This window comes from Hanstruepera flava (assembly GCF_023634025.1).
GTDB classification, from domain to species: Bacteria; Bacteroidota; Bacteroidia; order Flavobacteriales; family Flavobacteriaceae; genus Hanstruepera; species Hanstruepera flava.
Map to the genome: position 1 here is coordinate 57,672 of NZ_JALJCW010000004.1, position 57,671 is coordinate 115,342.

Consider the following 57,671-nt stretch of genomic DNA (forward strand, 5'->3'; position numbering starts at 1 on the left):
GAGCGATGGGCAGATCAAGGAGTTTTATTATTGAATGCAACTTTAACTGTAAGAGCTCATCAAGCCGGAAGTCATCAAAATAAAGGTTGGGAGCAATTTACCGATGCAGTAATAAAAGTAATAAATGACAATAAAGAAAATGTTGTTTTTTTACTTTGGGGTGGATTCGCTAAAAAGAAATCTAAATTGATAAACACTAATAGCCATTTCATTTTACAAAGCGGCCATCCCTCTCCATTAAGTGCTAATAGAGGGTATTGGTTTGGTAATAAACACTTTAGTAAAACTAACTCCCTGTTGGAGCAAGTTGGGTTGAAGTCTGTGGTTTGGTAGTGTTTTTGGTTACGGTAAATGTTGGGTTTTTCTCAATTATAGCTTTACGTTTTGTTGTTTTATTACAACTAAAAAATAGTAATAAAAAATTAATTGCTACAAGTATTGAAAGTGTTAGAGTAATTGTTAATAGCATAAGCAATCATGATTTGGTTATAGGACAAATATAAAGGTTTTGTGTTAAAAACATAGAAAAAATTAACATTTATCCATTATTTTATTGGAGATAACTCTATGATTGTAAGTGCTTTTTGAAAAAATATATTTAAAAATTGTTAAAGAAAGTAGCTTGAAATGATTTAGATTTTTACTACTAAATTCTCGTATTTTTCAATTTTGGGTATAATATTTAAGGCGTATAGTTGTTTTTGAACTTCAGTAATAGTGTCAGTAGATATATTACTTTGGGACCATTCGGTTAGAGATAACCATTCTTGAACATCTTCTAATTTTTGATTATAGCGTTTAGATATCATTTTATCAATATCTTCAAGGTTTTTGAATCCTACTGTAGCATCATTAATAATGCGTAAAATGGTTTTTAAATCATTGCTATAGCTTTCTAGAAAATTATCACTAGCAGCAATTACAAAACAAGGCCATGGAGTAGGACAAGTGCCTATTCGTTTAAAAATACCATCATCAACAATAGGTTTGGTTGTAAACTTTTCCCATAAAAAATAATCTGCAACACCATTTGTTAGCCCTATAACGGCACCTTCTAAATTTTCAATGACTTCAAACTTTAAATCTTTATCTAAATCCCAATTGTTGTTTTCTGCATTGATGTAGGCCATTAAATGTGAGCCAGAACCGTAACGACTTATAGCAGCTTTTTTTTCTTTTAATTGATTAATGGTTTTAAAATTTGAATCTGCTGCTACATGTATTCCCCAAATTAGAGGGGACTTAACAAAGGTCTGAACAATTTTACTTGGGTTACCAGCAATGATATCTTTGATAATGCCTTCGGTAAGAATTACTGCAATATCAATATCACCTTTACGAAGCGCTTTACACATAGCACCGGTTCCACCATGGTAATCATGCCATCGCAAATTAATGTCTTCTTTTTTATAGGAGCCTGCTTTTAACGTAAGATACCAAGCTAGGTTAAAATGCTCCGGAACACCACCAATTTTAACTGTCCTCATTTAACTTATAAATTTATTTAAGGTGTAGTTTATTAACGATTCAACCACTTGTTTGGGATCTTTACTAAATTCGCCAGTTGCTCTGTTGGCTATAATGGCGTTTAAGGATAATGCCTTATGACCTAAAAGTTTTGACAAGCCATATATAACAGATGTTTCCATTTCTAAATTTGATATTCTATGACCGTCAAAATTAAAAGAGTCAATTTTAGAATTTAAATTAGCATCTTGTAAAGGTAGTCGTAATACTCTGCCTTGAGGGCCATAAAATCCACCAGCTGTTGCTGTAATACCCTTAAATGTTTGATTACTGAAAAACTTGTTCTCTAAAACTTCACTGTTATTAATGATAATAGGTCTTGACTTATCAACACTCCATTGCGTATGATTAATAAAAGCATTCTCTATTTCTGGATTAGAAATCGATTTTACCTGATAAAAATGTAACATACCATTAATGTCAAGTCCATGTGAGCTTAATACAAACGAATCAACTGGTATATCCTTTTGTAAGGAACCCGAAGTACCCACACGTACAATGTTTAGCGATGTCAAATTAGGTTTTGGCTTTCTAGTTTGTAAATCGATATTTGCCAAAGCATCAAGTTCGTTTAAAACAATATCAATATTGTCTGGGCCAATTCCAGTTGAGATAACCGACAAAGGCTTCCCTTTGTAAATACCGGTTTGGGTTTTAAACTCCCGTTTTTGGGTAGTAAATGTTACCGTGTCAAAATGCTTTGTGATTTTTTCTACACGATCTTGATCACCAACAAAAATGATGTCATTCGCAATATTTTCGGGTTTTAAGTTTAAATGGTAAACACTACCGTCTGGATTTAATATAAGTTCAGATTCTTTAATTGGCATGGAATGGGGTTTTTAATAAGCTTGTTCTCGTCATCGCTAAAATAAAAATCTAATCGGTTTATTCCACCAAATGGAATGTTGTTATTGATTTCTAGTGCAAAATTGGTTTTGTTATGAAGCGCTTCGTGTCCTTTTCTGTTGAGGATTATATCATCTTCTGATTCATCAAAAAACAAGGCAAGGTTGTTAATTATGCGGTTAATTTGAGTATCACCAAAACCATAATAACCTTGATAATTTAAAGCGTATCCAAGTAAATGGTGTCTTGATTTTATATCGTTATCCTTTACGATTCGCAAAATGTTTTCCTCTAAATCTGAAAGGCCATTTTTTAGGTTGGGAAACCGTTTTAAATGGGCTTTTAAACAACTACTTAAATAAATAAAGGATGATTTTTTTACTATGTAAGGCTTAAGTAAATTGTGGTCTTTGCCGCAATATATTCGCCAAACATCTTGAGCTAATTCAATATCATTTTCAGTAAGCAAAATTTTGTTTTCATAATGCTCAATCAATACATGTGGTGGTAATTCGCTTAGGCCTTTTAAACTGCTTTCACCCTCAATTCTACCACTGCAAACTAGGTAAATGGGCAAATCAATATGTTTCTCTTTTAAAAGGCTTATAACGGCAATGAGGTTTATGTGGCAGAATAAATCATATTCAAACCAAAGTACAATTTCGTCAAATTGTTCGGTATGGTTTAATATATCTAGCTCTTGATGAAAGGCATATTCATCAATTTCAATATCATAGTAGGTACTTAAAAATGCTTTTCGTTGATTCAAGAATTCTTGGCTACCAACTTTAGAAAAGGTATTGCCTTCGCACAGCATTTCATGCCAAGTAAGGATTTCACCTTTTATATCCAATTCTTTTAGATACTCGGTTAAGCTACCGCCATTTGTTATATGTAAGGTTTTGTTAGCCATTAACCACCAACACGCTTAACGTTAAAGCCTTTTTCTTTTAAGATGGTCATTATTTTGTCGCGATAATCACCTTGAATTATAATTTTGTCATCCTTAAAACTACCACCAACACTTAAGGCGGTTTTTAATTCTTTAGCTAATAATTTAAAATCTTCGGTAGCACCAGTATAACCTTCTAAAATAGTAATGGGTTTGCCTTTACGTTTTTCATATTTACATAGTATAGGATCCTCTTGAAGCCAGATTCCAGAATCGTTTTCTTGGGTATCTGGTGTCTCTTCTTGAACATGATCTGGAAAAAGATTTTTAAGCTGATCTTGTAAATCCATATCTATTTTTTAATTAAGCCTAATTCAATTAAGCGCTCATTTAAAAACTCACCAGCCGTAATATCATCAAATTGTTTTGGGTTATTTTCATCAATACAACTGTCTAAAACATCTAATTTCATATCGCTAATTGGGTGCATAAAAAATGGAATGGAATAACGCGAAGTTCCCCAAAGTTCTCGAGGTGGATTAACAACACGGTGAATGGTAGACTTTAATTTGTTGTTAGTATGACGCGAAAGCATGTCACCAACATTTATCATTAATTCATCAGGTTCTGCAATAGCATCCAACCATTCTCCTTTATGATTTTGAACTTGTAAGCCACGACCTTGAGCTCCCATTAATAAGGTAATTAAGTTAATATCGCCATGGGCAGCAGCACGAACAGCGTTTTTTGGCTCTTCAATAATAGGTGGATAGTGTATTGGTCTTAATATACTGTTGCCATTATGTATGTATTCATCAAAATATGTCTCTTCTAAATTTAAATGAAGCGCTAAAGCTCGTAACACATACTTGGCTGTTTTTTCAAGCATTCTGTACGCTTCTTTTCCAATTTTGTTGAAATTAGGTAATTCTTCAACTTCAACATTTTTAGGGTATTCGGCTTCTAGTTTAGGGTTGTTTTCAACATACTGTCCAAAATGCCAAAACTCTTTTAAATCCCCTTCTTTTTTCCCTTTAGCACTTTCTTTCCCAAATGAAATATAGCCGCGTTGTCCACCAATACCTTCAATTTCATATTTCTGTTTGGTCTCTAATGGTAAAGCGAAAAAATTTTTCACTTCTTCGTAAAGATTGTCTACTAATTTATCATCTAAAAAATGGCCTTTTAATGCCACGAACCCAATTTCTTCATAAGCTTTTCCTATTTCATCTACAAACTTCTGTTTGCGCTGAGGGTCGCCTGAAGTAAAATCGTTTAGGTTAACACTAGGTATATTATTCATTTCTATAAGTTTCTTGTGAATCCTTACAAATGTACAAAAACATTATAAAGTTTTGTGCAGATATTCTTTGTGGATTTTCGTTTTTGTAATTATCAATTTATACTATATTTGACAAACAATTTTTAAAGTTCCCAAGTGACTTCAACAAGCGAATTACAGTACGATATTTCAGGATTAGAAAATAAAGAGCTTATTACATTATATACAAATATGCTCAAACCGAGATTGATAGAAGAGAAGATGCTAATTCTATTACGTCAAGGTAAAATTTCAAAGTGGTTTTCGGGTATTGGTCAAGAAGCCATATCTGTAGGTGTAACTATGGCTATGCAAAAAGATGAATATATTTTGCCAATGCACCGTAATTTGGGTGTGTTTACTACCCGTGAGATTCCGTTGTATCGTCTATTTAGTCAATGGCAAGGGAAAGCCAATGGGTTTACCAAAGGACGAGACAGATCGTTTCATTTTGGCACTCAAGATTATAAGATTGTGGGTATGATTTCGCATTTAGGACCGCAATTAGGTGTAGCAGATGGTATTGCTTTAGCCAGTAAATTAAAAAGCCTAAATCAGGTAACAGCAGTTTTTACAGGTGAAGGTGGAACTAGCGAAGGCGATTTTCATGAGGCGTTAAACGTAGCTTCTGTATGGCAATTACCTGTAATGTTTTGTGTTGAAAATAACGGTTACGGATTGTCAACTCCAACTAGAGAACAGTATAACTGCGAACATATTGCTGATCGTGGATTGGGCTATGGTATGGAATCGCATATTATTGATGGTAATAATGCAATAGACGTTTATACAAAAGTTAGTCAAATAGCAGACAGCGTTCGTGAAAATCCACGTCCTGTGCTGTTGGAGTTTAAAACCTTTAGAATGCGTGGTCATGAAGAAGCCAGTGGGACAAAATATGTGCCACAGGATTTAATGGACGCTTGGGCAAAAAAAGATCCCATTGAAAATTTTCAAGCTTTTTTAAGAGATACTAATGTATTATCAGAGCGTGAAGAGGTGGCAATTAAAGAAGCTATTGTTCATGAAATTAATGAACATTTACAAATGGCTTTTGATGAAGAAACTATTCTACCCATTGAAAGTGTTGAATTAAATGATGTATATAAACCATTTGACTATCAAGATTTTGAAATAAACTCAAAAGTAGAAGAAGTACGATTGATAGATGCCATTTCACAAAGCTTAAGGCAATCTATGGAGCAACATGAGGATTTGGTTATCATGGGTCAAGATATAGCCGAATATGGTGGTGTTTTTAAAATTACTGATGGATTTGTTGAGCAATTTGGTAATGAACGTGTACGCAATACACCTATATGTGAGTCGGCCATAGTAGAAGCAGGAATGGGATTATCTATTGCAGGTATGAAAGCTGTAGTTGAAATGCAATTTGCAGATTTTGTTTCGTCAGGTTTTAATCCAATAGTTAATTATTTGGCTAAATCACACTACAGATGGAATCAACATGCCGATGTGGTAGTTAGAATGCCTTGTGGTGCTGGAGTAGCTGCTGGACCTTTTCATTCACAGACCAATGAAGCATGGTTTACCAAAACACCAGGATTAAAAGTTATATACCCAGCATTTCCTTATGACGCTAAAGGGTTATTGGCAACGGCTATTAACGATCCAAACCCAATATTGTTCTTTGAGCATAAAGCACTCTACAGAAGTATTCGCCAAGAGGTTCCTGTTGATTATTATACTTTACCATTTGGTAAAGCTTCTGTGTTACGAGAAGGAGAATCTGTTACAATTATTTCTTATGGTGCTGCTGTACATTGGGCATTAGAAACACTCGAGAAGAATCCTGATATTCAAGCCGATTTGATTGATTTACGAAGCCTTCAGCCATTAGACACCGAAACTATTTATAATTCTGTTAGAAAAACAGGACGTGTTATTATACTACAAGAAGATTCTTTATTTGGTGGTATTGCATCTGATATTTCGGCACAAATAATGGAAAATTGTTTTGAAGATTTAGATGCACCTGTAAAGCGTGTGGCCAGTATGGAAACACCTATACCATTTATTAATCAATTGGAAGAGCAATATCTAGCAAAAGGTAGGTTTGAAAATGCTTTAAGAGAGCTCCTGGCTTATTGATTTATTTTTTTTGCTACAGCCTGAACTTCATCTAAAACACGTAATAAGTTGCCACTCCAAAGCATGGCAATCTCATCTTCAGTATAACCGCGTTTAACCAATTCCAGTGTTACGTTAAAGGTTTCCGATGCGTCATTCCAACCATTAATGCCACCACCACCATCAAAGTCGCTACTAATGCCTACGTGTTCAATACCTATTTTTTTAACCATATAATCTATATGATCGACCAAATCAGATACGTCAGGAGCAGGAGGAAACCCTTCTATCTTTTCAGATTTTTGGTTGGCCAAATCTATAATCTTCCTATAATACTCAAAAAAGGCATCCTGTTCATCGTTACTCAATGCCATTACTTCATCTCGAGTTGTGTACCACATAACGCCTAACGAGTCTGCAACTTCAAGAGCAAGTCTTTGTAATTGAGCATCTCTTGCTTTTACTTTTTGGGTATGTACATAACTATCTAATGCAACGGTTTGAACAACGCCTCCTTTTTCTTTCAACCATTGCAATTGCTCATCATCTAAATTTCGACTTTCATCACTAACTGCTCTTGCCGCCGAGTGTGAGGCAATTATAGGTGCTTTACTAATTTCTATCATTTGTAACATAGCTTCTTTAGAAGGATGCGAAACGTCTATCATCATACCAACACGGTTCATTTCTTTAACAACCTCAATGCCGAGTTCACTCAAACCATTGTGTAACCATTTGTCTCTAGCTTCACCTGTATGGCTGTCGCATAACTGACTATGGCCATTGTGGGCTAGCGACATATAACGACCACCTAGATTGTAAAATTCTTCAACACGACTAATGTCTAAACCAATGGGGTAACCATTTTCTATACCAATCATGGCTACTTTTTTGCCAGATGCATGAATGCGACGAACATCATCAGAAGTTAATGCCAATTCTATATCATTTGGTGCAATTTCTTCCACAAGCTTGTGAATAGCATCAAATTTTGAAATAGCATTATCATAGGCTTTAGCATAACCTTTTGTAGTTAATGAATCTTGACCAGTGTAAACAATAAACCAAGCGACATCTAAACCTCCGGATTTCATTTTTGGTAAAGTAACTTGAGATGATAATTCTTGAGTGTAATTTATAGAATCTGTAAAGTTTTTTACATTAATATCAATATGTGTATCTAAAGTAATAACCTTGTCGTGAATAGCTTTAGCGCGTTTAACCAACGTTAAAGAATCTTCTTGTTTTGAGTTGGAATCAACACTTTTTACATCATTTTTACACGATAGGGAAAACAGCATTAATAGGCATAAAGCGTTACACAAATTTTTCATAATTGGTTTCGTTATTTAAGTATTCGGTCAAGTTACTAAAAAGAAATCTTATATTTATTATATGAGAAGTTTTCAAACTTATTTCCTCTTACTATTTTTTGGGTTACTAGTTTGTTGCAAAAAAACAGAAACTAAACCAACTTATAATTGGGAAACTATTGAAGTAACTGCAACGGCATACAACTCTCTTGCCTATCAAACTAATGATAATCCACATATCACGGCATTTGGAGATAGCTTAAAACCTGGAATGAAATACATTGCTGTTTCTAGAGATTTATTAGCAATGGGTTTAAAACATAATACACCAGTAGCTATTAAAGGTTTAGAAGGTCTGTACATTGTAAAAGATAAAATGCACAGTCGCTGGCGAAACAGAATTGACATTTATATGGGAGAAGACGTTCAAGCTGCTAGAGAGTGGGGAAAGCGTAAGGTTAAAATTACCTATGGCACGATTAACGAAACAATTAAACAAAACTAGATTAATTCTTATCATTTATTTTTTGTTTCTTTAAGCTTATATAAACACTAATTAATATATCATATGAAAATTTTTGGCTACTTTTTTGCACTTTTACTGGTATTAGGTTGCAAATCAGAAAAAGAATCAGATACAGATAAACTTACACAGTCACCAATCGCAAAAAAAATTCCAAAGGAGTTAACCATTCATGGCGATACCCGATTGGATAATTATTTTTGGATGCGTTTAAGTGACGAGCAAAAAAACGCCGAAATACCTGATAGCCAGACGCAAGATGTACTTGATTATTTAAATGCTGAAAATGAGTATTTAAATCAAGCTATGAAACATACCGAAAATTTACAAACACGTTTATACTCAGAAATAGTTGGGCGTATTGAAAAGGACGACCAATCAGTACCTGTAACAGAAAATGGTTATGCCTATTACACGCGTTACGAAGAAGGAAAAGAATATCCGCTGTATTGTCGCAAAGCCACAGATTCAACTCAAGAGGAAATAATGCTCAATGGTTCAAAAATGGCTGAAGGTTTTTCGTATTATGGTATTGGGAGTCGTTCAGTAAGTCCAAACAATGAGCTTTTAGCCTTTGGTATAGATACTATTTCCAGACGTCAATACACCATTTATTTTAAAAATTTGACAACGGGAGAATTATTAGATGACAAGTTATCTAATACTAACGGTAGCGCTGTTTGGGCAAACGATAACAAAACAATTTTTTATGCTACAAAAGATCCTGAAACTTTACGCCAAAACAAAATATGGAAACATATTCTTGGCACACCCCAAGACAGTGATGTATTAGTATATGAAGAAACCGATGAAACGTTTAATTCCGGTGTTTACAAAACCAAGTCTAAAGCTTTCATCATGATATATAGTAGACAAACATTATCTACCGAATTTAGATATCTTGATGCCAATAAACCCGATGAAGATTGGCAAGTCATTCAACCTAGAGAACGCCATTTAATTTATCAACCAGACCATTTTGATGACCACTTTTATATCAGAACAAATTTAGATGCGACCAATTTTAAGCTGGTTAAGACTCCTATTTCGTCAACAAAAAAAGCTAATTGGGAGGATGTAATTGCCCATCGTGATGATGTGCTTTTTGAAGGGTTTGAGTTATTTAAAAACCATTTAGTAATTCAAGAGCGTTTGAATGGCTTACGCACAATTAGGGTGAAAAGTTGGGAAGGAGAAGACTATTATCTTGACTTTAAAGATCCTGCTTACGTGTCTTATACTACTTCAAATTTAGATTTCAACACCAATATTCTTCGCTATTATTATACATCATTAACCACTCCTGGTAGTACTTTTGATTATAATATGGATACAAAAAAACAAGTATTATTAAAACAAGAAGCCGTTTTAGGCGGTTTTAATTCCAATGATTATACTTCAGAACGGTTTGAAGCTCCTGCTACTGATGGTACAAAAATTCCAGTCTCATTAGTGTATAAAAAAGGCTTGACATTAAGTTCAGATACCCCATTATTATTATATGCTTATGGATCGTATGGTAATAGTTCTGAACCGACCTTTCGTTCCGATCGTTTAAGTCTTCTTGATCGTGGATTTGTCTTTGCTATTGCTCATGTACGCGGAGGTCAGGAAATGGGACGATACTGGTATGAGGATGGGAAGCTTTTAAACAAGAGAAATACATTTACCGATTTTATTAACGTTGGCGAATATTTAGTGAATAAAGGCTATACTAGTCAAGAGCACTTATATGCATTAGGCGGAAGTGCAGGTGGATTATTAATGGGTGCCATAGTAAATATGAAACCAGAATTATGGCAGGGTGTTATAGCGGCAGTTCCCTTTGTTGATGTAGTTTCAACTATGTTGGACGAGAGTATTCCCTTAACGACATTTGAATTTGACGAATGGGGAAATCCTAAAGAAAAGGAATACTACGACTATATGCTATCGTATTCGCCATATGACAATGTGGAGGCACAAGATTATCCTAATATGTTAATTACAACAGGATATTGGGATAGTCAGGTGCAGTATTGGGAACCCGCAAAATGGATAGCCAAATTACGTGACATGAAAACTGATAACAACCTATTGGTAATGGATTGCAACATGAAAACTGGTCATGGTGGTGCTTCTGGGCGTTTCGAACGTTATAAACGAACGGCATTATACTATGCTTTCATATTGGATTTAGAAGGCATAGAAGAATAATTACTTTACTATTTCAGAGATTGAAATAGGGTAGGCCTTTTCAACCATAATTTGTTCAGTACCCTTTAAATCTGAAAATGATTCATTAAAACGATTTTGGCTGTAAGCTTCGCGAAGTTGCATTATGGCCTTTGTTGTTTCATCTTGTACCTTAATAAAAACCTCGTAAGGTGTTTGTCGGCTATGTATAATGGTAACAACAGCTTTTTTTGGATTGTCTGAAGCTAACGGATTCTTATCTCCATTGCAATACGAGCAACTAGAATCTCCATTGTTATCAATAAAATCTATAAGAATTTGTCTTAAGTCATCCATGCCGATTATTTGCTCGTCTACTAGAATATCGTTACTGGCATTTAATTCAATAGTAAGCTGGTTGCGGTGAGCAATTGTTTTTGTGCAGTCGTTAAGATTGAAACAGGGCGAAGGTAATTGTCTTTTAATACCGGCATCAATACTTATGGTAGTAGTAACCAAAAAGAAAATAAGCAATAAAAATGCAATATCTGCCATAGATCCTGCATTTACTTTTTCTGGAGTGCGATAGTTTTTCATAATAGTATGTTTTAGGTTAACGAATAATTAAAAATATTCAAAAACGATACCATACTTTATAAAGCAAAAAAAATGCCAGCATAAACAGCTGGCATTCTTCACTTTAACTAACTAACTCAAACTATATCATTAATGGATATGTCTTTTAATTCCTGTCCAAACAGTATCACACCGGTTAATTGTGCTCACTTTTATTTTGTGTTTAAGAGCGTGATTTATAAAATCATTGGAGTCTCTTGATATTTTAACTAACGCTTGCATGATACTGTGTTTTTTGATTGATTAATTTTTTAAGATGTTTATCTAAAACGTCTTTTACTGTTCCAAGTATTACTTTTTGTATTGCTTAATCTACTTGTTAATTGATTGCTGTCTAAAGTTCTCATGATTTTTATGTTTTATTTGATTGATGTTATACTTTATAGACGACCAAAAATTACAATTGTTACAGTACTATGCATTGCAAAGTAGTAATTTAACATATTTTAACACTTTTAGTATTAATTATCAATACGTTAGAGGAGAGGTGAAAATGACATTTTGACGATAGTATTGAAATTATGACAGTTTTAAGCCTTAAATTTTGCTTGGCATTTATTTTGATTATTAAGTATTAAAAATGTTTAACTAAAAATTTGATAGACATGAGAGCATTAGTAACTGTACCAAAAAATGGTACAAAACAAGAACAAAGAAATGTTGCCGGTTTGCCAAGTTTTTCATCTTGGATAGACAACTTTTTTGATACTGATTTAGAAACCGGTTTATTATCTAACTTTAATCATGGTTTAACGTTGCCGGCAGTTAATATTAAAGAAGACAACGATAATTATAATTTGGAATTGGCTGTTCCTGGCATGAACAAGGAAGACTTTAATCTAGAGTTAGATAACGAAATACTATCTATAGGTGTTGAAAAACAAACGGAAGACAAAATAGATAACGAAAATTACACAAGACGTGAGTTTGGGTATTCGTCATTTAAAAGAACGTTTACATTACCAGATACTGTTGATACAGAAAAAATTAACGCCAAGTACGAAAATGGTATTTTAAATATCCATATTCCAAAACGTGAAGAGGCTAAAAGAAAACCTGCGAAACGCATAGATGTTTCTTAAACAGAGCCATTTTATAATGTTATCTTAAAAAAAAAGAGAAGCTCAATAAGTTTCTCTTTTTTAATTTATATTTACCAGCAGTTAGGTATAGTTTTTGAAGTATTATCTAATCTAAAAATACAATACATTGCAAAAGTCTTTGTTTACATACACATTTGTCCTTCTTGTAGGTGTAATACCTGTTTTTGCCCAAGTTACTGATAGTAACACAACTTCTTTCTCTATACCAGCTGCGTCGAATTCTGATGGAGAAAACAACGAAACACCATTAGACATAAAACCTTTGGAAAAACCCAGTTTGTCAAATTCAAATTCTGGTAGAATTAACGGTATGTCTGTACCTAATTCATCATCAAATTCCAATAGTGAGTTTTCTATGTTTGAAAAGGAAAACTATGGTAATCCCGGTGAAATTTATGAAAAGCGAATGGCTAGGGTTTCTAAAGATTTGGAAAAGCGGCCTGATGAAAGAGTAAGCGGAAAAACAACCGATCAATATTTGGGAGACTTTAAAACCAAATCAAATTCAGTAACTGTAGCCTATCGAGATTATGGAGGAGTTGATGGAGATCGTATTCGGGTTTTCGTTGAAGGTGATATTGTAAAACCTAACGTATTACTTGGTGGAACATTTAGTTCTTTTAAGCTGGATTTAGTTACAGGTTTTAATAAAATCGACTTTAAGGCTTTAAATCAAGGTGAGGTAGGTCCAAACACCGCAGAATTGTTAGTGCTTGATGAAGATGGAAATATATTAGCTTCAGAGTATTGGGCTTTGGCAACTGGTGTAAAGGCTACAATTATTTTAGTTAAAGAATAACCCCCAATTCTTTTACAGCTCCAGCTTCTAGGTTTTGTAACGTTATTCTACCAATTCGTACTCTTACTAATCGTAATGTTGGAAAACCAACTGCCGATGTCATTTTTCTTACTTGCCTAAACTTACCTTCTGTTAAAGTTATACGTATCCAAGTAGTAGGGCCATGCCTGGCATCGCGTATTTTTTTGCTTCGTTCTGGTAGGTTAGGAGCCGTGTCTAATCTATATACTTCGCAAGGCTTGGTCATATACTTCTTGCCATCAAAACCAATTTCAACACCTTTTCTCAAAGTATCGATGGCGTTGTCTGTAATAGCGCCATCTACTAGAGCATAGTATTCCTTTTCATAGGCTCCACTGGTAATTTTTGTGCTAACCTTTCCGTTTGTGGTAAGTAATAATAGCCCTTCTGATTTTTCATCCAAACGACCAATAGCCATAGTCCCTTTTGGAAAATCAAACAATTCTCCCAATAATTTCTTCTTACGCTTTTGTTTTCCATTAATCACAAACTGACTAATGTAACCATAAGGTTTGTAAAGCATAAAGTGTCTATGGTTTTGATTATGAAGGGTTTCCATAAAATAAGTAATATATCCTGCTTGGCAAAATTAAGTTTTAAACGGTAACTGTTGAAAAAGTCTACATTTTAATTGAAAAATATGCTGCAAAAACTTACAAAAGAACTTATTTTTGCACATCGGAAAAATTTATGAGTCAACACATTTCAACATTAGAGTTAGAAGATAGAAAGGTAGGGAAGGACCTCTATAGTTATCAAAAAGGAGCCATTAACAAGATATTCAAGAGTTTTGAAGAAGCTCCTGAAGATTACCATTTACTATATCAACTCCCAACAGGTGGTGGTAAAACGGTTATTTTCTCCGAAATTGTACGCCAGTATTTAAAGCACCATAAAAAGAAAGTTTTGGTAATGACACACCGTATTGAGTTGTGTCGTCAAACTTCAGGTATGCTAACTGAATTTGGTGTAGAGAATAAAGTAGTTAATAGTAAGGCCAATCTGGATGACCAAGATCAGTATAGTTGCTTTGTGGCTATGGTTGAGACTCTAAATAACCGATTGAATGAAGACAAACTGGATATTTCAGATATTGGTTTGGTAATTATTGACGAAGCACATTACAATTCATTTACCAAACTGTTTAAGTTTTTTGAAAAGTCATTCATTCTTGGTGTAACTGCAACGCCATTGAGTTCAAATATTAAATTGCCCATGAAGGATAATTATGATGAACTTATTGTAGGCGAAAGCATAGAGTCGTTAATTAAAAACAGATTCTTGGCTAAAGCAGATATTTATTCGTACAATGTGGGCTTAACCTCTCTGGTGGTTGGTGCCAATGGCGATTATACCGTAAAGTCATCTGAAGATTTATATACCAATACCGATATGCTTTCCAAGCTTATTATAGCTTATGAAGAGCGTTCAAAAGGGAAAAAGACACTCATATTCAATAATGGTATTAACACATCCTTGCATGTATACGATGCATTTAGACGAGCTGGATATCCTATTGCACATTTAGATAATACCAATTCTAAAAAAGAGCGTAAAAAAATACTAAAATGGTTTAAAGAAACTCCAGATGCCATTTTAACTTCAGTAAGTATCTTAACAACTGGGTTTGATGAACCTACGGTGGAATCCATTATCCTTAATCGCGCTACAAAATCATTAACCCTATATTACCAAATGATTGGTAGAGGCTCGCGTATCCTAAAAAATAAAGACACTTTTTCAGTCATTGATTTAGGAAACAACCTTCACCGATTTGGGCCTTGGGGAGCTGATTTAGATTGGCACCGTATTTTTAGAACACCTAATTTCTATTTAGATGGCATTTTAAGCGACGAAGAAATTGAGGAAAATTTCCGTTATGTTATGCCTGATGAATTACGACAATCTTTTGCAAATTCAGAAGACGTATATTTCGATATTAAAAAAACCTATATCGATGCCGTAAGGGCTGGAGAGTCCTCTAAAGTTGTATTGGAACGTTCTATAGCACACCACGCCAAAATATGTATCGAAAATAGCGAAGATGTTTATGATGCGCTAGATCTTGCCAAGCAATTAGGTGAAGATATCGATTATCGTATTCAGCGCTATACCAAATGCATTAGTAAGAGCACCTTTAATTTTGTTGAGTGGTTAAAAGACGATTACCGCAAAAAACTACGTGCCTATTTACGCTCAAACTTTGATGACGTGTTTTTAGAAATTCACGGCAGACCTGCAGAGTAAAATTCCATTTTATGTTGTAAATTTAGGGTATGAATAAACAACTTATCCTAAACGAGCGTCCTAAAGGAATGCCAGACAGTAATACATGGAAATTACTAGAGTCTCCCATTCCAGATATTAAAGACGGTGAATTACTTATACAAAACCATTTTATCTCGTTAGATCCTGCTATGCGAGGTTGGATGAATGATTCCAAATCGTATATAGAACCTGTTCAATTAGGTGACCTAATGCGTGCTGGAACCATAGGTAAGGTCTTGCAATCCAATAATAAAAACTTTCAAGTTGGACAGACGGTAATGGGTTGGTCTGGTGTACAGCAATATACCGTTTCAAACGGAGAAGGCCTATATCCTGTTGATGATAGCCAGCTACCTATGCAAAAGTTTTTAGGTGTACTGGGAATGCCTGGCATGACAGCCTACTTTGGTATACTACAGGTTGGTAAAATTAAAGAAGGCGATGTTGTGGTCGTTTCTGGAGCTGCTGGTGCTGTTGGTAGTGTAGTAGGGCAAATTGCTAAAATTAAAGGGTGCTATGTGGTAGGTATTGCTGGTGGAGAGGAAAAATGTAAGTATATAACCAATCAATTGGGTTTTGACGCAGCTATTGATTATAGATCTCAAAATATCTTCGATGCCATTAAAGAAACTTGCCCAAAAGGCCTAGACGTCTATTTCGATAATGTAGGAGGGGAGATACTCGAAGCAGCCTTATCACGATTACGAAAACATGCTCGAATTGTTATTTGTGGTGCTATTTCGCAATACAATAATATTGATGACATGAAAGGACCTCGTAATTACATGTCGCTATTGGTCAATCGGGCTACCATGCAAGGAATGGTGGTTATGGACTATGCCAACCAATACCCCAAAGCCATGCAAGAAATGGGCGGTTGGATAATGGAAGGCAAGCTAAAAAGTAACGAGAGTATTTATGAAGGTATAGAGAACTTCCAGGAAACTTTTAAGCGCTTATTTACTGGAGAAAAATTAGGTAAACTACTCTTAAAGGTTATTGATAAATGATAATTTTAAACTAACTTGTACACAATAAAAAATTTAAGAATAAAACTAAATTCATGAAAACCATTCTACTCCCAACTGATTTTTCTGAAAACGCATGGAGCGCGATTCAATATGCATTACAGTTGTTTAAAAATAATGACTGTAAATTTTACATCATGCATGTATTTGAGCCACAAGCTTCGGCTCCTTCTACTGGTATAACATCAAAACGGGCTTACCAAGCCATTCATGAATCTAGAGCAAAATCCTCACAAGAAGGTTTAGACAAGGTTTTACAACAAGTACAGGAATACTCCAATAATCCAAAACATACTTTCGAAACCAAACTGGCCTATGGTTCTCTTATAAGTTCTGTTCAAGGGTTTGCAGAAGAAAATGATGTGGAGTTGGTTGTTGTTGGGAACAAAGGAGCTAGTGCCATACAAAAAGCCACCTTTGGCAGTAATGCAGCGCAGTTAATTCTGAAGTTAACTTGTCCTATTATTGCTGTTCCAGAAACAGCAAATGCCAATATATCAGAAATAGGCTTTGCTACAGATTACTCAATTGATGATTATGGTAACGGACTCAATTTACTGAAAGAAATTACAGTCTCCAATCAGGCAAAACTAGCTGTAGTAAATGTGGTTAACAAAGGTACAGGAACTATTCCTAATTTAAAAGCCAAGCAAGCCATATTGGAAAAGGCATTAGAACCAATAGATATTGATTATTATACCTTAACCGATGTGCCTGTAGAGCAAGGTATTCATGTTTTTGCAGAGAGTAGAAAGCTAGATATGCTGGTACTTATCACCAAAAAGAGAAGCTTTTTCGAAAAACTAACAACCCGAAGTCATAGTAAAGCCATTAGCCATAACCTCGATGTCCCTTTAATTGTCTTTGATCAAAGATCATTTTAGAACTATGAGAAACAACAAATAACGCTCCAACAATATCTGTTGGAGCGTTTTTTTTGAGGGACTAATTAAAATAATATATAATAGCGTATTATGGGTTATTGCTTTCCATCAAGGCAAAAAACTTGTTGATGTTTGGCAATATGATAATTCTTGTACGTCTGTTTCTAGAACGATTTTCTTTAGTATCGTTATCAACCAATGGCTGATAAAAACTTCTACCTGCAGCAATCAGTTTTTCAGGAGCTACATTAAAATCGTCCTGTAATTTCTTTACAACCGAAGTGGCACGTAGTACACTCAAATCCCAGTTGTCTTTTACAGCAGCGCCAGGTACCATGGTTTTGTTATCGGTGTGACCTTCAACCATAACCTCAAGGCTTTCTTCAGAGTTAATAACGTCTGCTAATTTCTGTAAGATACCATCAGCTTTATTACTCACACGGTAGCTACCAGAGTTAAATAGCATCTTATCAGATATAGAGATCATCACGACCGTTTCGTCAATGTTAATGGCAATATCTTCATCTTCGTTCATGTCACTGGTATCCATAGATTTACGCAAGTTGTAACCAACAGCTAAATTCATGGAATCCTTTAAGGTTTTGGCTTCAGCTAATGCAGCAGGATCCACATGCTTTAAGGTTTCATTCATTTTATCACGCACATCGTTAGAGATAACTAAATCGTCACCAACAGTTACTAATTGGGCATCGTTTTCTTCTGTAAGGGAATTGATTTTAGCATTGTAAGTATCAATGCGTGCTTGAATCTCGGCAAACTTGGCCTCTAAATCTTCTTTTTCAACACGTGTTTTGGTTAATTCGCTTTTTATCTCACCGTTTTCCTGCTGTAAAGCCACATACTTCTTTTTAGATACACATGACATTACAAACAGTCCGGTTAGTACAAGAATTGAAATTTTCTTCATAATTGTTTATTTAGTTTTTAATGGTTTTAGGTATTTACGCTGAAAACCATCTTTTAGACGTTGAAATACATCTTTTATATTTTTTTTAACAATTATATGAGGTCACGGTAAGTTTGCATATATTTATAAACCTTTACATCTTTCAAATCATGAAAAAAGTAGAAGTAACCGTTACCATCAAATCCAAGCCAGAAACCATAATAGCGGCTTTTATAGATCCCGATATGCTAAAAGCTTGGTGGAAAGTCGATCGTACTTTTATTAACACCGAAGTAGGAGGTGTGTACGCCATTACTTGGCAGACTACTGCAAACGGATTTAAATATGTTACGCTTGGTAATATTAGACGGTATCAACCGAATAGGGAATTGGTCATTAACAACCTTACGTATTTTAATCCCGAAAAAGAAATCATGGGAGAAATGACCCTGACCATAATTGCCAAACAAAACGGTGAAAGTGCCGTATTATATTTATGCCAAGAAGGCTATCAAACCGGTAACGATTGGGATTGGTACTATAATGCCGTAAAAGAAGCTTGGCCTTTGGTAGTTCAAGATTTAAAGCAGTATTTAGAAAACCTATAGGGAGTTTAGGCACTCTGCAATTTTTGCCTATGAAGCACAGTATCCTTTATATGTAAAAGGCTATTTACTACCGCAATCAATTCAAACTTTAAAAAATTCCTATTCTTTTTACTAAAATGGCTAATTAAATGTGTGTAGAGAATGCGTTTTCCTTTCTTAATGGTAACATAGTATGTGTCCTTTTCGGCATCAAGTACTACAGAACATTTGTAATTACTTTCAACTAAAAACCAATACGATAAACTGTTAATTTGATTAAAGAGAGATAAATTCGCTTCCATAATACATAAGTTTTATAGGTTTGGGACCCTGTTATAAATTAAATATACAAATGGAAATAAAGTGATCTCTAAAATGTTTGTTATAACACCATTTTTTTCGTTGTAAAACAGTTCGTTACCGTTTATCGATGTTTTTCTTAACTATAAAATATAATCTTACCATCAATAGTTACAAAAGCCAAATAGCATAAGGTGTAAATATCCAATCAGACTTGTATAAATAAAATTTATATCGCTATAAATCACTGTAATACAGTTGTTTATAGTGTTAAAAAATAGTAAAAAACTTGTAAATACGGGTTATGATTTGTATTTTAAATAGAAAACATAACAACTATGAAAACAATATTAATAACACTTGTAACATTTTTTACGATCCAAACATTTGGTCAAGAGCACTTGGGTAGATTTACTGAACGAACCATTGATAGTGAAGCCAAAGCTTTAGCTACAGAATACAATAAGGAACTGTCCTTGAATGACGATCAAATAAGAATATTTGAAATTAAAATTGATAAATTCTTAAAAAGGAGAAAACAACTTGAAAGTAATTTAGTTGGGCGCGAATTACTAACAGCCTTATATCATGTAAGAATGAAGGAAATAAATGAAATGTCTACCATTTTAACTTATAATCAACTTAAAACATACGATAAAGTCAAACAAGAATTACAGCCATTACAAATAAATAATAGGGTTTTAAGTACATTGTAAATTTTAAAGTGTAAGACTATCTATTGCTTTAATGTAACGCGTTTGCCTTGTCGTAAAACTTCAAGTGTTAATTTTACATTATCATTTAAACTTTGCGCTAATTGTGCTAATTGTTCAAGGGTTTTTTCATCTGTGTTAAATGTTATTCCGTTTATCGAAAGAATAATATCACCACCTAAAATTAGTTTTTTATTCCCCAATAGCCCTTCAACAGTGCCACCTTGTACACCCATTTTACCAAAAATGGATTCTTCAACAACGCGCTGTACTAGAATACCACTGCTTTGTGGCACATTAAGGAGCATAGCTTCTTGAGGCGTAAGCGTGTGCATGTCTGCACCTACCCAAGGTAAATTATCATTTAATAATAGGCGAGCGGCCAAATTTGAGCTAGTGGCATAACCTATTCCATCTGAACCACCGGATTGTGTGATAATTTGACTAACAATACCCACAACTTCACCTTTTAGGTTAAACATGGGGCCGCCAGAATTCCCTTGATTTATTGCTGCATCGGTCTGAATAAAGTCGGTAGTGGTAAACGGATTGCTCATACCTGCGTTACTGCGCCTAAAACTGCTAACATACCCTGAAGATAATGACGCATCAAGTCCAAAAGGTGCGCCAATAACAAAAATGCGTTCTCCAATTTTTAAAGCATCAGAATCTCCAAAACTTACTGTAACCGGGTTTATTCGCGGCCTAAACAATTTAATTAAAGCAATATCTGCACTTTTATAAAAAGAAACCACTTTGGCAGGAATAACATCGCCATCAGGAAATAAAACCTTAATGTCTTCGGGTACGGTAACCACATGTGCAGCCGTAACAATAAGTCTATCAGATATCATAAAACCAGAACCTAATCCGTTTTGACTCACTTTATGGGAAATATGATTGGAGTCTGGAACTATTTGCTGTTCAGAGGTGTATATGACTACCACCGCTGGACTAACCTTATCGTAGATTCCCGAAAGATCTTGAGCAGCAAGAGTTGTCGTAAAAAGGCCTAGAAAAAAGAAGAACAATAATCGCATAATAATTGGTTTGTATTAAAAGGCTAATGTAAACATTTATAAGGATAACAAGCATTGAAATTACCACCAAACCACAAATAAACGTTCCAATTCACCATCGGGATGCCGTATCCAAATCAATGGTGATCGTTGTGCATCAAGTAAGTTCTGTAATTCCAATTGAAATAGGGCATAGGGTAGCCAACTCACCGTATGGTGTGCCATAATCAACCAATCCAATTTTTGGGGAATATAAAAATGACAATCGGTATAGGCATCCAAATCAGATGGACGTAGAAACGTTCCCATCACAGCATGTGCATTCAATTGTTTAAAGGTTGGAGCTACTTGTAAAGACTTGGGTACAAACAATTGTGCCAAAAACAACACCTGTTGGTCAATGGACGCTGAATCCAATCCGTGGCGTTCTAAATAGGGCTGTGTTTCTGGAGCGTGTAGCAAGGGTAGTTGCTTGTTGGTGAGTTTATCCAGCTTATAGACCAGACTATCTTTTTGGTTAGGTCCAATCCAATGATCCAGTTCGGTGCTGCCAATATGAGGATCATACAAGTAGAATTTATATATAATTTCTAGATGAATAGTCTTATGTTTGTTTACTATTAGCGCGTCTAATTCACCAATAGTTTGGTTGTTATGCTGAATTTGAAGATTTTCAGCCAAGAGTGTTACATTTGGATTCTGTTTTAAATTGTGAAACACAAAATGTTCAACGCGTTTACCTAAACGTTTTGGTAAATTCTGCGCATCTATATATAATGGATTTGAGACATTTTCTTCTTTAAATTGATTTAAGCCCAACACAGTATCCGCAAACCACAAGTTTGGTGTTTTACAATACCCATAATACTGTTGCTTTATAATTTGTGTATTTGAAATTTTATTAACCATAACACCAAATAGGAGAATCTAAACGTATATATATATATTGCTTTAAGGTAGCAAGGCTATATTCTAAATATTTCTATTTTACATAATATAAATTATAGTACATTTATATATTAAACGAAATGGCGAATACTTTAGTATTTATCGTTCATGATTATGTCAAAGTAATTCTACTTTTTCTGTTCTTACAAAAATCGCGTATTCGATAAAATATCCACAATGAATGCTTTTACGCAATTCTCATGCATCAGCATTTCTTCAAAAATCAAAACATTAATGCCTCGAAATCGGTATCGTCAAAAAACTATCTGCATACCATTTTATCTCTAAAGGTCCTCCAGCATCTTGAATAGTTTCATCACTCACAGCTTTTCCGGTTCCGTAGTTTATTTGAGAAAACGGATGCTTAATACCATTAATAACAACAACTATACGACTTCCTTTTTTTAGTTTCTTACTGGTCATTCTAAAATTTCTAATGGGTATAGCAGTCTTTTCATTTGGAGTCAGCAAGTTTCTGTGTTCCATATCTTGAGACATACTGGCTCTGGTTGTAAATGGCAACGTCAAACTAAAGAATGTACCATCTGTGGTTTGCTCATAGAGTAACACATGACAATCAAAATCCTTTTTATTGATAGACACGTTTAAAACGCCTCGTATGACTCCAGTTATTTCCACATCTTCATCAAAGGGTTCTGTAGCAAACGAAAACCCTTGACCAACCGTTAGGGTTTCCGATACAATGCTACGATCGCCACTTAAATTCCATGAGAATTGACTGCGGTCAGACATATCAATGGTTTGTTCTAAATAATTGGTGGCATCAGCACTTTCGGATAAACTAAAGTGTTCGTTTACGCCCAGATTTCCAGTATCAAAGGTTGAATTAAACGCCACTCCAGAACGTTGCTTACTAAAATATACCTGCAACGAGTCCGTAGCCATGTTATCCAGTGATGGTGCATGTTTCCAGGTATTGGCACCCATCACTTGGCAATTGATTTTATCTTGTAACAATGAGGGTTTTTGGGTACCTTTAAAAATGTAATCAAACCATTCAAAGATGATAGCTTTTATATCTATCTGCGCTACGGGATCAATATCATAACCCAGAATATGCTTTTCAGGATGTTCTTGCGCCCCGAAATGTGAATAAGGTCCAATCAAAAGATAATGCTCGGCATTAGGATTATATTGATAATGTGATTTTAAATAGTGCATCGTCCCAAACTGCCCACCATCATAATACCCTGTAGTACTCAAAATAGAGATATCAATTTTAGAAAAATCCGCCTGGTTATAGAGTGTCATGCGTTTCCAATAACTATCAAATGTTGGATGCTCCAGTGTCTTATTAAATCCCGGATTGGGCACGCCATCCAAACTATCCAATTGTTTATACGCCACGCCTTTTTGATACCAATCAACATACAAATCATTCCAGCGTTTACCATTATAATACGACACAGTATCCAGGGTTTTGTTATTCGTCACATAATGCCACCACGGATAATGAAAGTTAAAATAAACCCCATTTTCCATAGGTTCTGCAATACCTGGAGCCGCAGCAACCGATGGCACAATCGTTTTCAAGGCCGGATGTACAGCTTCCTTCATGGAAGCCCATTGTACAAAACCAGCGTAACTACCACCATACATCCCCACTTCAGCATTGCTCCACGACTGCTTGGCAATCCAATCAATAACATCGTACACATCTTGACCTTCATACTCATAAGGCGTTATCTCGTTCGGACTTAAATATTTCCCACGGGTGTACGACACCACACCTACATAGCCTTTATCGGCTGCTTCATAAGCCCTGTTTATGTCCTCTGCTCGCGTGTATATGGTATGAAATAGTATAGCTGGCTGTGGTTTTGTTTCCGCTTTGCTCCTAACAACTATGGCAGAAACTTTTGCACCATCCCTGGTGGTGATTAACACAGAATCCTGCACCAAATACGCCTTACCATCTCTACTCACGGTTCTGGGCTCTTGCTGATCTTCTGGTATCGAGTTACAGGAAACCAACCCGACTAACAGTAGAATAAATGCGACTTTTAATAATTTAAATGCTGTCATGGTTATGGATTGGTTTTATTTTGAATACTCGATTAACTCTTCAGTATAAGAAAAACCATCTTGCACTTGGGTCATTCTTATAAAGTTCTTGACTTCTGGAGCATACACCCATACTTCATCCGTTTGGGCACTATAGCCTCTTGAATTGGAAACAGTTCCCTTGTATTCTATGGTGTAAGCCATAAACGTCCCTGCTCCCACGGTTTCTTCTTTATAAGATAGCACGACTACGTCCTGACTTTGTTTTCCGGTAGTACCATCTTGACTGGTCCAGTCCTTTTCATAGGTCCATGTTTTACCCACTTCCAAAGGCCATTTGTAGCGTGGTGTGGTGCTCGTTTCGGGCTTTACAATGTCAGATACCATTACGGTATCGGTGCCTACGGTCATGCCCAATGCGCCATTTACATCAATAATGTATCTGGTGTCGGTTCCATCCGACCGTACTTCGCCTTCGTCAGTAACGCCTTTGTATTTCCACACCCACTTCTCGCCTAGCGAATAATCAGTCAATACGGGTTGTTTAGCCATGGTTGTTTCGGGATTGCTCTTGCAAAACGATAAAAATAATAAAGCAAAAGTTACTGTAATCTTTGCCATGTAATGTTGAACGATAAAAGGTTTCATAATTCTAGTTTTTAATGATTAATGACACAAAGTAAAGGCCATTAATCGTGTCAAAAAACAAAAAGTACAGGAGCGTAACATAACGGCATTAAACGTCAATAATTGGGGTGTTTCATCCTTACAGACTATTCCAATTCCGAAACTTAACCGACTGACGACTAGAAACATATATCGTTTCGCCCGATGTCAGTTTAATTTGCAACCTGTTATTAAAATGCGGATGAATCTCTTGTATGTAATGGGTATTGATTATCTGACTTCTATTCGCTCTAAAGAACACCGTAGGATCCAGTTTTTCCTCCAGAAGATTTAACGAGCGCTTAATCATGGCCTTCTGCTCGCCAAAATACAAGCGCACATAATTCTCCATAGATTCTATATACCGAATGTCAGCCAGCGGAATAAAATAACACGCCTCACCATCCTTAATAAATATCTTGCGGTGCATGGGCAACACATCGGGTGTCGCCTGACGTTTCTTGAGCAGTTCCTGTTTTACCTTCGCTATGGTTTTGGCAAAACGCTCTTCACGCAAGGGTTTAACTAAATAATCCAACGCGTTCAACTCAAAGGCTTTAACAGCATACTGGTCATAGGCCGTGGTAAACACCACCTCTGGCACCGTACCCAGCTCCTCCAATAAATCAAAACCAGACTTTTCAGGCATGTGAATGTCCAGAAAAATAATATCGGGCGCTTCGGTTTCTATCAGTTTTATAGCCTCATCCACATGCGAAGCTTCCCCTACTACATAAAATTCCTGGTGTGGCTTTAAAGCACGCTTTACCTCTTCTCTGGCCAAACGCTCATCGTCTATAATTAGGGTTTTAAATGTCTTCATGGGTTTTTAATGGTAAAATGAGCTGCGCCTCTATGGTATGGTCATCCAAAGCCTTTAAGGTGCAGGCTGCTGTAGTTTTATATTGCAAGGCAAGGCGTTCTTTTAAATTCTTAAGCCCTACCCCTTTCGTGTTTGTTGCTGTCAGCTTTCCAGGGTTTTGTACACTAATGAGTAGTTTGTCATCACGCTGACTAATCACCAAGCGCACAATCCCACCTCTAACCGACTTATCAATACCGTGTTTAATGGCATTCTCTACCAGTAATTGAATACTTAAGGTCGGTATTTTAACAAGCTCCAAACTAGGGTCTAATGTAATGTCTAAAGATAAGCGTTCTTCAAAACGCAGTTTCTCCAATTCTATATAATCGCTCACCAAGGCCAACTCGTCCTTAACCGGTATTAATTCGGCATTGGTTTCATAGAGCGACGAGCGTAATAAATCTGACAACAAATCTATAGCCCGTCTGGCTTTACTGGGGTTCTCCTCTATTAAGGACTTAATGGAGTTTAATGAATTAAACAAGAAATGCGGATTCAATTGCGCCGAAAGATTATCCAGCTGTATCTGTTTGGTCAATATAGATAGTTGGGCATTTTCTTGGGCCGTTGCCACCTCCTTTTGGTAATAATGGTACAGGTGGTAGGCCAGAATCCAGATAGACATCAAACGTAAACCTGTAAGCAATATAGGATCCCAATACACCAGGGCTTGCCCCAAATCTTTGTCTTCGCCGGCAATGGCAGTCCAATACACGTACCATTTTATATTGTTTAGCAACACATACAACATGGCCAGAACAAGAATGCTGGGCACCACACGATACAGCAAACGCTTCAGCGGCAGTTGGTTCCACTGTCTATGTAAGGCAAACCGTCTGTATCCATGCGTTAAAAAGATACCAATGGCAATATCCAGCACGTAGTTTATAAGCGTGTAAAACGCCCCATAGTTATCACGTGTATACACCGTATAGGCCCAATAGATAGACACTAGGCTCCATCCCAGGAGCTGGCAGGTCCAATACAACGATAGTTTAGTCTTATTGTTATTTAGGGTGTTGCTAGTAGCCATGATGTAACAAAGCAACAAAATACTTTTTAATACTAAAAATAAAAGTACAGGGACGTCAGTTTTCAGGTATAAGCGTTAGCAGAAGAATATAACGACATACCCCACATAATCATAATTGTCACCCTGAACTTGGTTCAGGGTCTGGTTCAACAAAGGCTTGCTCAATGTGACAAATATAGATTCTTCGCTTTGCTCTGAATGACAAAAGAATAGATGCTGAAATCGAAGATTCAACGTAGTTAAATAAGTTCAGCATGACAATAACTATTACATCTTATTCAGTTTAATACTTAAAAACTCATCACTACTTTCGGTTTGTATTTCCAGCCAAACAGGCAAATGGTCACTTATTTGGTTACGTTTCCAATAGGCATTAAAATACGACTGGAATTTGGCATCTGATGTGAGCGTGCTAGGATCGTCCTTATGTTCCAACATAAGGTGGTGATACTGGGCAATTTCAGTGGGTGTGTTTTGGTATACATATTCAAACAGGTTGAATACCCCACCCTTTTCGGTGCCGTTCTCGTCGGTAGCTATTTTAAAGTAGTCGTCTACATTGAGAAAGATACGGTCGTAAATCTGGTTCAAACTGGTATTGGTGAACTTGCCTATGAGTCCGTTACTTTCTTCAAATTGGGTATCGGTAATAATTTTTACAATATCGGTATCGTCTTCATAGAGGTTGGTATCGCCCAAGATAATCATGTTACGGTATTCGGTTTCGGGCACTTTAAGCTTTTTCTTAAGCACCTCGATAAGCAGGCGTACTTCTTCCTTACGGATAGCCTTATCGTTGGTGCCATCTCCCGGATGGAGATGCACACTAACAATGGAGAACTTACGCCAACCACTCTCAAAACCTGTAAAGATGGGCGTACGCTTTAACTGACTGACTATAGGGTTGTTTTGAATAAGCTCTGGAGAGATGACAATTTCGCCCGACAGCCCTGAATGGGTAACGCGACGGGAATCGTAAATAAAGCCAAAGCGCTCGTCGTTACCCGCGTTACCTTCGGTGGTATCGGTTAGGGTGTGTTTCCAATGGCTACCTAACAGGCGTAGTACTTTTTTAAAGTCGCTTAAGTTGGTATTCACTTCTTGTACAGCCACAATATCGAACGCATTAATAATCTCTGCAATGTAATAGAGGGACTCTGCCGTCCTGTCCTTTAATGTGCCAAAGTTTTTAATGTTCCACGAACAAAGGAGCAAATTGGTATCGACGGTTTTGGGTGGAATCTTTTCCTTGAGTCCTGCGCGTAGTTTTAGGAGGTTGGAAAGGGTTCGTTTTTTGTCGGCTTGGGTGAGCATGCGCTTGTAATTGTTTTCTTCATCTAACATGATGAGCGCATAGCGATCTGTTTTGAGCTCGTTGTCTGGGCGTAAATCGTTGTACCACATAGTATTTAGTTTTTAGGTTACGAAACTATTTTGGCCATAACCCACAATATGGGTATAGCTTTACGCTATTAACATTGCTATGTAGGGAACTACACTACTGGATTGTAGTGTTTGTATAAAGGTAGGGATTTTTTTAAGAACTCCTGCTCTTAAGTTTATAATGCCTTTATCTGTTAATATGTATTTAAAATTAATAAATAAACCTGCTTTGCTAATACTAACAAAACAGGTTTTACGCAGCGTGCTATTAATTAATTTATTGGCCAGGGTTAGTGATTACTACAAATTTTTTAATCCCATAATATGAGTAGTAACCAATAACGTATTGGTATCAATAATAGCAAATTGCAATTTTTGTGGGCGTTTAGATCGCATATTGAGTGTTAAATATGTAGTATCTATGGCTTCAATTTGTGCTTTGTCTGCACTGTCTATATATTCTACAAGCAGATGTTTTTGTTTCGGTAAGGCCACTTTTAACTGCCCTGTATTTGTGATATGACCTTTAAGGCCTTCAAAATCTTCTTTATGGGATTGAACGGGTTTTAGTTGAGATTTAGCCCAAGTAAAATACCAATCTGCCAATGCACCAATATCTATGGCGTTATCTGTGGTATGTATGCTTAAAACCACATTATGGAAGAGCCCTATATAGTGGCCATTACCCGGACTATTGGCCATTAGAGCATGCTGTGCCGATGTACCATCTAGTGCTTCAAAAGGAAGTTGTTCCCGTTCTGAAAGAGATGCCATACTTAAAAAGCGATTTACACTAATGGCATTGTTATTATTACTTACATAAAGCTTTATCATTACAGATGCTTTTCCGTTTTGAAGCATCTGTATTTTTAAAACCTCGTCTTCACCAGGTACAAGCTCTTGATAACTGGATGTCCACGATGCACCAAATGCTGAAAACTTTAGCGGGTCTTGCCATGTTCCTGAAACTTTATTATTAAAGGAGTCTGACAGTTTTTTTGCATTGTAAGCAATACGTTTTTTAAGTGTTTTAATGTGCGGAAACATACTTAGGCTTTTAACACTTTTAATGGCATTTACATTAGTAATGCCTGTGTAATAGCTTACATTGGCGGCACTTCCACGTGGTACTCTTGGCGGATTGGGATATACAGCATCTGTAGCACTAGCGATATATTGCTGTATAAATTCGTTGCCCGTGTGTGGTCCTGCACAGGAATCTGCGATACCATAGGTTAGATTAAAACGAATAAAAGCGTGATTACCAAAGGCCGTACGGTTAGCATCCTGTTGATTAACAACGGGCTGTGTGTTACTCGATCCATAAAACGGGTTATTACACTGCCCTCTACCTATTAAATTGGTTTGAGCGAGATATCCAAAGGGATTCATATAACAATAAGCAATGGCATTATAGTTATAGCCATAAAGCCAGTATTGGGCTATTGCGGCTTCGTCATAACAGTTTAATATGGAGTTGGGTAAGTTATTATGAGCATGTATAAACGCTTGCCAGTGTAAGGTGATATTGTTCCAAGAATTTATAGTAACAAAATGCGGTGCCCCATGCCATATATCATAACGTGGTGCCACATAATTAAAGGCACTATTAATGATGGTTGCTGCCGATACTACACCAACCACAATATTTCCAGAGCCATCAATTTTTGGAAAGCGTGCCTCTAAATTGGCTTTGGCCATTACCCGTAATCCTTCTACAGGAATACCTTTGCGATAAAGATTTGGCATATCATTATTTAGAGCCACCCAATACAGTTCTATGGCTGTATCGCCTATGGCTATTGTTGTATTGTCGGTTTGATTGTATAGCTGCCACTGAATTAAATCGTCCTCTAAATATGCAAATACATGAGGTGAGGCATTACGCTTGATGGGTACTGTTTTGGATGTGGTTAAAGCACCTTCAAATAACACAACACCATTACTGCTTAAACCTTGTATTGTATAATTTTTTTGGTTTGGTGACCATTCTGAAAGTGATAAATGAAATTGTATGTCTTGGTCCGTTTTAATTTGAAATGCCACCGGGATAGGGTCTTGCTGTAGGACTAAATTTGGATACCGTTCTAGCAACTTGTTTTGTTCTGTAAGCAATAGATTGTTAAGGGGTGTAAGGTTTTCTATATAAATATTAGAAGTGTTCTTTTTTTCTGGTTTTGAAAGGGTTTGTGTTGTCATGATTTAAAGTATTTAGACAATAAAAAGGGAGTAAATATCCTCCCTTTTTCATGCATGTGTTATTAAGTAATATCAACATCAAATGTGCCTGTAATATCAGGTCCGGCATTGCTACCTTGTTTTGATGTAAACGTAACGGTTACAGTTGCTTTTCCTGCTTTTGGAGAAGCTGGTTTGGTATATTTTACATTAACAATATCTTTACTAGATCCACTTGTAAAAGATAGAGTGCTTTTAGCAGAACCTGTAACTGTTGGAGTCCCTTTTATACCTGTTATTGTATATCCTGTACCATTTTCAATAGTTGCTGTTGTTGGTTGTGTGGCAGAGCCACCTGAAGCATTTTTATCAATTGATACGGTAAATGGACTAAACGAGGCCGTTGGATTTAAGGTTGTATATACCAATGGTGTTGCTACAGCTAATTCCCATTTAGGACTTGCCGAAGTACCTTTATTAAAGTATATGCCTATAGCTGTAGGCTCGCTTATTGGCGTTGGTGCAAACGATACAATGTTGCTTTGTATTTGTGCATTGGCTACAGGTGCACCAGGAGTATTGTCATCTGGACCTAACCAAGCCACTTTAACACTATCCTTCTTGCCCTTATTATTTAGATAAGCACCAAGAATAGCATAGGTTTTGTTAAGTGATAATTGTGAAGGCGCCGATGCTTCACTGGCATCACCTAGTTCTTGAACAGCTGTAATAATTGGTGACCCCAACACTAAGGCTTGCAAATAGTCTACAAACTCCAGAAACTCTTGGTCTTTTGTAACAGACTCTAGGTCGCCTGCATAATTCTTTATAAACTTTGGCGTAACAAACATGTAAGTATCCTTATGCATGGTTAAAGATGTTGATGTAGAAGATTCTTTGAAACAAGGTCCGATACTAAATGTTTGTTTGTTAACCTTTGTATCGCAATACACTACCATGGCACTTATTATAGGCATTCCCAATAGGTATTCACATATAAATATTATGTTAGCTATTTTGCTTTCATCAGAGCTAACGCTACCTCCTATTTTTAGTCCTTCACTACCCATAGATGCAATCATAGCTTCTGCAAAGGACAATTCGCCCGCACCAGTTGCTAGTCCTAAAAGCCCTTCAATAAGCTCTTTGCTGAATGTAGCACCAAATGAAGTGGTGGTATGCTCTATATCTTCCTCGGTTACGTGTATAAACAATCCCGATCCATCTATAACATTTTGTAAAGCATTGTAATTATATAGGGAATAAGGCTTTTTTGTCTTGGGGTTAATCGTTGTACTAATTGCTTTGGTCATGGCTGCAAAAAACACAGCAACTTCTGAAAATACATCACGAACTTGATCGGGCACTTGTCCTCCATTTAATTCTGTAGAAGCCAACATAATGTTACCTGTTTCATTAAATATATAGCTTTTAACAGCTTGGATGTTGTAGGGGTTTGGGGGTGGGATTTGTAACTTTACAGTTTTAGAATCTGACATAAATTTTTGGTTTTATTGATTAATAGATACTATTTAAATGCGTTTTTTTAAGGCGTAAAGGTGTAAACATCTTTGGAAAATGAAAGTGTTGTTGATGTTGAGGATTCTTTTAAACAGGGCCCAATCTGGAATGTTTGTTTGTTAGCCATAGGATCGCAATACACTACAATGGCACTTATGATTGGTGCACCCAATAAATATTCACAAACAAAAAAGATGTTTCCGACGGCTTTTTGATAGTTGGCGGCCTCTCCCATTAACTTAAGACCTTCATTGCGTATATTAGTAGCCATAGCCTCTGCAAAAGGTAATGCCGATGCATTAGCTGATATACCCAATGCACGATTAATTAAATCGCAGCTATAGTTGTTTCCAAATGCGGTTGAAACATATTTAATGTCTTCGTGGGTTACTTTTATAAACTTTTTAGAAGCATTGATATAATTATCTATGGCCTCGTAGTTATAAATAGAATATGGTTTATTGGTATGGGGATTGGTTTCATTTGAAATATCTGTAATTAATTTGGTATAAAATGTTGCCACTTTCTTAAAAAGTTCGTTTACGGAAGCTGGAAAGTTGTCTGACTCTTGCCCAGACCACATTATCATTATATTTCCCGTTTCATTAAAAACAAAGTATTTCTCTGCTGGTTTCATAGTTGCTAATCCGTCATTACCTAAATTCATGATGTATTAATTTTAAAATTTATATTGATTTTTGGATACAACTTATTAAGGTGTTACCTATTTAAATTGTTTGTATAAAATTCATCAATAGAAAAGGAAGGTTCGCCGCAATTATTACTAAACCCAAATCGGTTTGATACTAAATTTCAGTAAAATGTTACTGACTTAAGAAGTGAAGTTTTTTATTTTTTCTTTTAGAAGTGAAATAATTTCTTCTTTGTCTTTAATGATTATTTCATACTTCTCAATTAGGGCGTCTTTACTTGTGATTTTTGTAGATCGCTCGCTGTTATTTACGGAAGACAACCCGTTAGGTGTTACCGTATCCAAATCTTTAATAATATCGTATAGATTAAAGCTTAAAAGTTTACTTAAAGCTAATAACTGATCAATGGATAGTTTTGTTTTACAGCTTTCAAAATTAGAATACTTTTTTTGAGAGATACCTAAAGAGTCTGCAACTTCTTGTTGTGAAAAACGTTTTGACTCTCTAATTTTCTTTATCAGGTATCCTAAATTCATCGTTGCCACTTATTTCAAACAGAAGATTTATGTGACATATTTTTATCACAAAATCTTTAGTTACCTACTTCTTATTTGTATGTAACTTATTAAATAAACAACAGATAAATTTATAAAGTTGTTCTCCCTCAAAAACAACATTCTAAAATTATTAGAATTTGCTTAAAAAAAAAATACGTACATGTACGTATTTTTAGATGCTGAAACTCCCGACGCTAAGGGCCGGGACAGCATGACAAAGTTTGTGAGTTACTCGTCCAACAACAAGTTTAAGGTTGCGGTAATATTATCGCGGGTAGCCTTACTAAATGGGCAGGTTTCATGGGCTTTGGCCACCAGATCCTCACCGGTTTCCAGATCCACACCAGGGATATAGCAGTCTAACGTGGCTTCCAAGAAAAAGCCGTCTTCATCTTTACAGAACCCAATAATGGCTGTGACACTTAAGGCTTCATCATCAATATCCAGGTCTTGCTGTTGGGCTATTGCTTGCAGGGCACCACCAAAACAGGCGGCATAGGCTGCACCAAACAATTGTTCAGGATTGGCTCCGTTACCGCCATCGCCTCCCATAGATTTTGGTACAGACAAGTTAAAATCAATAGGACTGTTTTTTGATTTTACGTGGCCTTTTCGCCCTCCAACCGCTGTTGTGGTTGCTTCATATAATGTTTTCATGTGATTTTAATTTTAAGGTTATAAGCTAAAGATAATAAGCTCTGTTTTGTTAGTAAAAGGATTTGTCATAAAGTTGTCTTAAATTGGGAAGTTGTTGTCACGCTCTCTCGACCCAAAAAGAACTTAAAGGTTTCTTACTAGAACATTCCTAACGACTAGATTTAGTAGGTCGTTTTCTTCCTGCTTCGCAGGGATTGAGTTTTGGTTCTCGATACATTCCGACATTACGGTCGGAATACTCGAAGTGACTGTTATTTTCAGCATGACAAACATTTAACAAATAAAAAATGGTGCTTAAACAAACTGCTCAAGCACCATTTTAGGCTTACTAATCAATTAACTATTTCTTCTTCAATCTAATATTTAAAAACTTCTAACAATAACCACCGCATTACTGGCAAAGCAGGTGCCTAAAAATGCTGAACCACCAAACATACTTGGGTTAAAACTCATAACATAAGGCTGGTAGCCCTCTTTAGTTGATGTCCAATAAAATTGGGTTTCATCAAAATTACCCATACCCTGGGCATGTAGATTATTAAAAATGGCTTCCATAGCGCCTTTGCTTGGTACAAACCAATCGTCATATCCAGCATATTCCAAATCCCATACTATTTTAAAAGCATAATCGTCATTACCAAACTCGAGTCCGTTTGGTACATCGCTATTATCGTTTAGGTTGCCATCCACTATTTGTTGGGTGTTTTCGCGACCGGCTCCAATTTCTGCACTATTGGTTAAATCGAAATGATCGCCCCAAGAAGTTTGCCCAATTGTGGAATAATCGGTAGCAACAAATAGTTTACCGTCGGTTTCGTTAACATGGAAAATATAGCCGCCTCCATATTCAATGCCATATAGCGCTTCTATGCCTAGCTCTGCTGTAATATCCAATACCGCTACCCCATTATCCAGATTCTCAACAATGGTGAGATTGGGGTTGTATTGTGCGAGGTCTATAGTAGGTTCTATTTGGCTGTTGTTATCATCGGTTGAGCAGTTGAACAATGCTACTGCCCCAAGCATCAAGAGTAACTTTTTCATGTCATTGATTTTTGGTTTATACCTATATAACAACTCAATATTTAAAAATCCTGAAAAGACTAAGTGTTTTTTACATCTGAATTCCTTTTTGTTCGGCTATGGGCTTCGGAATCTCGGCGTCGTTATCACCAATCATTTGGCGTATGTCTATTTCAATACCACGAGCCATTGTGGTAATCGGTACATCGTTAGCAATACCCTCAAACGGGTTTTCCGATACTTCCCCTATACGTTCCATAGTATGAAATATCCACGAAATAATAATGCTGAAGGGTACCGTAAACCATACAAAGTTCTGGCCTATTAGTTCTATAAGATGGTGGTAACCACCTACCGGATAGGGTTTCCAGCTTTGTGCCAAGGCAACCACTTCCTGCCCTATTTTATCAAACTCATGCATCATACCAAAGGGCAACAGGGCTACAAATATCCAAATGAAAAAACGGTTTAGGGTGGCAAACTGTCTGGGGTACGGAAAGTTTTTTATACGTTCTGCCTGACCTTGTAAGGTGAAGAGTTCTACCATCATCTGTTCCATTTCCAAAAAGGAAAATTCCCAAATATGCTTACTCTCCTTGAGGTCACGCAGTTGCTTGGACTGTAAATTAATACAGGCCGTTTGCTTGTTGGTTTTGCTTAAAATGTACTGTTTGTCTTCTTCGGTAACATAGCCTTCCAGTTCTTCTTCCAGACTGTACCTACGTTCGTTAATTTTAATATTACGCATATACTCCTTATCAGATTTGTTAACGTGTGAAAGCTCCCAGGTCTTGGGTGCGCGTAAAGCATGGCGTAGGGAGGTCATCCAAGCCACATGGCGCATGATAAGTTGTTTTTTAATACGAAACAGTTCTTGATCGGAATAGGTTTTGGTCGCATGCTCGTTGGTAATAAAATCGTTGACCATAATAGCAAACGAGCGTGAGGCATTAACAATACCGCCCCAAATTTTTCGGGCTTCCCATAGCCTACCATAGGAGGCATTGTTCTTAAAAGAAATGATGAAAGCAAGAGCGGTACCTACCAAACCAATGGGTAGCCAGGGCAAATGTAGCCAGTACCATCTAAATACCGAATACAATATTACCGGAATTACCGAAAGAATTACAAAAATAAGGATATAGCGTCTGGTCCATCCCAGCATTTCCCTAACGGAAAAATTTCTACGTGTTAGCATAATGGCATGTTTTTGGTTAGGTTGCTTTTATTTCGTTATGGCCTTTACACAGCCCGATTAATTGGATGAATACTTTCCGTTTATAACCAAGCAATGTCGTATTATATGGGTCACAAGTTTATACTGAACGATGACCCTTTAACAGGTAACCGCAATTATATTCTGGACAAGTTTTAGGGTGGAACCCTACTCTTTAATTCGCCCCACTAAGCGCATGAGACCGGTTATACTCTTATACATAATTGGCTGAATGGTTGTTGTAAACTAGCTCTTTAAAGACTTCATATCAATTACAAAACGGTACTTAACATCGCTTTTCAGCATCCGTTCATAAGCTGTATTGATGTCTTGCATATTGATTACCTCTATATCGGATGTGATGTTATGCTTACCGCAGAAGTCCAATAGCTCTTGGGTTTCTGCAATACCACCAATTAGAGAACCCGCTACGGTTTTACGCCCCATAATCATAGGTACGGTAATTAATGCTGGATCTAAAGGTCCTAAATACCCCAATACCACTAAAGTTCCGTTTGTACTTAAGGTATTGATGTAAGGATTGAAATCATGTGCATAGGGTACGGTATCCAAAATAACATCGAAGCGACCAGCAGCAGCTTCCATTGCCGCAGGATCTGTTGATATAACCACCTCATTTGCACCGAGTTGTTTGGCATCATCTATTTTGTTGGTTGAACGTGAAAATAAGGTGACATGCGCACCCAAAGCTGATGCTAATTTAATAGCCATATGGCCTAAACCACCTAGTCCTACAACAGCTACCTTGCTATCTTTATCTACATTCCAATGGCGTAATGGCGACCATGTGGTAATACCGGCACATAGTACCGGAGCAATACCTGCTTTATCTAGATTATCAGGAACACGCAATACAAAGTCTTGGTCTACCACAATGGTTTCAGAATACCCACCGTGGGTGTTGGTGTCTAAATGTTTGTCGTAACCGCCATAAGTACCAACCCATCCACCTGTACAGTATTGTTCTAAATCGGCCTCACAATTACTACAAGTTCTACACGAATCTACCAAACAACCCACAGCGACCAAGTCGCCTACTTTGTATTTGGAAACCTCACCTCCTACATGGGTAACGCGCCCAACAATTTCGTGTCCTGGAACAACAGGATATTCGGTCATGCCCCAATCGTTTCGGGCAAAGTGCAAATCAGAATGGCAAACGCCACAGTATAGGATATCTATTTCTACGTCCTTTGGCAGAACGGTACGACGGTCTATTTGTAATTGTTTTAAATCAGCTTCTGGAGACTCTGTTCCATAGGCTTTTACGTGTTTAACTGACATGATGATAGTGCTTTAATGGTTTGTAATTAATAACACAGATGTAGGCCGTTTTTAGCATGAGGAACCTAAAGGTAGTGAATATTTAAATACTATTAACCTCCTCTAGATATTTCGTCTGTGTTTTTACCAAACCTTAATTCTGTCTGTTTCTGCTTTATAGTTTTTGTCTCCAGGTTGCACATTAAATGCTTCGTAAAACGGTGTAAAGTTCATTAACGGACCATTAACGCGCCAAATTGGTGGCGAATGTGGATCTGTTGCCACATAATTGCGTAAATATTCGTCTCTGGTTTTAACACGCCAAATACGTGCTATGGATAAAAAGAAGCGTTGGTCTGGAGTATAGCCTCCTATTTTAGTAGTGTCCTGGCCTTGTTCTGTCATTTTAAAAGCATCGTAAGCGATGGCAATTCCTGCATTATCAGCAGTGTTTTCTCCAACGGTTAAGGCGCCTTTTAAGTGTACACTATCGAGTACTGTAAAAGCATTATACTGTTCGACTATTTGTTGGGTTTTAGATTTAAACTTTTTGTAATCAGTTTCGGTCCACCAATTTTTTACGTTACCCTCTTTATCATACTGCGCGCCTTGGTCGTCAAAAGCATGAGTAAACTCATGACCGATTACCATTCCTATACCACCATAATTAACCGCATCATCGGCATATAAATCGAAATATGGTGGTTGCAGAATACCTGCTGGAAATACTATTTCGTTTAATGACGGGTTATAGTATGCCGTAACGGTAGAAGGCGTTGTGCCCCATCTATCGCGATTTGGTGGTTTGTTTAACTGGTTGAGTTCATAATAAAAGGCATCTTTGCGCAATGCCACAACATTTTCAAAAAATTGATTTCTATCGATACTAACATCGTATTGTCGCCATACATCTGGATAACCTATTTTCTTATTGATGGCATACAGTTTGTCGATAGCCTTTACTTTGGTGCTATCGCTCATCCAATCTAAATTTTTAATACGCTGTTCTAATGCTATTTGAAAGTTGTTAACCAAATCTAATGCGCGCTCCTTGGCTTTTTCGTTAAAATAGCGCTTTACATATAATTGTCCCAAAGCAAAACCTATTTGCCCATCTACACGTCGTACCATTTGTTTGGCACGTGATTGTTGCACAGATTGCCCTGATATAACCTTTGAATATGCAAAAGCAGCATCCTGAAAGGGTTGACTTAAAATATTATCATGCGTTGCTATGGAATTGGCTTTTAGATACAATTTCCAATCTTCCAATGAAACTGTTTTAAGCATAGAATCCAGGGTATCATAATAGGCTGGTTGACCAACATCTATAGAATCAACGTCAGCTCCTAATGTGTTTAAAATGGTCTGCCAGTTTATGTTATTATGCTTGTTATCTAAATCTGATACAGCCAATTTGTTATAATTAGCTTTTATATCTCGGCGTTCAATACGTGTTTTATGCGATTCTGCCAATTGTTTTTCTATGTTATAGACAATATGGGCTTGTTCTTGGGGTTGTGTATCTCCAACCAATTGGAACAATGTTGCTAAATAGGTTTTATAGGCTTCTTGAATGGCTTTAACCGAAGCGTCATTTTTAAAATAATAATCACGGTCTGGAAGCCCCAAGCCTGTTTGCACAAAATGAAGTATGGTATTGGAACTGTTTTCTTGATCTGCAGCTATGTAAGGATACAATATGGAATAATCGCCATTAGGTATTTGCGTGGCCACAAAATCCATTAATGCAGCAATATCTGTAATGGCGTCGATTCGATTTAAAATAGGCTGAATAGGTTTTATACCACGCTTGTTAATGCTAACGGTATCCATACCAGAAGCATAAAAATCACCCACCATTTGTTCTACACTGCCCATTTCATGTTTCCCTTGTGATACCTCTTCCAAAATATTTAACAATAGTTTTTGTTGTGGAATATTTAAAAACCTATAAGAACCAACCCCTACCTGATCTTCTGCAATAACGGCCTTATCGTACCAGGTTTTATTTACATGGTTGAAAAAGTCATCCCCTGGTTTTATTGAAGGATCAATACCATCAAAAACAACTGGACTGGGTTTATTGTCGGCAATTTCGGTATCGTTGGATTTATCGGTTTTGCATGCACATAGTGTAAGCATGAAAAGAAAAATATAAATGCTGTTTTTCATGAGCTTTGTTATTTGAAATTAATGGCTATACTACTAATTAAGCAATGCCTATATAAAAGTATTATTTGACCAATACAATAGAAAACTTAATAATACCAGCATCGGTATCGGTACGTTGCAACTGACCATTTTTGTAATGATAGGTACTTTTGTGACCATTGCTAGTTGTTTTTACATACGTATTGTCCTTAATTTTTTTTATGGTATGAAATGTACCATGTTCTTCTGAATAGATTCTGCTTAAACCAACAGGTTCTTCAAAAAGCAATTGTACGATACTATGGTTAATACTTGTTTCTGGAATGTGTCGTTGTAGCTCATTATCTGAATAAAAGTTATAACCTGTATTGGTTACAATAGTTTTAGTATTGGTTTTTGGGTTTCCTTTTACGGTTATATTAGCTTTAGCTTCACGTAAATTACCATCATTAAAGGACACATAATAGCCATAAACAATGTCTATAGCAACGACTAAATGATATTTTATTTTCGTGTCACTTTCATAGATTGTAATATCACCATTGGTAGTTTTTGAAGCATCTAAAGTACCTAGGGACTTACCATCATGAATAATGTTGAAATGTTTAGTTTCGGTTTGTCCAATTACTATTTGAACACATAGAAGGACAATAATTAGAAATACTCTTTTCATAAACACTAATGTACAAACAATTTTAGGAACCTAAATGATTAATTAACTTCTAGTTTATAACCTACGCCATGTACATTAGTTAATTTAATGCTTTTATCGTCTTTAAGTTTTTTACGCAATTTAGAAATGTAGGTATCCAAACTGCGTCCTACAAAAACGCCATTATCTTCCCATACCGCTTTGGTAAGCTCATCACGCTTGATAATTTCGTTAGGACGCTCAACAAACATGGCCAATATTTCACACTCCTTTTTAGAGAGGCTTATTTCTGTGGCTTGCTTTACCAACTTGTTTTGTTCAGGATAAAAATAGAAACTGCCAATGGTTATATGGTTATTATTTTCAACAGTTTCTACTGTTTTAGACCTTCCTTTAATAAAACCTAAAGCTATAAGTACAAACCCTAAAATAAGCAAGAAGTACCACCAAATTGTATTATTACTTAATTCTTCTGGATTACCCGTAAAGCGAACCGTTATGGTGTAGCAGTTTTTGGGTAGATCCCGAGTGCCACAGGGTATAATATCGGTATCCACACTTTTTTTCATGTCAAAACTATAGGCGACTTCTTGGTCTACACATTGTAAAACCTCTGTTAGATATTCATCAGGAAGTTGGGCTTTTTTAATGCTCCTATCTAAAATATCAACTAAACTATCGGGTTCAATAATCAAGGACTTTTCAAACGACAGTTCATATTTTAACGGTTGCAGTTCCTTAATGGGCAATACTACCGATGTTGAATCTTGATGATTTAATAATAATTGATTACCTGCATCGCGTAATGCCAATTTTACTTTTTCAGAAAATGTTACTGGATTTGTTTCAAGGCTTGATAAATTGTAAACCGATAAAACAATGGCAATCAAGCCTATACTAATATAAATACCTTTTTTACTCATAACACTGGTAAATTACAGACAATTATAGGACTTTTTACAACTCTTGACACTTCTTTTACATTTTTTTGACACTTTAAACACTTGTTACAGCTAGTTTTACGAATGAATTTAAAAATAGTAATATTATGAACAAATATCTTTTTATTCTCGTACTTGTACTTGTAACTAGTTGTACAACCAAAACCGAAAAGCTCGAAGAGCTTGCAATAGTAGTAAAACATACCGACGATATTAGCGCAGAAAACAATCCGCTTTTGTATTCTGTTTTCAATAAGCCTGACTTTGAAAATGAATTATACGCCGTGAAATTCACTACACTTTCCCATGGTAATGATTTACATGATTTAATTATAGATATGCGATTGAAAACTGGTGGCCATTTTGTATCACCTAACGCAAAAAGGGACTTTAAAGGTAAATTCACTGTGGTAATAGATAAGAACTCTGATTTTAATTTAGTAGGGAATCTTATTGAGTCGCCACTTTCTGTAGAAGAAATCGATTTACATCCATTTATAAATGGTACAGTAAATTGGGTAAGAGAAAACACAACATATACCCAACAAATACGATTAAACAATAGCGATGCTTTTGAGGTTATGGGCTATATTCAATTTACTATTGAGCCTGCCTGCACGTTAGAAAAAGTACCATTTGTTATCAAACAAGTTGATGATGCTTTACAATTTGAATTTTTTGGATGTTAATTTCTAAATCTACCATAGAAAAACTGAAGATTAACATGAAGAGACTTACTGTATTAATTATCACATTAAACCTACTTGTTATGGGCTCTTCCTGTAGTCAAGAGACAACGAGTGCCCCATCGACAGATGATAAAGCCCATAAAATAGATTCATTAATTAGCTTGTATGCCGATTATGAAGGCTTTAATGGATCTGTTCTGGTTGCTCATGAAGGTAAGGTTATTTTAAAAAAAGGGTATGGTTTTGCGAACAAGGAATGGGATATTCCCAATGCTGCTGATACCAAGTTTCAAATAGCATCGGTTACAAAGCCATTTACGTCGTTTTTAATAATGCAGTTGGCGTCTGAGGGCTCGATAGATCTGCATGAACCTATTTCAACCTACTTGCCGTTATATCCCAATACAAGTGGCGATAGTATAACTGTTCATCACCTTCTTACTCATTCATCTGGTTTATCAAGAAGTTTTACTAGCACCCAGCAAGGGAATAACCCTAAAGAAATGATGGTTGATATTGCAACTATGCCATTAGAATTTGCTGCAGGTGAAGCGTTTAAATATAGCAATTCAGGCTATAATCTTTTAGGCTATTTAATAGAAACCCAAACAGGCATGTCCTATGAAGACGCATTAGAAGACCGAATTTTTGAACCACTTGGTATGAAAAACTCTGGACTATTCCATAATAGAACTATTATTAAACAAATGGCATCGGGTTACTATAAAGGTTTTGGAGATTACTTTAATATTGAGCGGAATTATAAATCTTTGGCTTATGCTTCAGGAGGTATTTATTCAACAGTTGAGGATCTTTATATATTTAATCAAGCCCTTAATACTAATAAAATACTACCAAAAGCCTATTGCGATCTAATGAAAAAAGAACATATTGCTGATCCCGGATATGGTGGCTATTATGGTTACGGTTTTGAAGTATTGGAAAAACCTATTGGTAATTCTGAAAAAATGATAGAAACTTATGGGCACAGCGGAGCAATTGATGGTTTTTGTGCATTATACACTATAATTCCCTCTAGTAATTCAACAATTATTTTTTTGAATAACACACGACGTGCCTTTTTAAATACTATGACCACTGCAATTACAGGTATTTTGTATGATGAAACCTATGATTTTCCAAAAATGCCTTTGGCCAAGTTTATGTCTCAAGCTATTGATAACGATGGTATTGAAGCTGGGATTTCATTTTATAAAACGCATCAAGACCATCCGGATTATTATATAAGTGAACAAGAACTTATTGTTGCAGGCTATAAATATTTGCAAGCTGGAAATGCTCAATATGCGGCTGATATATTTAAATTGAGTATAGACGTTTTTCCTGATAAGGATAATCCCTATGACAGTTATGCTGAAGCTTTAATGGCTTTAGGGCGAAACGAAGATGCTATTAAAAACTATAAAAAATCGTTAAAACTAAACCCCAATAACCACAATGCTGAAGCTATGCTTAAAAAGCTACAGAAAGAATAAGTATAATAAAAAAAAGCCACCTTATTTAAGGTGGCTTTTTATCTATTGAACGATTACGCTATAGTACTTCTCTAAAGAAGTCCATCATTTCTTCCTTAAGATCGTAATGCAATTTTATATATGTGCGCATATCTTCGCGTAATGGACGCTGTTCATTAGATAAACGACCATCAATAGTTTCACCAATATCAGCATTATTGATAGCTACCATTTTGTTGCGACAACGATGCAGTAACTTGGAGATGGCATCTTTTTCAATCATAATACGGTTTTGAAACACTTCTAATTTTTTAAGTGCAATTGGATCTTGCTTATATTGAACCACTTCTTCAAGCTTTTCCTGAAAGGTATCCATTTCAGTAAAATGAAATCTTAACTCACGTCTCCAAGTTTCAATATTAAACTTCAAGTCGCTTAAATACATTATTTTTTCTTGCATGATAATATGTTTTATGAGGTTATTACTTCTTGTTTGACTATTTCTTTTTGCACATGAACAGGCACAGCACTATAATTTTCAAATTCTGACGTGTAAGTTGCCCTACCTTGCGTTAATGAACGTAATTGAGATGAGAAATCAGTTAATTCTGCACTTGGGATATTACATTTTAACTGCTGGTAATGTGCTTCAGATTCTATGCCTTGAATAATTGCGCGTCTGCTTTGTAGTTCGGTCATAACGTTACCAATCATTTCTTCAGGAACGCGTAAGGTCATTTTTTCAATAGGCTCCAATAATTTTGGTTTGGCATTTAAAAAGGCTTCCTTAAATGCATGGGAACCAGCTATTTTAAACGATATATCATTTGAATCTACTGGATGCATCTTGCCGTCGTAGACCATAACACGCACGTCTCTAATAAATGAATCAGTTAATGGTCCAGATTCCATGACCTCTAAAATACCTTTCATAATAGATGGTAAATACCTTTGATCTATAACACCACCCACTATACAGTTGTAAAACACCAGCTTTCCACCCCATGGTAAGTTTACTTCTTCCTTACCACGCAGCGAAAACCCTTCAGGGTCTGGCATACCTTCATAATACGGGTCTATCTTTAAATGAACCTGACCAAATTGACCAGAACCACCGCTTTGCTTTTTGTGTCTATAATTAGCTGTGGCACTACGCTGAATAGTTTCTCTGTAAGATATTTTAGGTGTTTCGAATCGGGCTTTCACATCGTATATATTTTCTAAAATCCAGATTAGTGTAGCTAAATGTAATTCACCTTGAGTACCGACTAATGTTTGGTGTGTTTCCTTATTGTACTTGACATCTACTGTTAAATCCTGACTATGAATGCGTTTTAAGGCATCACTTAACTTTTCGTCTTCGGTATTACTCTCTGCAAACACAGCCTTTACCAAACGTGGTTGCGGAAATTTAATTGGTCTAATAATACCTGCACTTTCAGATTGGGCTAATGTATCATTGGTATTAGTGAACTTTAATTTAGTAGTTGCACCAATATCTCCAACGGTTAGTTTTTGAACGGCATGCTTTTGCTTGCCATCCATGATATATAATTGATTAAGCGTTTCTAAATCGCCTGTCCGTGCATTATACAACTTATCGTTAACGTTTATCTCGCCAGACATGACTTTAAAAAATGTAATTTGGCCTAAATTAGGCTGATAAACGGTTTTAAAAACAAACAATGCTGTTTCAGCTTCTTTTGTAGGGTTTAATATTTTTCCATCTCGTGTCTGTTCGGGTTTTAAATCGGCTGCAGCAGGAGCTACATTATCAATAAAGCCCATTAAACGACCTGTTCCCATGTCGTTTAATGCCGAAACGCAAAATACTGGGAATACGTCGTGGTTAAGCATTCCTAACTTAATGCCTTTACGCAGTTCATCTTCATTAAGAGTTCCCTTATCAAAATACAGCTCCATAAGTTCCTCATCGTTTTCAGCTGCTTTTTCAACCAATTCGTTATGCAATTTATTGGCATAGTCTAATTGATCTTCTGGAATAGCTAATTTTTCGGGCTTCCCTCCTTCGGGTTTAAACTTATAGCATTTCATCTTAAGAACATCAATAATGCATTGTGCGCCATCTATCTTAATTGGGTATTGAATGAGCACAGCATTATTTCCCACGAGTTCTTTTAAGCTATTAACGCTCATGTCGTAATCGGCCTTTTCACTATCAATTTTATTAATAACAAATAATGTAGGTTTGTGGTAGCGATCTACATAGTTCCAAATTATTTCTGTACCAATGTCTGCACCATGCTTTGCATTAATAACTGTAACAATGGTATCTGCCACACGAATGGAAGACATAATTTCTCCAATAAAATCGTCTAGGCCTGGTGTATCTATAATATTGATTTTATAGTTGCGCCATTCTGTATGCAAAGGGGTAGCAAAAATAGAAGCACCGCGTTGGTGCTCAAATTCATGGTAATCGGAAACTGTGTTTTGCTGCTCTACAGTGCCTCTTCTGTTTATTAGACCAGCCTCAAAGAGCATGGTTTCAGACAGGGTTGTTTTTCCTGAGCGATGTGTACCTACGAAGGCCACATTTTTGATGTGCTTATCGTCAAATACTTTCATAAGTTGTATGTTTTAATTAAGAAAATTGGTGTGTAGTTTTAATGGTAATAAAGATATTGATTGTCTGAACCATAAAACATGACATAAGTTAGGTTTTTTATTTTTTAAATGCAAAAAGGGCTGATTATATTTAATTAATAATCAGCCCTTTAAAAAAACTACAACTAAAACCTATTTACTTTCTGAAGTTAAATTCGGTAAAACAATATCGTATTCAGCTACATAAATATCTCCTTTTTTGGGTGTTTTAAGGATGTTGTTTATGCCTTTTTTATTTAATTTTTTACGACAAGCCTTTGTTAAAAAGGGATCATCATCAAATAACCATGCGTTTAATGCGTATTCTGGTTTACCAGCTTCCTTAATTTCAGCATGAATTATACGCTTTTCGCGACTATGGGGATAAGAACCAGGTACAAATGTGTAGAAGGTATACTTGCCGTCTGCATCTGTTTTAATCCAACCTCTATTATAAACATAGCGTTTATCGTCTTTGGTTTTCATATCAAAATAACCATCTTGGTCTTGATGCCAAATAAACAGAATAACATCTTTTGCAGGTGTTAGACCATCACTTTTATAAATGGTTCCCGTTATTTTAAGTTTGTTTTCCTGCGTTTCGTAAGTAGGTATGGTATCTACATTGCTTAATGTAGTGACATCATAATCATAGATTGGGCTTCTATGTAAATAATCGAAAGGCACTTCTTCTAAAACATTAGAAGCTGCATCTTGTGCACTCAACTGATGAAAAACTATTGAAACAAACAGGCAGACTAAAAGTAGGATTATTTTTTTCATGGAGCTTAACTTTTATAATTCCCTCAAAATTAAGCGCTTCAATAGGTTTGAACCTAAAAAATCATGTGAACTTAAAAATATTACGACAAAAGGAATTTAGTTGTAAAAATCTTCGATGAATGACTATTATAATTTAAAGTAAACCAATAATTTAAACTAGGAAGAAGGTGTTAAAATGTTAATTTTTACTATTCTAACAATACATTAACACACTTTATCGTTTATTTTTTTAATTTCGTCGATTGAAAATTTAAAAATCGACACATCATCAATCAATATAGAATAAGATTAATAGCAAATGAAATCACTTTTTTTTAGCCTACTTATAGTTGGTTCAGTACTAACAAGTTTTGCCCAAAGTAGCCCTGAGTTTAAAAAAGCAGATAAATTATTAGAACTTTTTGAGGATATTGAAAATCAGCAATTTTCTCAAGAAGTACAATCCGAAGATCAGTTATCAGCATTTGACATTACTGCTAAAAACTGGGATACTGAACACGTAAAGATTGATTACGATACTAAAGCAACGTTCCCTTTACAGATTACTTTCCAAGACTCTAATTATGTTTCACCTATTGGAAGAGACAAAGTTATTACCTCTCGCTTTGGTTGGCGTTGGGGTCGCGCACACAGAGGTATTGATATTGACTTGATAACAGGCGACAGTCTTTTTGCTATGTTTGATGGTATTGTACGCTTTGCCAACTATAGTTCAGGACATGGACGCACTGTTGTTGTAAGACATTACAATGGTGTTGAAACCCTATATGCGCATTTATCTAGTTATGGCGTAAAAGCTAACGATACTGTAAAGGCAGGTGATTTTCTGGGTAAAGGTGGTCGTTCGGGTAATGCTCGTGGTAGCCATTTGCATTTAGAGATGACCTACAATGGTGTTCATATCAATCCGGAATACCTCTTAAAGTTTGATAACAATAACGATGTCAATGCATCAGAATTATGGGTAACCAAAAAATGGACACGTCCAGAATTACACAGTAGTCGTCGCCAAAGTAAACTGGAACTGTTGACTACCGAAGAAGAACTGGAAGCCTACCTTGAAAAGCCTACAGAAGTTTATGTTGTACGCAAAGGTGATACGTTATCTAGAATATCTGCACGAAATAATGTGAGTATCGCTGCTCTATGCAAATCAAACCACATTCGTAGAAATTCTACATTACGTATTGGGCAAAAGTTGGTTATTGAAAAAACACTTTAGTTGTTTTAATAGTATTTTTTACGTAACCAAAAGGCCACACGTACTAACAAGATTAAAGCGGGAACTTCAATTAATGGTCCTACCACTCCTGCAAATGCTTGCCCCGAGTTTAAACCAAAAACAGCAATAGCAACAGCAATGGCTAATTCAAAGTTATTACCGGCTGCTGTAAAAGCGATAGCTGCATTTTTATCGTAAGGTGCACCCATTGCTTTACTAACTCCAAAGCCAATTAAAAACATAATAACAAAATAAATAATCAGTGGTATTGCTATAATGACGATATCCATTGGAATCCCTACAATTAGTTCACCCTTAAGTGAAAACATAACGATTATAGTAAATAATAAGGCTACCAAGGTCAGTGGCGAAATGGTTGGTATAAAAGTTTCAGTATACCACTGCTCTCCTTTTACACGAACTAAAATCAATCTACTTAAAATGCCCATCAAAAATGGTATTCCCAAATAAATGGCCACACTTTCAGCAACTGTAGTAATTGAAATATCTACAATAGCTCCGTCAAACCCAAAGTAAGGAGGTAATACCGTTATAAATAGCCAAGCATAAAAACTATAAGCAAATACTTGAAAAATGCTATTTAAGGCCACTAAACCCGCTCCATATTCACTACTACCTTCTGCAAGATCATTCCAAACTAAAACCATTGCAATACATCTGGCCAAGCCTATTAAAATTAACCCAACCATGTATTCTGGATAATCCTGCAAAAATATTAAGGCTAAAACAAACATAAGCACAGGGCCAATAATCCAGTTTAATATCAAAGAAATGGATAATGTTTTGGTATCAGAAAATACTTTAGGTAATAAAGCGTAATTGACTTTAGCCAGAGGTGGATACATCATTAAAATTAAGCCAATGGCAATGGGAATATTGGTTGCTCCACTGCTTAAAGCATTAATCTTGTTTGGGATTGAGGGCATAAAATAACCCAAACCAACTCCAAAAGCCATAGCAAGAAAAATCCAAAGCGTTAAATATTGGTTTAGAAATCCTAATCTTTTTTGCTGTGTCATTTCATTTTTATTTTAGAGAATATGGCATGCAATTCGGTTGCTATTTGCAAACTACGTTCTTTATATTTTTCTACTTGTTCCGGTGTTCCATCAAATAGTTTTGGATCATCAAATGTCAATGGTATTCTAACATCGGCAGTTGGAATAAACGGACAGTCGGCATCTGCTTCAGAACAGGTTAAAACTGCTGCAAAATCTGATGATGGATTAAAGTCATCAAAATATGTTTTTGAAAACCCAATAATTGGCTGCCTATTGGGACTGTATTTAATAGCATAAACAGGGTTTGCTCCTTCAGTAAGTGTTTGAAAAATGAACCCTTGATCTTGCAAAGTTTGGGCTGTCATAGGAAACATGGCAGTAGCCTCTGTACCTCCTGAATAGCAATTAACATTTGGGATACCGAAATACGAAGCCATGGTTTGAGCCCATATTTGTGACAAGTGACTACGCCTTGAATTGTGAGTACATATAAAGTTAAGGTTTACCTCTTCATTATTATCAACCTTTGTTTGAATATATGTAATGAGTTGGTTATGTACATCTGTTCTATTGGAGCGCATGGTTGACAGATCTAAACGCTCTATATTATCTTTAATTTTTTGATATATCATTTTTGTTTTCTTTAAATTCCTACTACTTGACTACGTTTTTCCATTATAATATTGTCATACCAAATGCCACGCAATTGTCCTATGCGCTGACGGTAACCTATGGTACGAAAGCCACACTTTTCATGCATCTTAATACTTGCAGTATTATCACTAAATATGCCAGATTGAAGCGTCCAAATTCCGTTTAATTCACTTTCATGAATTAATTTTTTAAGAAGCATAGTTCCAACACCTTTTTGTTGAAAGTTTTCAGACACATAAACACTAACTTCTGCTACCCCAGAATAAACTTTTCGTTTTGAAACAGCACTTAAAGCGGCCCAGCCAGCAATATGGCCTTGAGCTACTAGAGCTAATCGAGCAAAGGGTAAATATTTGGAGTCCCACTGAAACCAATTAGGAATTTGTGTTTCAAAAGTAGCTAAACCAGTATTAATGCCATACTCATAAATTTGAGCGACTTCAGGGTAATTTTCTTTATTGATAATTGAAAATGTCATGCTTTCCAATTAGGAGCAACCTGAATCTGGTGTGCAACAGCTTTCAACTTCTTGTTTTAAATCTGACAGAGCAACTTTTGCTTTAGAAACCGGAATACCGCAGTTATCTTTTGCCAGACAATCGGTTTTTTTTGTTGTCAACAAGAAATTAATCCCATCAAAATCCAATCCGTATTTTCCAATGGTATCGCCTTGATACTCTACTTCTATTTCTAAATCTGGTAATTCCAATACGCGCTCTGAAAGTTCTATAATATGTATTAGTTTTTCAGGATGTAGTCTGTGATTATAATCATTGGCTTCCCACAATTGAAAACTTATGACCTCTTCTTTTCTAACCGTTCCACCACAATCAATAAAGTTCTTATCTATTTTGCCTATTTCAGTAACGTGAAAATGACTCGCCACCAATTCACCATTTGGCAATTGAAAACCAATGGTTTTTAAATCTTTTAAATGATTTTTAATTTCTGATAGTTTCATAATAATAATTTTATATGTGTTTAACAGCAGTCACCTGCTCTATTTACTTTTTGAGTAAAAAAGGCTTGGAATAGTGTTTCAATTTCTGACCAAGTTTCTTGGTCTATACAATAACAAACACTTGTTCCTTCGATGTTGCCCTTAATGATTTTCATATTTTTCAACTCTTTCAAGTGCTGTGAAATAGTAGGTTGAGCTAAACCAATTTCGTTTACCAAATCACCACAAATACAGGTGTTAGACTTAAACAACTGTTGCAGTATGGCTACCCTAGCAGGATGCCCAATGGCTTTTGCCAATGACGCTATCCTGTTTTGTTGTTCTGTAAATATTTCTTTCTTAGTAATACCCATCTTTAATTTATTTATTGCAATATTACGATTATAATTTAATATCTTCAAAGAATATTATTAGAAATAATAAATAAAAGTTAAAATTTCTTTATTAATAGTATTACTATTATATTTGCACCATATGTTATTTTATATGAAAAATTTATTATCAAATATTAAAATTGTCGTTCCAGAAAAGATCTATATTAAGGATCCAGAAACATCTGACCTAGGTAAGCGCATAATTGAATATAGTATTAAATTAATAGATGAAGTTGGTTTTGATCATTTTACGTTCAAGAAATTAGGAGTAGAAATTAAATCCAATGAAAGTTCAATTTATCGTTACTTTGAAAGTAAGCATAAACTCCTACTCTATTTATCGTCATGGTATTGGGCTTGGATAGAATACCAATTAGCATTTGAAACCCATAATATTACAGACCTAAAAGAAAAACTAGAAAAAGCAATAGAAATAGTAACCAGAAGTGTTAGTGAAGATTCTAACTATACCCATATAAATGAAGTTACATTACACAGAATTATTGTAAATGAAAACTCAAAATCGTTTTTAACGAAGGAAGTTGATCAGGAAAACAAGGATGGTTACTTTATTGTTTACAAGCGCGTAATTAGTAGGCTTAATGATATTATTTTAGAGATTAATCCTAACTATGAATATTCATTAAGTTTAGCTAGTACTATTACCGAAGGTGCTCTACATCAGCATTTTTTAAAAGATCATTTTAAGACTTTGACAAATTGTAATGATCAAAGAACACCTACAACCTTTTTTACCAAACTTATTTTAGACACCTTACAAAAATAGTTATGAGCAATGATAAATTAACACCTTGGCATCGTTTTTTGGGTTTATTACAACTCGAGAAAAAAGATATTTTTCAAATATTTTACTATGCTATTTTTTCTGGAATAGTGTCACTTTCCCTTCCATTGGGAATTCAGGCTATTATTAATCTTATACAAGGTGCCCAAGTGTCTACCTCATGGATTGTTTTGGTCATATTAGTCACTCTGGGCGTGGTTTTTTCAGGAGCACTTCAGGTTATGCAACTGCGCATAATTGAAACCGTTCAGCAGCGTATTTTTACTCGAGCTTCCTTTGAGTTTAGCTATCGGTTTCCAAAGATTAGAATGAGTGAACTTCGAAATTATTATCCGCCAGAGCTCGCCAATCGGTTTTTTGATACGTTAACCATTCAAAAGGGGTTGTCCAAAATATTAATAGATGTCCCTACTGCTCTATTGCAAATAGTTTTTGCTTTAATACTGTTATCATTTTACCACCCATTTTTCATTGTCTTTGGATTGGCTTTACTATTGCTTGTTTATGTCGTATTTAAGTTTACTGCCAGACGTGGTTTGGAAACCAGTTTGGAAGAATCACGACACAAATACATGGTTGCGCATTGGATACAGGAAGTCGCACGAACTATTGTAAGTTTCAAACTTTCTGGCAATACCAATTTGGCTGTTACTAAAAACGATGCTTACGTTTCTGATTATTTAAAAGCTCGAGAAAGTCATTTTAGGATATTGATTATTCAGTTTTTACAAATGATAAGTTTTAAGGTGGTTATTACTGCAGGTCTCTTGCTAATTGGTGGTGCTTTGGTTTTGAATCAGGAAATGAACATCGGTCAGTTTGTTGCAGCAGAAATTATTATTCTTTTGGTAATAGCTTCTGTTGAAAAATTAATATTAGGACTTGAACCTTTTTACGATATCCTTACATCTATTGAGAAATTAGGGCAAGTTGTAGACAAGAAATTAGAATCTCAAGACGGTGAAATGCCAGATTTCAATAATAAATTGGATATCGAACTTAATGATGTAACATATAGTGTTAAAAACCGTGAAAAGGCTATTTTAAAAAATATTAGTTTACATATACCGAGTAAGAGCAGAATTGTAGTTAGAGGCGAAAGTAGCTCTGGTAAATCTAGTTTGTTACGATTAATTTCTGGAGTTATTAAACCAACAAGCGGACAAGTTATTGTTAATAACCATGCACTAAAAAGCATCAACCTCAATCATTATCGATCGCATTTAGGCATGTCGCTTTCTGAAGAAACCCCTTTCATTGGTACTATAAGAGAAAACATCACTTTTGGAAACCCTAATATTTCTGATGATGCTATTTACCAAGCGCTAGAGAATGTTGGGCTTTCTGAATTTATAAAGGAACAAGAGGATGGATTGCAAACCATTTTGCACCCAGAAGGTAGACAAATGTCATACACCACTTCCAAGAAAATAATACTGGCTAGAGCTATAGTCATGCAACCACAGGTTCTAATTTTGGAAGATCCGTTAGACCAATTTAGTGTTGAAGAAACTACAAAAATTATTAACTATTTAACTAGTGACCAACATCCTTGGACCTTGATTGTGGTGAGTAGAAATAGAGAATGGGAAACTAAATGTCACAAGTCTATAGAACTTGTTAATGGTGAAATTAAAAAATAATAACAACGTGTTATGCTAAACATTTCTAATAATAAACTGCACAAAATAATTCCACTAACAGATTTTAAATCTGGCAAAATGGTATTTAACAAGAGCTATTATAAGGTGCTCAATAAGTTTTTATTGGCATTTGCAATAATCATCATTATCATCCTCTTTTTGCCTTGGACCCAAAACATAACTGGTCAGGGGCAAGTTACCACTTTAAAACCCAATCAACGACCACAAACCATTCAATCGCAAATACCTGGTAGAATTGAGGAATGGTTTGTACAAGAGGGTGATTTCGTTAATAAAGGTGATACCATTTTGAGAATCTCTGAAATTAAAAGTGAGTATTTTGATGACCAATTGGTAGAGCGAACAGGTGACCAAATTACGGCCAAAACGTCGTCTGTTTCTGCCTACAAAGGAAAGGTGGAAGCTTTAAACAATCAAATTATCGCTTTACAGCAAGAACGCCAATTAAAACTTAAACAAGCCGAAAACAAGCTTTTACAATCCAGACTCAAGGTAAAAAGTGACAGTATAGACTTTGAAGCGGCTAAAACCAATATAGACATTGCAGAACGGCAATACAACCGTACCGTCACGCTTCAAGAAGAAGGATTGAAAGCTGTTAAAGATGTTGAAGAAAAACGATTGAAGCTTCAAGAGAATCAAGCGAAGCTGATTTCACAAGAAAATAAATTATTGGCCAGTATTAACGAAGTTATTAATGCCGAAGTAGAAATAGGTCGTATTCGTGCTGAATATTCCGATAAAATCTCGAAAGCACAAAGTGATATGTATACGGCTCAATCCAATCAATTTGATGCAACTGCTCAAGTAACAAAGCTGGAAAACGAATATACCAATTATCAGAAACGAAATAATTTACGCTTTGTAACTGCGCCTCAAAGTGGTTTTATTAATAAAGCGCTGCAAGGTGGTATTGGTGTAACCTTCAAGGAAGGTGAAGCCTTGGTTGGCATTATGCCTTCACAATTTGAACTAGCAGTTGAAACTTATGTTAGACCTATAGATTTACCTTTACTACATATAGGTGAAAAAGTTCGGGTGCAATTTGACGGTTGGCCAGCCATTGTGTTTAGCGGTTGGCCGAATGTTTCCTATGGAACCTATGGTGCTAAAGTTGTGGCTATTGAAAATTTTATTAGCGATAATGGTCGTTACCGCGTGTTATTAGCTCCAGATGAGACAGATTACGAGTGGCCTGAAGCCATTCGCGTTGGTTCAGGTGCTAGAACTATTGCATTATTGAATGATGTTCCTATTTGGTATGAGGTTTGGAGACAGCTAAACAGCTTCCCTCCTGACTATTACTCTCCCCAAATAAAAGAATCTAAAGACAAAAAGAAATAAATCCATGAAACAGATTGTATTTAGTATTTTCTTATGTTTTAGTTTGAATATATCTGCACAACAGCCCGTTGATTCGATATTGACATTGTCAGAATATTTGGGTTATGTAAAAGCTTTTCATCCTATCGTAAAGCAAGCCAATTTAATTGTAAACGAAAGTGAATTAAAACTATTAAAGTCTCGTGGAGCCTTCGACCCCAAAATTGAAGTAGATTATGATCGGAAGAAATTTAAGAATACAGAGTATTATGATAAACTGAACGCCACTTTTAAGATTCCTACGTGGTATGGTGTAGAATTCAAAGGAAATTTTGAAGAAAATGAAGGTGTTTATTTAAACCCTGAAGCTACATTACCAGATGATGGACTATATAGTGTTGGTGTTTCCATAGATATTGCCAAAGGGTTGATAATGAATGAACGCATGAATATGCTTAAGCAGGCGAAATTGTTTGTTAAACAAGCCGAAATGGATAGGCAATTACTGGTCAATGATATACTATTTCAAGCATCTGTAACATATTTCAATTGGTTAAAAGCTTATAACGAAAAACAAGTTTTTGATGACTTTGTTGAAAACGCTTCGTTTCGATTTAATGGCGTTAAAAAAAGCTATGAGGTTGGTGAGCGTGCTGCCATAGATACAACCGAAGCTAGAATAGCACTTAACGATAGGCGCCTAAATCTTGAAAAAGCACGCATCAATTACATAAAAGCAAGCCTTGATTTATCAAACTACCTTTGGCTGGACAACAATGTACCTATTGAATTACAGGATAATATTACACCTGATGTAAATACACGTGTGCAAATTGATGCTGTATTAAGCACTTCGGAGTTTGATATGGCTACATTTAATATTGACACACATCCTAAAATGTTATCATTAAACTATAAATATGAAGGTTTGGATATTGAGAGACGCTTTGCTTCCAATAATTTATTACCTAGAGTGAATCTTGAATACAATTTTTTATCTGAAACACCAGAGATTATTAATTCCTTTAACACAGCAAATTATAAAAGCGGTTTAAATATTAGTATGCCATTGTTTTTGAGAAAGGAACGTGCCGCTATAAAACTTGCAAATCTTAAAATGCAGGATACTGAATTTGAAATTGAAGCTACTAAAGTGACGCTTAAAAATAAAATTTCAGCCATAGATCAGGAACTTGATTCATTTCAAGTGCAAAATGTATATAATAATGATATAGTTACCGATTATGAAAAACTACTTTCTGCAGAAGAGCGCAAATTCTTTTTAGGTGAAAGCTCCATTTTCCTCGTTAATAGCCGTGAATCTAAATTAATTGATGCCAAATTGAAAGCCATAAATTTGGAATATAAATTCTTTGAAACTAAAGCCAAATTATTTAACGTGCTATCGACTTTGCCCTTCTAAAAAAGTAGTTGTTATACATCTGTTATTTTAGTAAAAACTGTTATTTTGCAGCTTTCAGAATCTAATCTTTTTAATGAAAGTTTGTATAGCAGAAAAGCCTAGTGTGGCCAGAGAAATTGCCAATGTTTTAGGAGCAAAAACTAAATACGATGGTTATTTTGAAGGTAATGGCTACGCAGTAACATACACTTTTGGACATTTATGTACGCTTAAAGAACCTAATGACTACAAACCACATTGGAAGCGTTGGGATTTGAACAACTTACCCATGTTGCCTGAAAAATTTGAAACTAAAATTGCAGGTGATTCTGGAATAAAAAAACAGTTTAACATAGTAAAATCACTCTTCGAAAAAGCCGATGTTGTCATTAATTGTGGTGATGCTGGCCAAGAAGGAGAACTTATACAGCGTTGGGTACTTAACCAAGCCAATTATAAGGGAAAGGTGCAGCGCTTGTGGATTTCATCTTTAACTACTGAAGCCATAAAAGAAGGTTTTGATAATTTAAAATCTTCTGAAAACTACAACAATCTATATTATGCTGGATTCTCTCGTGCCATTGGAGATTGGCTGTTAGGTATGAATGCCACACGATTATATACGCTTAAACATGGTGGCTACAAACAAGTATTATCCATTGGACGTGTACAAACACCAACCTTGGCTATGGTGGTGAATCGGTTTAAGGACATTGAAAATTTTACGCCACAACCCTATTGGGAGTTACAGACATTGTATCGTGATACTTTATTTGCGTATGAAGATGGGCGATTTACTAAAATGGAAGAAGGTCAAACTTTAGCTGATAAAGTCAAGGAAGAAAATTTCGAAATTATATCTATAACCAAAAAGAAAGGTAAGGAATATGCTCCAAAATTATTCGATTTAACAGGATTACAAGTTTATTGTAATACCAAGTTTGGGTTTTCAGCTGAAGAGACCTTAAAGATAGTTCAACGTTTATATGAAATGAAAGTGGTTACCTATCCAAGGGTTGATACCACATTTTTACCTAATGACATATATCCAAAAGTCCCAGGTATTTTACAGAAGCTAACTCATTATAGTAATTTGATTCAACCACTTTTGGGTAAAAAAATCAAGAAGTCCAGCAAAGTCTTTAACGATAAAAAAGTAACCGATCACCATGCCATTATCCCTACTGGTATGCAAACCAGTTTGCAATACAATCAGCAACAGGTGTATGATATTATTGTAAAACGTTTAATTGCTGTATTTTACGATGACTGTTCGGTTTCCAATACAACAGTAATTGGAAAAGCTGCCGACGTAAATTTTAAAGCAACTGGAAAGGAAATACTTGAAAAAGGATGGCGCATTGTTTTTGAAACTGAAAACACAACAAAAAAAGAATCTGGGATTCTACCTACATTTATCAAAGGTGAAGAAGGCCCACATGAGCCTTCGTTTCTAGAAAAGCAAACCAAACCACCAAATCAATTTACGGAAGCCTCTCTCCTACGTGCCATGGAAACGGCAGGTAAACAAGTTGATGATGATGAACTTCGTGATTTAATGAAAGAAAATGGTATTGGACGACCATCAACACGAGCCAATATTATTGAAACCCTATTCAGGCGAAAATATATCAAGAGGAATAAAAAACAAATCTTGCCAACGGTAACAGGCATTCAGTTAATTGACACCATACAAAATGACCTTTTAAAATCTGCTGAACTAACAGGAACTTGGGAAAAGCAATTAAAGGATATAGAAAAAGGGACCTATAGCGCCAGTGAATTTATTAGAAACATGAAGCAAATGGTTGACGATTTGGTCTATGAAGTTCGTAGTGAAACCAAACGCGCCAATATTACGCATATTAATAATAAGGCTAAAATCTCCAATTCAAAATCAACTCAAAAAACCACAAAAGAATTAGCTGGAAAATCCTGCCCAAAATGTAAACAAGGTATTATTTTAAAAGGGAAAAAGGCTTATGGCTGTTCAGCATAT

General features: G+C 35.7%; 55 protein-coding genes (2 of these 55 cut by a window edge). 19 read left to right on the forward strand and 36 right to left on the reverse strand.

Annotation, left to right across the window (positions count from 1 at the left end):
* Nucleotides 1-333, forward strand: partial view of a uracil-DNA glycosylase gene (locus MTX13_RS12380; RefSeq protein ID WP_250435918.1) — the end only. It extends 333 nt beyond the left edge of the window; 333 of the gene's 666 nt are visible here — the last part of the coding sequence; the start codon falls outside the window, past its left edge; it ends in the stop codon at nt 331-333.
* Between the two features lie 299 nt (nt 334-632).
* On the opposite strand, the gene MTX13_RS12385 is transcribed toward MTX13_RS12380, so the two are convergent.
* The 5 genes from MTX13_RS12385 to MTX13_RS12405 are packed head-to-tail and all read right to left on the reverse strand — an operon-like array spanning nt 633 to nt 4,571.
* The gene (locus MTX13_RS12385; RefSeq protein ID WP_250435927.1) at nt 633-1,487 is read right to left on the reverse strand and encodes a substrate-binding domain-containing protein; all 855 of its coding nucleotides are present in this window, start codon (nt 1,485-1,487) and stop codon (nt 633-635) included.
* Nucleotides 1,488-2,357 carry a nucleoside phosphorylase gene (locus MTX13_RS12390; RefSeq protein ID WP_250435929.1) on the reverse strand — a complete coding sequence of 290 codons (870 nt, stop codon included), beginning with the start codon at nt 2,355-2,357 and terminating at the stop codon, nt 1,488-1,490.
* A complete protein-coding gene (locus tag MTX13_RS12395; protein ID WP_250435931.1) occupies nt 2,327-3,289 on the reverse strand; it encodes a DUF1835 domain-containing protein in 963 nt (320 codons plus the stop codon). Before MTX13_RS12395 ends, MTX13_RS12390 begins: the two co-directional genes overlap by 31 nt.
* Nucleotides 3,289-3,618, reverse strand: coding sequence for a translation initiation factor (locus MTX13_RS12400; RefSeq protein WP_250435933.1), 330 nt, complete (start codon nt 3,616-3,618; stop codon nt 3,289-3,291). Before MTX13_RS12400 ends, MTX13_RS12395 begins: the two co-directional genes overlap by 1 nt.
* 2 nt (nt 3,619-3,620) lie before the next feature.
* Nucleotides 3,621-4,571: an isopenicillin N synthase family dioxygenase gene (locus tag MTX13_RS12405; protein ID WP_250435935.1), complete on the reverse strand. Its 951-nt coding sequence runs from the start codon at nt 4,569-4,571 to the stop codon at nt 3,621-3,623.
* A 210-nt stretch (nt 4,572-4,781) separates the two neighbouring features.
* Between MTX13_RS12405 and MTX13_RS12410 the strand changes: the two genes are divergently transcribed.
* Nucleotides 4,782-6,701, forward strand: a complete 1,920-nt coding sequence (locus MTX13_RS12410) for an alpha-ketoacid dehydrogenase subunit alpha/beta (RefSeq protein ID WP_250436591.1) — start codon at nt 4,782-4,784, stop codon at nt 6,699-6,701.
* On the opposite strand, the gene MTX13_RS12415 is transcribed toward MTX13_RS12410, so the two are convergent.
* Nucleotides 6,695-8,014, reverse strand: coding sequence for a dipeptidase (locus tag MTX13_RS12415; protein WP_250435937.1), 1,320 nt, complete (start codon nt 8,012-8,014; stop codon nt 6,695-6,697). The genes MTX13_RS12410 and MTX13_RS12415 overlap by 7 nt on opposite strands.
* 61 nt (nt 8,015-8,075) lie before the next feature.
* Between MTX13_RS12415 and MTX13_RS12420 the strand changes: the two genes are divergently transcribed.
* Together MTX13_RS12420 and MTX13_RS12425 are read left to right on the forward strand one after the other, a co-directional pair.
* Complete coding sequence (locus MTX13_RS12420; RefSeq protein WP_250435939.1) at nt 8,076-8,498, forward strand: 3D domain-containing protein; 423 nt, start codon at nt 8,076-8,078, stop codon at nt 8,496-8,498.
* Nucleotides 8,499-8,561: 63 nt separating this feature from the next.
* Complete coding sequence (locus MTX13_RS12425) at nt 8,562-10,712, forward strand: S9 family peptidase (RefSeq protein ID WP_250435941.1); 2,151 nt, start codon at nt 8,562-8,564, stop codon at nt 10,710-10,712.
* On the opposite strand, the gene MTX13_RS12430 is transcribed toward MTX13_RS12425, so the two are convergent.
* Nucleotides 10,713-11,267 carry an ExbD/TolR family protein gene (locus MTX13_RS12430; protein WP_250435959.1) on the reverse strand — a complete coding sequence of 185 codons (555 nt, stop codon included), beginning with the start codon at nt 11,265-11,267 and terminating at the stop codon, nt 10,713-10,715.
* Nucleotides 11,268-11,911: 644 nt separating this feature from the next.
* On the opposite strand from MTX13_RS12430, the gene MTX13_RS12435 reads away from it, so the two are divergent.
* Both MTX13_RS12435 and MTX13_RS12440 read left to right on the forward strand, forming a co-directional pair.
* Entirely contained in the window at nt 11,912-12,388 is a 477-nt protein-coding gene (locus tag MTX13_RS12435; protein ID WP_250435962.1) for an Hsp20/alpha crystallin family protein, read from the forward strand.
* Nucleotides 12,389-12,515: 127 nt separating this feature from the next.
* Nucleotides 12,516-13,208 (forward strand): hypothetical protein, encoded by a 693-nt coding sequence (locus MTX13_RS12440; RefSeq protein WP_250435964.1) that lies wholly within the window; start codon nt 12,516-12,518, stop codon nt 13,206-13,208.
* Here MTX13_RS12440 and MTX13_RS12445 read toward each other — a convergent pair.
* Complete coding sequence (locus MTX13_RS12445; protein ID WP_250435966.1) at nt 13,198-13,788, reverse strand: pseudouridine synthase; 591 nt, start codon at nt 13,786-13,788, stop codon at nt 13,198-13,200. The two genes, MTX13_RS12440 and MTX13_RS12445, sit on opposite strands and share 11 nt — an antisense overlap.
* Before the next feature lie 131 nt (nt 13,789-13,919).
* Here MTX13_RS12445 and MTX13_RS12450 point away from each other — a divergent pair, with 131 nt between their 5' ends.
* The 3 genes from MTX13_RS12450 to MTX13_RS12460 are packed head-to-tail and all read left to right on the forward strand — an operon-like array spanning nt 13,920 to nt 17,409.
* A complete protein-coding gene (locus MTX13_RS12450; RefSeq protein WP_250435969.1) occupies nt 13,920-15,476 on the forward strand; it encodes a DEAD/DEAH box helicase in 1,557 nt (518 codons plus the stop codon).
* A 29-nt stretch (nt 15,477-15,505) separates the two neighbouring features.
* Entirely contained in the window at nt 15,506-16,507 is a 1,002-nt protein-coding gene (locus MTX13_RS12455) for an NADP-dependent oxidoreductase (protein WP_250435971.1), read from the forward strand.
* Between the two features lie 53 nt (nt 16,508-16,560).
* The gene (locus tag MTX13_RS12460; RefSeq protein ID WP_250435973.1) at nt 16,561-17,409 is read left to right on the forward strand and encodes a universal stress protein; all 849 of its coding nucleotides are present in this window, start codon (nt 16,561-16,563) and stop codon (nt 17,407-17,409) included.
* 88 nt (nt 17,410-17,497) lie between these two features.
* On the opposite strand, the gene MTX13_RS12465 is transcribed toward MTX13_RS12460, so the two are convergent.
* Entirely contained in the window at nt 17,498-18,337 is an 840-nt protein-coding gene (locus tag MTX13_RS12465) for an OmpA/MotB family protein (protein ID WP_250435982.1), read from the reverse strand.
* A gap of 149 nt (nt 18,338-18,486) precedes the next feature.
* Here MTX13_RS12465 and MTX13_RS12470 point away from each other — a divergent pair, with 149 nt between their 5' ends.
* A complete protein-coding gene (locus MTX13_RS12470; RefSeq protein ID WP_250435984.1) occupies nt 18,487-18,924 on the forward strand; it encodes an SRPBCC family protein in 438 nt (145 codons plus the stop codon).
* Between the two features lie 5 nt (nt 18,925-18,929).
* On the opposite strand, the gene MTX13_RS12475 is transcribed toward MTX13_RS12470, so the two are convergent.
* The gene (locus tag MTX13_RS12475; RefSeq protein ID WP_250435986.1) at nt 18,930-19,205 is read right to left on the reverse strand and encodes a hypothetical protein; all 276 of its coding nucleotides are present in this window, start codon (nt 19,203-19,205) and stop codon (nt 18,930-18,932) included.
* 336 nt (nt 19,206-19,541) lie between these two features.
* On the opposite strand from MTX13_RS12475, the gene MTX13_RS12480 reads away from it, so the two are divergent.
* Nucleotides 19,542-19,919 carry a hypothetical protein gene (locus MTX13_RS12480; RefSeq protein WP_250435987.1) on the forward strand — a complete coding sequence of 126 codons (378 nt, stop codon included), beginning with the start codon at nt 19,542-19,544 and terminating at the stop codon, nt 19,917-19,919.
* A gap of 20 nt (nt 19,920-19,939) precedes the next feature.
* Here MTX13_RS12480 and MTX13_RS12485 read toward each other — a convergent pair whose 3' ends face one another.
* From MTX13_RS12485 to MTX13_RS12570, 18 genes are all read right to left on the reverse strand, one after another.
* Nucleotides 19,940-20,956: a S1C family serine protease gene (locus MTX13_RS12485; protein ID WP_250435988.1), complete on the reverse strand. Its 1,017-nt coding sequence runs from the start codon at nt 20,954-20,956 to the stop codon at nt 19,940-19,942.
* A gap of 60 nt (nt 20,957-21,016) precedes the next feature.
* Complete coding sequence (locus tag MTX13_RS12490) at nt 21,017-21,844, reverse strand: DUF1853 family protein (protein WP_250435989.1); 828 nt, start codon at nt 21,842-21,844, stop codon at nt 21,017-21,019.
* A 270-nt stretch (nt 21,845-22,114) separates the two neighbouring features.
* Complete coding sequence (locus MTX13_RS12495; protein ID WP_250435998.1) at nt 22,115-23,929, reverse strand: CocE/NonD family hydrolase; 1,815 nt, start codon at nt 23,927-23,929, stop codon at nt 22,115-22,117.
* Nucleotides 23,930-23,944: 15 nt separating this feature from the next.
* Nucleotides 23,945-24,556 (reverse strand): hypothetical protein, encoded by a 612-nt coding sequence (locus MTX13_RS12500; protein WP_250436000.1) that lies wholly within the window; start codon nt 24,554-24,556, stop codon nt 23,945-23,947.
* A gap of 118 nt (nt 24,557-24,674) precedes the next feature.
* On the reverse strand, nt 24,675-25,397 hold the full coding sequence (locus MTX13_RS12505) for a LytR/AlgR family response regulator transcription factor (protein WP_250436003.1): 723 nt from the start codon (nt 25,395-25,397) through the stop codon (nt 24,675-24,677).
* Entirely contained in the window at nt 25,384-26,472 is a 1,089-nt protein-coding gene (locus MTX13_RS12510) for a sensor histidine kinase (protein ID WP_250436005.1), read from the reverse strand. The genes MTX13_RS12505 and MTX13_RS12510 overlap by 14 nt, the downstream gene beginning before the upstream one ends.
* A gap of 267 nt (nt 26,473-26,739) precedes the next feature.
* Nucleotides 26,740-27,687, reverse strand: a complete 948-nt coding sequence (locus MTX13_RS12515) for an endonuclease/exonuclease/phosphatase family protein (RefSeq protein ID WP_250436007.1) — start codon at nt 27,685-27,687, stop codon at nt 26,740-26,742.
* A 468-nt stretch (nt 27,688-28,155) separates the two neighbouring features.
* On the reverse strand, nt 28,156-30,054 hold the full coding sequence (locus MTX13_RS12520; protein WP_250436010.1) for a hypothetical protein: 1,899 nt from the start codon (nt 30,052-30,054) through the stop codon (nt 28,156-28,158).
* Between the two features lie 62 nt (nt 30,055-30,116).
* Nucleotides 30,117-31,532: a hypothetical protein gene (locus MTX13_RS12525; protein ID WP_250436012.1), complete on the reverse strand. Its 1,416-nt coding sequence runs from the start codon at nt 31,530-31,532 to the stop codon at nt 30,117-30,119.
* A 47-nt stretch (nt 31,533-31,579) separates the two neighbouring features.
* Nucleotides 31,580-32,221, reverse strand: a complete 642-nt coding sequence (locus MTX13_RS12530) for a hypothetical protein (RefSeq protein WP_250436014.1) — start codon at nt 32,219-32,221, stop codon at nt 31,580-31,582.
* A 165-nt stretch (nt 32,222-32,386) separates the two neighbouring features.
* On the reverse strand, nt 32,387-32,743 hold the full coding sequence (locus MTX13_RS12535; protein WP_250436016.1) for a helix-turn-helix domain-containing protein: 357 nt from the start codon (nt 32,741-32,743) through the stop codon (nt 32,387-32,389).
* A 249-nt stretch (nt 32,744-32,992) separates the two neighbouring features.
* A complete protein-coding gene (locus MTX13_RS12540) occupies nt 32,993-33,421 on the reverse strand; it encodes an organic hydroperoxide resistance protein (RefSeq protein ID WP_250436018.1) in 429 nt (142 codons plus the stop codon).
* A 363-nt stretch (nt 33,422-33,784) separates the two neighbouring features.
* The gene (locus MTX13_RS12545) at nt 33,785-34,465 is read right to left on the reverse strand and encodes a hypothetical protein (protein WP_250436020.1); all 681 of its coding nucleotides are present in this window, start codon (nt 34,463-34,465) and stop codon (nt 33,785-33,787) included.
* Nucleotides 34,466-34,535: 70 nt separating this feature from the next.
* Nucleotides 34,536-35,642 carry a bestrophin family protein gene (locus MTX13_RS12550; protein WP_250436028.1) on the reverse strand — a complete coding sequence of 369 codons (1,107 nt, stop codon included), beginning with the start codon at nt 35,640-35,642 and terminating at the stop codon, nt 34,536-34,538.
* 264 nt (nt 35,643-35,906) lie between these two features.
* On the reverse strand, nt 35,907-36,965 hold the full coding sequence (locus MTX13_RS12555; protein WP_250436038.1) for an NAD(P)-dependent alcohol dehydrogenase: 1,059 nt from the start codon (nt 36,963-36,965) through the stop codon (nt 35,907-35,909).
* A 123-nt stretch (nt 36,966-37,088) separates the two neighbouring features.
* A complete protein-coding gene (locus MTX13_RS12560) occupies nt 37,089-39,089 on the reverse strand; it encodes a M13 family metallopeptidase (RefSeq protein ID WP_250436040.1) in 2,001 nt (666 codons plus the stop codon).
* Between the two features lie 91 nt (nt 39,090-39,180).
* Nucleotides 39,181-39,771, reverse strand: coding sequence for a DUF6134 family protein (locus MTX13_RS12565; RefSeq protein WP_250436042.1), 591 nt, complete (start codon nt 39,769-39,771; stop codon nt 39,181-39,183).
* 38 nt (nt 39,772-39,809) lie between these two features.
* Entirely contained in the window at nt 39,810-40,673 is an 864-nt protein-coding gene (locus MTX13_RS12570; RefSeq protein ID WP_250436044.1) for a winged helix-turn-helix domain-containing protein, read from the reverse strand.
* Between the two features lie 125 nt (nt 40,674-40,798).
* Here MTX13_RS12570 and MTX13_RS12575 point away from each other — a divergent pair, with 125 nt between their 5' ends.
* Both MTX13_RS12575 and MTX13_RS12580 read left to right on the forward strand, forming a co-directional pair.
* On the forward strand, nt 40,799-41,380 hold the full coding sequence (locus MTX13_RS12575) for a hypothetical protein (RefSeq protein ID WP_250436046.1): 582 nt from the start codon (nt 40,799-40,801) through the stop codon (nt 41,378-41,380).
* Between the two features lie 35 nt (nt 41,381-41,415).
* Nucleotides 41,416-42,876 (forward strand): serine hydrolase, encoded by a 1,461-nt coding sequence (locus MTX13_RS12580; RefSeq protein WP_250436048.1) that lies wholly within the window; start codon nt 41,416-41,418, stop codon nt 42,874-42,876.
* Between the two features lie 58 nt (nt 42,877-42,934).
* Here the strand turns inward: MTX13_RS12580 and MTX13_RS12585 are convergent, their stop codons facing one another.
* From MTX13_RS12585 to MTX13_RS12595, 3 genes are all read right to left on the reverse strand, one after another.
* A complete protein-coding gene (locus MTX13_RS12585) occupies nt 42,935-43,315 on the reverse strand; it encodes a hypothetical protein (protein ID WP_223034423.1) in 381 nt (126 codons plus the stop codon).
* Between the two features lie 11 nt (nt 43,316-43,326).
* On the reverse strand, nt 43,327-45,444 hold the full coding sequence (locus MTX13_RS12590; protein WP_250436049.1) for an elongation factor G: 2,118 nt from the start codon (nt 45,442-45,444) through the stop codon (nt 43,327-43,329).
* 171 nt (nt 45,445-45,615) lie between these two features.
* Complete coding sequence (locus tag MTX13_RS12595; protein WP_250436051.1) at nt 45,616-46,245, reverse strand: dioxygenase family protein; 630 nt, start codon at nt 46,243-46,245, stop codon at nt 45,616-45,618.
* A gap of 298 nt (nt 46,246-46,543) precedes the next feature.
* On the opposite strand from MTX13_RS12595, the gene MTX13_RS12600 reads away from it, so the two are divergent.
* Entirely contained in the window at nt 46,544-47,467 is a 924-nt protein-coding gene (locus tag MTX13_RS12600; protein ID WP_250436053.1) for a peptidoglycan DD-metalloendopeptidase family protein, read from the forward strand.
* Between the two features lie 5 nt (nt 47,468-47,472).
* Here the strand turns inward: MTX13_RS12600 and arsB are convergent, their stop codons facing one another.
* Genes arsB through MTX13_RS12625 form a run of 5 tightly spaced genes read right to left on the reverse strand, consistent with a single transcriptional unit; the run spans nt 47,473 to nt 50,457 of the window.
* Nucleotides 47,473-48,507, reverse strand: coding sequence for an ACR3 family arsenite efflux transporter (arsB, locus tag MTX13_RS12605; RefSeq protein ID WP_250436054.1), 1,035 nt, complete (start codon nt 48,505-48,507; stop codon nt 47,473-47,475).
* Complete coding sequence (locus MTX13_RS12610; protein ID WP_250436056.1) at nt 48,504-49,121, reverse strand: arsenate-mycothiol transferase ArsC; 618 nt, start codon at nt 49,119-49,121, stop codon at nt 48,504-48,506. Before MTX13_RS12610 ends, arsB begins: the two co-directional genes overlap by 4 nt.
* A gap of 11 nt (nt 49,122-49,132) precedes the next feature.
* Entirely contained in the window at nt 49,133-49,621 is a 489-nt protein-coding gene (locus tag MTX13_RS12615; RefSeq protein ID WP_250436059.1) for a GNAT family N-acetyltransferase, read from the reverse strand.
* Nucleotides 49,622-49,630: 9 nt separating this feature from the next.
* Nucleotides 49,631-50,104, reverse strand: coding sequence for a DUF6428 family protein (locus MTX13_RS12620; RefSeq protein ID WP_250436061.1), 474 nt, complete (start codon nt 50,102-50,104; stop codon nt 49,631-49,633).
* Between the two features lie 20 nt (nt 50,105-50,124).
* The gene (locus MTX13_RS12625; protein ID WP_250436078.1) at nt 50,125-50,457 is read right to left on the reverse strand and encodes an ArsR/SmtB family transcription factor; all 333 of its coding nucleotides are present in this window, start codon (nt 50,455-50,457) and stop codon (nt 50,125-50,127) included.
* A 133-nt stretch (nt 50,458-50,590) separates the two neighbouring features.
* Here MTX13_RS12625 and MTX13_RS12630 point away from each other — a divergent pair, with 133 nt between their 5' ends.
* From MTX13_RS12630 to MTX13_RS12650, 5 genes are all read left to right on the forward strand, one after another.
* Nucleotides 50,591-51,265 carry a TetR/AcrR family transcriptional regulator gene (locus tag MTX13_RS12630; protein ID WP_250436080.1) on the forward strand — a complete coding sequence of 225 codons (675 nt, stop codon included), beginning with the start codon at nt 50,591-50,593 and terminating at the stop codon, nt 51,263-51,265.
* Between the two features lie 2 nt (nt 51,266-51,267).
* Nucleotides 51,268-52,926: a peptidase domain-containing ABC transporter gene (locus MTX13_RS12635; protein WP_250436098.1), complete on the forward strand. Its 1,659-nt coding sequence runs from the start codon at nt 51,268-51,270 to the stop codon at nt 52,924-52,926.
* A 12-nt stretch (nt 52,927-52,938) separates the two neighbouring features.
* On the forward strand, nt 52,939-54,291 hold the full coding sequence (locus MTX13_RS12640) for an HlyD family secretion protein (RefSeq protein WP_250436100.1): 1,353 nt from the start codon (nt 52,939-52,941) through the stop codon (nt 54,289-54,291).
* A gap of 4 nt (nt 54,292-54,295) precedes the next feature.
* Nucleotides 54,296-55,693, forward strand: a complete 1,398-nt coding sequence (locus tag MTX13_RS12645; RefSeq protein ID WP_250436108.1) for a TolC family protein — start codon at nt 54,296-54,298, stop codon at nt 55,691-55,693.
* A gap of 73 nt (nt 55,694-55,766) precedes the next feature.
* Nucleotides 55,767-57,671: the 5' portion of a type IA DNA topoisomerase gene (locus MTX13_RS12650; RefSeq protein WP_250436110.1), read on the forward strand. 390 nt of this gene lie beyond the right edge of the window; 1,905 of the gene's 2,295 nt are visible here — the first part of the coding sequence; it begins with the start codon at nt 55,767-55,769; the stop codon falls past the right edge of the window.

Bases quoted from the DNA above. Each gene is read 5' to 3' on its own strand.
- MTX13_RS12385 (WP_250435927.1), bottom strand. From the start codon at position 1,487: ATGAGGACAGTTAAAATTGGTGGTGTTCCGGAGCATTTTAACCTAGCT.
- MTX13_RS12390 (WP_250435929.1), bottom strand. From the start codon at position 2,357: ATGCCAATTAAAGAATCTGAACTTATATTAAATCCAGACGGTAGTGTT.
- MTX13_RS12395 (WP_250435931.1), bottom strand. From the start codon at position 3,289: ATGGCTAACAAAACCTTACATATAACAAATGGCGGTAGCTTAACCGAG.
- MTX13_RS12400 (WP_250435933.1), bottom strand. From the start codon at position 3,618: ATGGATTTACAAGATCAGCTTAAAAATCTTTTTCCAGATCATGTTCAA.
- MTX13_RS12405 (WP_250435935.1), bottom strand. From the start codon at position 4,571: ATGAATAATATACCTAGTGTTAACCTAAACGATTTTACTTCAGGCGAC.
- MTX13_RS12410 (WP_250436591.1), top strand. From the start codon at position 4,782: ATGCTCAAACCGAGATTGATAGAAGAGAAGATGCTAATTCTATTACGT.
- MTX13_RS12415 (WP_250435937.1), bottom strand. From the start codon at position 8,014: ATGAAAAATTTGTGTAACGCTTTATGCCTATTAATGCTGTTTTCCCTA.
- MTX13_RS12420 (WP_250435939.1), top strand. From the start codon at position 8,076: ATGAGAAGTTTTCAAACTTATTTCCTCTTACTATTTTTTGGGTTACTA.
- MTX13_RS12425 (WP_250435941.1), top strand. From the start codon at position 8,562: ATGAAAATTTTTGGCTACTTTTTTGCACTTTTACTGGTATTAGGTTGC.
- MTX13_RS12430 (WP_250435959.1), bottom strand. From the start codon at position 11,267: ATGAAAAACTATCGCACTCCAGAAAAAGTAAATGCAGGATCTATGGCA.
- MTX13_RS12435 (WP_250435962.1), top strand. From the start codon at position 11,912: ATGAGAGCATTAGTAACTGTACCAAAAAATGGTACAAAACAAGAACAA.
- MTX13_RS12445 (WP_250435966.1), bottom strand. From the start codon at position 13,788: ATGGAAACCCTTCATAATCAAAACCATAGACACTTTATGCTTTACAAA.
- MTX13_RS12450 (WP_250435969.1), top strand. From the start codon at position 13,920: ATGAGTCAACACATTTCAACATTAGAGTTAGAAGATAGAAAGGTAGGG.
- MTX13_RS12455 (WP_250435971.1), top strand. From the start codon at position 15,506: ATGAATAAACAACTTATCCTAAACGAGCGTCCTAAAGGAATGCCAGAC.
- MTX13_RS12460 (WP_250435973.1), top strand. From the start codon at position 16,561: ATGAAAACCATTCTACTCCCAACTGATTTTTCTGAAAACGCATGGAGC.
- MTX13_RS12465 (WP_250435982.1), bottom strand. From the start codon at position 18,337: ATGAAGAAAATTTCAATTCTTGTACTAACCGGACTGTTTGTAATGTCA.
- MTX13_RS12470 (WP_250435984.1), top strand. From the start codon at position 18,487: ATGAAAAAAGTAGAAGTAACCGTTACCATCAAATCCAAGCCAGAAACC.
- MTX13_RS12475 (WP_250435986.1), bottom strand. From the start codon at position 19,205: ATGGAAGCGAATTTATCTCTCTTTAATCAAATTAACAGTTTATCGTAT.
- MTX13_RS12480 (WP_250435987.1), top strand. From the start codon at position 19,542: ATGAAAACAATATTAATAACACTTGTAACATTTTTTACGATCCAAACA.
- MTX13_RS12485 (WP_250435988.1), bottom strand. From the start codon at position 20,956: ATGCGATTATTGTTCTTCTTTTTTCTAGGCCTTTTTACGACAACTCTT.
- MTX13_RS12490 (WP_250435989.1), bottom strand. From the start codon at position 21,844: ATGGTTAATAAAATTTCAAATACACAAATTATAAAGCAACAGTATTAT.
- MTX13_RS12495 (WP_250435998.1), bottom strand. From the start codon at position 23,929: ATGACAGCATTTAAATTATTAAAAGTCGCATTTATTCTACTGTTAGTC.
- MTX13_RS12500 (WP_250436000.1), bottom strand. From the start codon at position 24,556: ATGAAACCTTTTATCGTTCAACATTACATGGCAAAGATTACAGTAACT.
- MTX13_RS12505 (WP_250436003.1), bottom strand. From the start codon at position 25,397: ATGAAGACATTTAAAACCCTAATTATAGACGATGAGCGTTTGGCCAGA.
- MTX13_RS12510 (WP_250436005.1), bottom strand. From the start codon at position 26,472: ATGGCTACTAGCAACACCCTAAATAACAATAAGACTAAACTATCGTTG.
- MTX13_RS12520 (WP_250436010.1), bottom strand. From the start codon at position 30,054: ATGACAACACAAACCCTTTCAAAACCAGAAAAAAAGAACACTTCTAAT.
- MTX13_RS12525 (WP_250436012.1), bottom strand. From the start codon at position 31,532: ATGTCAGATTCTAAAACTGTAAAGTTACAAATCCCACCCCCAAACCCC.
- MTX13_RS12530 (WP_250436014.1), bottom strand. From the start codon at position 32,221: ATGAATTTAGGTAATGACGGATTAGCAACTATGAAACCAGCAGAGAAA.
- MTX13_RS12535 (WP_250436016.1), bottom strand. From the start codon at position 32,743: ATGAATTTAGGATACCTGATAAAGAAAATTAGAGAGTCAAAACGTTTT.
- MTX13_RS12540 (WP_250436018.1), bottom strand. From the start codon at position 33,421: ATGAAAACATTATATGAAGCAACCACAACAGCGGTTGGAGGGCGAAAA.
- MTX13_RS12545 (WP_250436020.1), bottom strand. From the start codon at position 34,465: ATGAAAAAGTTACTCTTGATGCTTGGGGCAGTAGCATTGTTCAACTGC.
- MTX13_RS12550 (WP_250436028.1), bottom strand. From the start codon at position 35,642: ATGCTAACACGTAGAAATTTTTCCGTTAGGGAAATGCTGGGATGGACC.
- MTX13_RS12555 (WP_250436038.1), bottom strand. From the start codon at position 36,965: ATGTCAGTTAAACACGTAAAAGCCTATGGAACAGAGTCTCCAGAAGCT.
- MTX13_RS12560 (WP_250436040.1), bottom strand. From the start codon at position 39,089: ATGCTTACACTATGTGCATGCAAAACCGATAAATCCAACGATACCGAA.
- MTX13_RS12565 (WP_250436042.1), bottom strand. From the start codon at position 39,771: ATGAAAAGAGTATTTCTAATTATTGTCCTTCTATGTGTTCAAATAGTA.
- MTX13_RS12570 (WP_250436044.1), bottom strand. From the start codon at position 40,673: ATGAGTAAAAAAGGTATTTATATTAGTATAGGCTTGATTGCCATTGTT.
- MTX13_RS12575 (WP_250436046.1), top strand. From the start codon at position 40,799: ATGAACAAATATCTTTTTATTCTCGTACTTGTACTTGTAACTAGTTGT.
- MTX13_RS12580 (WP_250436048.1), top strand. From the start codon at position 41,416: ATGAAGAGACTTACTGTATTAATTATCACATTAAACCTACTTGTTATG.
- MTX13_RS12585 (WP_223034423.1), bottom strand. From the start codon at position 43,315: ATGCAAGAAAAAATAATGTATTTAAGCGACTTGAAGTTTAATATTGAA.
- MTX13_RS12590 (WP_250436049.1), bottom strand. From the start codon at position 45,444: ATGAAAGTATTTGACGATAAGCACATCAAAAATGTGGCCTTCGTAGGT.
- MTX13_RS12595 (WP_250436051.1), bottom strand. From the start codon at position 46,245: ATGAAAAAAATAATCCTACTTTTAGTCTGCCTGTTTGTTTCAATAGTT.
- MTX13_RS12600 (WP_250436053.1), top strand. From the start codon at position 46,544: ATGAAATCACTTTTTTTTAGCCTACTTATAGTTGGTTCAGTACTAACA.
- arsB (WP_250436054.1), bottom strand. From the start codon at position 48,507: ATGACACAGCAAAAAAGATTAGGATTTCTAAACCAATATTTAACGCTT.
- MTX13_RS12610 (WP_250436056.1), bottom strand. From the start codon at position 49,121: ATGATATATCAAAAAATTAAAGATAATATAGAGCGTTTAGATCTGTCA.
- MTX13_RS12615 (WP_250436059.1), bottom strand. From the start codon at position 49,621: ATGACATTTTCAATTATCAATAAAGAAAATTACCCTGAAGTCGCTCAA.
- MTX13_RS12620 (WP_250436061.1), bottom strand. From the start codon at position 50,104: ATGAAACTATCAGAAATTAAAAATCATTTAAAAGATTTAAAAACCATT.
- MTX13_RS12625 (WP_250436078.1), bottom strand. From the start codon at position 50,457: ATGGGTATTACTAAGAAAGAAATATTTACAGAACAACAAAACAGGATA.
- MTX13_RS12630 (WP_250436080.1), top strand. From the start codon at position 50,591: ATGAAAAATTTATTATCAAATATTAAAATTGTCGTTCCAGAAAAGATC.
- MTX13_RS12635 (WP_250436098.1), top strand. From the start codon at position 51,268: ATGAGCAATGATAAATTAACACCTTGGCATCGTTTTTTGGGTTTATTA.
- MTX13_RS12640 (WP_250436100.1), top strand. From the start codon at position 52,939: ATGCTAAACATTTCTAATAATAAACTGCACAAAATAATTCCACTAACA.
- MTX13_RS12645 (WP_250436108.1), top strand. From the start codon at position 54,296: ATGAAACAGATTGTATTTAGTATTTTCTTATGTTTTAGTTTGAATATA.